Source organism: Nonomuraea sp. CA-143628, from assembly GCF_050942315.1.
Lineage (GTDB): Bacteria > Actinomycetota > Actinomycetes > Streptosporangiales > Streptosporangiaceae > Nonomuraea.
Window position 1 is genome coordinate 6408861 of record NZ_CP192072.1, and the last position, 56948, is coordinate 6465808.

General features: G+C 69.8%; 52 protein-coding genes (2 of these 52 cut by a window edge). 31 read left to right on the forward strand and 21 right to left on the reverse strand.

Going from position 1 to position 56948, the window contains the following annotated elements:
• Both ACQP2T_RS29355 and tnpA read right to left on the reverse strand, forming a co-directional pair.
• On the reverse strand, positions 1-757 hold the 5' portion of the coding sequence (locus ACQP2T_RS29355) for an NAD-dependent epimerase/dehydratase family protein (protein WP_433519273.1). It extends 215 nt beyond the left edge of the window; the window shows 757 of its 972 coding nt (coding positions 1-757); its start codon is at positions 755-757; the stop codon falls past the left edge of the window.
• A gap of 173 nt (positions 758-930) precedes the next feature.
• Complete coding sequence (gene tnpA, locus ACQP2T_RS29360) at positions 931-1347, reverse strand: IS200/IS605 family transposase (protein ID WP_433519274.1); 417 nt, start codon at positions 1345-1347, stop codon at positions 931-933.
• A gap of 31 nt (positions 1348-1378) precedes the next feature.
• On the opposite strand from tnpA, the gene ACQP2T_RS29365 reads away from it, so the two are divergent.
• From ACQP2T_RS29365 to ACQP2T_RS29375, 3 genes are all read left to right on the forward strand, one after another.
• Positions 1379-2656 (forward strand): RNA-guided endonuclease InsQ/TnpB family protein, encoded by a 1278-nt coding sequence (locus ACQP2T_RS29365; RefSeq protein ID WP_433519275.1) that lies wholly within the window; start codon positions 1379-1381, stop codon positions 2654-2656.
• Between the two features lie 106 nt (positions 2657-2762).
• The gene (locus ACQP2T_RS29370) at positions 2763-3167 is read left to right on the forward strand and encodes a hypothetical protein (RefSeq protein WP_433519276.1); all 405 of its coding nucleotides are present in this window, start codon (positions 2763-2765) and stop codon (positions 3165-3167) included.
• A 136-nt stretch (positions 3168-3303) separates the two neighbouring features.
• Positions 3304-4536: a glycosyltransferase gene (locus ACQP2T_RS29375; protein ID WP_433519277.1), complete on the forward strand. Its 1233-nt coding sequence runs from the start codon at positions 3304-3306 to the stop codon at positions 4534-4536.
• A 52-nt stretch (positions 4537-4588) separates the two neighbouring features.
• On the opposite strand, the gene ACQP2T_RS29380 is transcribed toward ACQP2T_RS29375, so the two are convergent.
• Positions 4589-5326 carry a helix-turn-helix domain-containing protein gene (locus ACQP2T_RS29380; protein WP_433519278.1) on the reverse strand — a complete coding sequence of 246 codons (738 nt, stop codon included), beginning with the start codon at positions 5324-5326 and terminating at the stop codon, positions 4589-4591.
• Between the two features lie 311 nt (positions 5327-5637).
• Between ACQP2T_RS29380 and ACQP2T_RS29385 the strand changes: the two genes are divergently transcribed.
• Positions 5638-6867, forward strand: a complete 1230-nt coding sequence (locus ACQP2T_RS29385; RefSeq protein WP_433519279.1) for a serine hydrolase domain-containing protein — start codon at positions 5638-5640, stop codon at positions 6865-6867.
• A 293-nt stretch (positions 6868-7160) separates the two neighbouring features.
• Positions 7161-8399: a serine hydrolase domain-containing protein gene (locus ACQP2T_RS29390; RefSeq protein WP_433519280.1), complete on the forward strand. Its 1239-nt coding sequence runs from the start codon at positions 7161-7163 to the stop codon at positions 8397-8399.
• Between the two features lie 12 nt (positions 8400-8411).
• Here ACQP2T_RS29390 and ACQP2T_RS29395 read toward each other — a convergent pair whose 3' ends face one another.
• The 3 genes from ACQP2T_RS29395 to ACQP2T_RS29405 form a co-directional block, all read right to left on the reverse strand.
• Entirely contained in the window at positions 8412-9218 is an 807-nt protein-coding gene (locus ACQP2T_RS29395; RefSeq protein WP_433519281.1) for an MBL fold metallo-hydrolase, read from the reverse strand.
• A gap of 82 nt (positions 9219-9300) precedes the next feature.
• Complete coding sequence (locus ACQP2T_RS29400; RefSeq protein ID WP_433519282.1) at positions 9301-10281, reverse strand: NAD(P)H-dependent flavin oxidoreductase; 981 nt, start codon at positions 10279-10281, stop codon at positions 9301-9303.
• Between the two features lie 132 nt (positions 10282-10413).
• Entirely contained in the window at positions 10414-11307 is an 894-nt protein-coding gene (locus tag ACQP2T_RS29405; protein WP_433519283.1) for a LysR substrate-binding domain-containing protein, read from the reverse strand.
• Between the two features lie 225 nt (positions 11308-11532).
• Between ACQP2T_RS29405 and ACQP2T_RS29410 the strand changes: the two genes are divergently transcribed.
• The 3 genes from ACQP2T_RS29410 (at position 11533) to ACQP2T_RS29420 (ending at position 13984) form a co-directional block, all read left to right on the forward strand.
• Positions 11533-11934 carry a tautomerase family protein gene (locus ACQP2T_RS29410; protein ID WP_433519284.1) on the forward strand — a complete coding sequence of 134 codons (402 nt, stop codon included), beginning with the start codon at positions 11533-11535 and terminating at the stop codon, positions 11932-11934.
• Positions 11935-11959: 25 nt separating this feature from the next.
• Positions 11960-12865 (forward strand): DUF4331 family protein, encoded by a 906-nt coding sequence (locus ACQP2T_RS29415; protein ID WP_433519285.1) that lies wholly within the window; start codon positions 11960-11962, stop codon positions 12863-12865.
• A gap of 87 nt (positions 12866-12952) precedes the next feature.
• Positions 12953-13984 (forward strand): nitronate monooxygenase, encoded by a 1032-nt coding sequence (locus tag ACQP2T_RS29420; RefSeq protein ID WP_433519286.1) that lies wholly within the window; start codon positions 12953-12955, stop codon positions 13982-13984.
• Positions 13985-14177: 193 nt separating this feature from the next.
• Here ACQP2T_RS29420 and ACQP2T_RS29425 read toward each other — a convergent pair whose 3' ends face one another.
• The 6 genes from ACQP2T_RS29425 to ACQP2T_RS29450 form a co-directional block, all read right to left on the reverse strand.
• Positions 14178-14783 (reverse strand): hypothetical protein, encoded by a 606-nt coding sequence (locus tag ACQP2T_RS29425; protein WP_433519287.1) that lies wholly within the window; start codon positions 14781-14783, stop codon positions 14178-14180.
• Positions 14784-14909: 126 nt separating this feature from the next.
• Positions 14910-15182: a dihydrofolate reductase family protein gene (locus ACQP2T_RS29430; protein WP_433519288.1), complete on the reverse strand. Its 273-nt coding sequence runs from the start codon at positions 15180-15182 to the stop codon at positions 14910-14912.
• A 97-nt stretch (positions 15183-15279) separates the two neighbouring features.
• The gene (locus ACQP2T_RS29435) at positions 15280-16347 is read right to left on the reverse strand and encodes an MBL fold metallo-hydrolase (RefSeq protein WP_433519289.1); all 1068 of its coding nucleotides are present in this window, start codon (positions 16345-16347) and stop codon (positions 15280-15282) included.
• 203 nt (positions 16348-16550) lie between these two features.
• Positions 16551-17414 (reverse strand): alpha/beta fold hydrolase, encoded by an 864-nt coding sequence (locus ACQP2T_RS29440; protein WP_433519290.1) that lies wholly within the window; start codon positions 17412-17414, stop codon positions 16551-16553.
• 126 nt (positions 17415-17540) lie between these two features.
• Entirely contained in the window at positions 17541-18014 is a 474-nt protein-coding gene (locus ACQP2T_RS29445; RefSeq protein ID WP_433519291.1) for a cupin domain-containing protein, read from the reverse strand.
• A gap of 15 nt (positions 18015-18029) precedes the next feature.
• A complete protein-coding gene (locus tag ACQP2T_RS29450; RefSeq protein ID WP_433519292.1) occupies positions 18030-19064 on the reverse strand; it encodes an alpha/beta fold hydrolase in 1035 nt (344 codons plus the stop codon).
• 295 nt (positions 19065-19359) lie between these two features.
• On the opposite strand from ACQP2T_RS29450, the gene ACQP2T_RS29455 reads away from it, so the two are divergent.
• The 6 genes from ACQP2T_RS29455 to ACQP2T_RS29480 all read left to right on the forward strand — a co-directional run bounded on the left by ACQP2T_RS29455 (position 19360) and on the right by ACQP2T_RS29480 (position 27801).
• Positions 19360-21612, forward strand: a complete 2253-nt coding sequence (locus tag ACQP2T_RS29455; protein ID WP_433519293.1) for an ATP-binding protein — start codon at positions 19360-19362, stop codon at positions 21610-21612.
• Positions 21613-21726: 114 nt separating this feature from the next.
• The gene (locus tag ACQP2T_RS29460) at positions 21727-22407 is read left to right on the forward strand and encodes an alpha/beta fold hydrolase (protein WP_433519294.1); all 681 of its coding nucleotides are present in this window, start codon (positions 21727-21729) and stop codon (positions 22405-22407) included.
• A 470-nt stretch (positions 22408-22877) separates the two neighbouring features.
• Positions 22878-25625 (forward strand): helix-turn-helix transcriptional regulator, encoded by a 2748-nt coding sequence (locus ACQP2T_RS29465; RefSeq protein ID WP_433519295.1) that lies wholly within the window; start codon positions 22878-22880, stop codon positions 25623-25625.
• A gap of 84 nt (positions 25626-25709) precedes the next feature.
• Positions 25710-26474, forward strand: a complete 765-nt coding sequence (locus tag ACQP2T_RS29470) for an alpha/beta fold hydrolase (protein ID WP_433519296.1) — start codon at positions 25710-25712, stop codon at positions 26472-26474.
• Between the two features lie 11 nt (positions 26475-26485).
• Positions 26486-27295, forward strand: a complete 810-nt coding sequence (locus ACQP2T_RS29475) for an alpha/beta hydrolase (protein ID WP_433519297.1) — start codon at positions 26486-26488, stop codon at positions 27293-27295.
• A gap of 197 nt (positions 27296-27492) precedes the next feature.
• A complete protein-coding gene (locus ACQP2T_RS29480; protein ID WP_433519847.1) occupies positions 27493-27801 on the forward strand; it encodes an SDR family NAD(P)-dependent oxidoreductase in 309 nt (102 codons plus the stop codon).
• An 8-nt stretch (positions 27802-27809) separates the two neighbouring features.
• Here ACQP2T_RS29480 and ACQP2T_RS29485 read toward each other — a convergent pair whose 3' ends face one another.
• Entirely contained in the window at positions 27810-27944 is a 135-nt protein-coding gene (locus ACQP2T_RS29485) for a hypothetical protein (RefSeq protein ID WP_433519298.1), read from the reverse strand.
• A gap of 45 nt (positions 27945-27989) precedes the next feature.
• Positions 27990-29066 carry a LacI family DNA-binding transcriptional regulator gene (locus tag ACQP2T_RS29490; RefSeq protein ID WP_433519299.1) on the reverse strand — a complete coding sequence of 359 codons (1077 nt, stop codon included), beginning with the start codon at positions 29064-29066 and terminating at the stop codon, positions 27990-27992.
• A 148-nt stretch (positions 29067-29214) separates the two neighbouring features.
• Here ACQP2T_RS29490 and ACQP2T_RS29495 point away from each other — a divergent pair, with 148 nt between their 5' ends.
• The 4 genes from ACQP2T_RS29495 to ACQP2T_RS29510 are packed head-to-tail and all read left to right on the forward strand — an operon-like array spanning position 29215 to position 33513.
• Positions 29215-30576 carry an ABC transporter substrate-binding protein gene (locus ACQP2T_RS29495; protein WP_433519300.1) on the forward strand — a complete coding sequence of 454 codons (1362 nt, stop codon included), beginning with the start codon at positions 29215-29217 and terminating at the stop codon, positions 30574-30576.
• A 5-nt stretch (positions 30577-30581) separates the two neighbouring features.
• Complete coding sequence (locus ACQP2T_RS29500; protein ID WP_433519301.1) at positions 30582-31481, forward strand: carbohydrate ABC transporter permease; 900 nt, start codon at positions 30582-30584, stop codon at positions 31479-31481.
• On the forward strand, positions 31478-32302 hold the full coding sequence (locus tag ACQP2T_RS29505) for a carbohydrate ABC transporter permease (RefSeq protein ID WP_433519302.1): 825 nt from the start codon (positions 31478-31480) through the stop codon (positions 32300-32302). Before ACQP2T_RS29500 ends, ACQP2T_RS29505 begins: the two co-directional genes overlap by 4 nt.
• Positions 32303-32304: 2 nt before the next feature.
• A complete protein-coding gene (locus ACQP2T_RS29510) occupies positions 32305-33513 on the forward strand; it encodes a glycoside hydrolase family 68 protein (RefSeq protein ID WP_433519303.1) in 1209 nt (402 codons plus the stop codon).
• On the opposite strand, the gene ACQP2T_RS29515 is transcribed toward ACQP2T_RS29510, so the two are convergent.
• Positions 33497-34273 carry an alpha/beta fold hydrolase gene (locus ACQP2T_RS29515; protein ID WP_433519304.1) on the reverse strand — a complete coding sequence of 259 codons (777 nt, stop codon included), beginning with the start codon at positions 34271-34273 and terminating at the stop codon, positions 33497-33499. The two genes, ACQP2T_RS29510 and ACQP2T_RS29515, sit on opposite strands and share 17 nt — an antisense overlap.
• A gap of 140 nt (positions 34274-34413) precedes the next feature.
• On the opposite strand from ACQP2T_RS29515, the gene ACQP2T_RS29520 reads away from it, so the two are divergent.
• Positions 34414-35268, forward strand: coding sequence for a helix-turn-helix transcriptional regulator (locus ACQP2T_RS29520; protein ID WP_433519305.1), 855 nt, complete (start codon positions 34414-34416; stop codon positions 35266-35268).
• Here the strand turns inward: ACQP2T_RS29520 and ACQP2T_RS29525 are convergent.
• Positions 35259-36809: a hypothetical protein gene (locus ACQP2T_RS29525; protein ID WP_433519306.1), complete on the reverse strand. Its 1551-nt coding sequence runs from the start codon at positions 36807-36809 to the stop codon at positions 35259-35261. The genes ACQP2T_RS29520 and ACQP2T_RS29525 overlap by 10 nt on opposite strands.
• A 115-nt stretch (positions 36810-36924) precedes the next feature.
• On the opposite strand from ACQP2T_RS29525, the gene ACQP2T_RS29530 reads away from it, so the two are divergent.
• From ACQP2T_RS29530 to ACQP2T_RS29540, 3 genes are all read left to right on the forward strand, one after another.
• Entirely contained in the window at positions 36925-37587 is a 663-nt protein-coding gene (locus tag ACQP2T_RS29530; protein ID WP_433519307.1) for a response regulator transcription factor, read from the forward strand.
• Between the two features lie 31 nt (positions 37588-37618).
• On the forward strand, positions 37619-38737 hold the full coding sequence (locus tag ACQP2T_RS29535; protein ID WP_433519308.1) for a sensor histidine kinase: 1119 nt from the start codon (positions 37619-37621) through the stop codon (positions 38735-38737).
• A gap of 181 nt (positions 38738-38918) precedes the next feature.
• Complete coding sequence (locus ACQP2T_RS29540; RefSeq protein ID WP_433519309.1) at positions 38919-40310, forward strand: MFS transporter; 1392 nt, start codon at positions 38919-38921, stop codon at positions 40308-40310.
• A 127-nt stretch (positions 40311-40437) separates the two neighbouring features.
• Here the strand turns inward: ACQP2T_RS29540 and ACQP2T_RS29545 are convergent, their stop codons facing one another.
• Both ACQP2T_RS29545 and pdxA read right to left on the reverse strand, forming a co-directional pair.
• A complete protein-coding gene (locus tag ACQP2T_RS29545; protein WP_433519310.1) occupies positions 40438-41259 on the reverse strand; it encodes a DeoR/GlpR family DNA-binding transcription regulator in 822 nt (273 codons plus the stop codon).
• A gap of 37 nt (positions 41260-41296) precedes the next feature.
• On the reverse strand, positions 41297-43675 hold the full coding sequence (gene pdxA, locus ACQP2T_RS29550; RefSeq protein WP_433519311.1) for a 4-hydroxythreonine-4-phosphate dehydrogenase PdxA: 2379 nt from the start codon (positions 43673-43675) through the stop codon (positions 41297-41299).
• A gap of 358 nt (positions 43676-44033) precedes the next feature.
• Here pdxA and ACQP2T_RS29555 point away from each other — a divergent pair, with 358 nt between their 5' ends.
• Genes ACQP2T_RS29555 through ACQP2T_RS29595 form a run of 9 tightly spaced genes read left to right on the forward strand, consistent with a single transcriptional unit; the run spans position 44034 to position 52889 of the window.
• Positions 44034-45560, forward strand: a complete 1527-nt coding sequence (locus ACQP2T_RS29555; RefSeq protein ID WP_433519312.1) for an ABC transporter substrate-binding protein — start codon at positions 44034-44036, stop codon at positions 45558-45560.
• A gap of 3 nt (positions 45561-45563) precedes the next feature.
• Positions 45564-46499, forward strand: coding sequence for an ABC transporter permease (locus tag ACQP2T_RS29560; protein WP_357956532.1), 936 nt, complete (start codon positions 45564-45566; stop codon positions 46497-46499).
• The gene (locus ACQP2T_RS29565; protein ID WP_433519313.1) at positions 46496-47458 is read left to right on the forward strand and encodes an ABC transporter permease; all 963 of its coding nucleotides are present in this window, start codon (positions 46496-46498) and stop codon (positions 47456-47458) included. The genes ACQP2T_RS29560 and ACQP2T_RS29565 overlap by 4 nt, the downstream gene beginning before the upstream one ends.
• The gene (locus ACQP2T_RS29570; RefSeq protein WP_433519314.1) at positions 47455-48318 is read left to right on the forward strand and encodes an ABC transporter ATP-binding protein; all 864 of its coding nucleotides are present in this window, start codon (positions 47455-47457) and stop codon (positions 48316-48318) included. The genes ACQP2T_RS29565 and ACQP2T_RS29570 overlap by 4 nt, the downstream gene beginning before the upstream one ends.
• Complete coding sequence (locus ACQP2T_RS29575; RefSeq protein ID WP_433519315.1) at positions 48315-49172, forward strand: ATP-binding cassette domain-containing protein; 858 nt, start codon at positions 48315-48317, stop codon at positions 49170-49172. The genes ACQP2T_RS29570 and ACQP2T_RS29575 overlap by 4 nt, the downstream gene beginning before the upstream one ends.
• On the forward strand, positions 49169-50128 hold the full coding sequence (locus ACQP2T_RS29580; RefSeq protein WP_433519316.1) for an aldo/keto reductase: 960 nt from the start codon (positions 49169-49171) through the stop codon (positions 50126-50128). Before ACQP2T_RS29575 ends, ACQP2T_RS29580 begins: the two co-directional genes overlap by 4 nt.
• A 28-nt stretch (positions 50129-50156) precedes the next feature.
• Entirely contained in the window at positions 50157-50939 is a 783-nt protein-coding gene (locus ACQP2T_RS29585) for an HpcH/HpaI aldolase family protein (protein ID WP_433519317.1), read from the forward strand.
• Positions 50936-52189 carry a sialidase family protein gene (locus ACQP2T_RS29590; RefSeq protein WP_433519318.1) on the forward strand — a complete coding sequence of 418 codons (1254 nt, stop codon included), beginning with the start codon at positions 50936-50938 and terminating at the stop codon, positions 52187-52189. Before ACQP2T_RS29585 ends, ACQP2T_RS29590 begins: the two co-directional genes overlap by 4 nt.
• A 1-nt stretch (position 52190) precedes the next feature.
• Positions 52191-52889 (forward strand): SDR family NAD(P)-dependent oxidoreductase, encoded by a 699-nt coding sequence (locus ACQP2T_RS29595; RefSeq protein ID WP_433519319.1) that lies wholly within the window; start codon positions 52191-52193, stop codon positions 52887-52889.
• A 23-nt stretch (positions 52890-52912) separates the two neighbouring features.
• Here ACQP2T_RS29595 and ACQP2T_RS29600 read toward each other — a convergent pair whose 3' ends face one another.
• The 3 genes in view from ACQP2T_RS29600 to ACQP2T_RS29610 are tightly spaced (at most 5 nt apart) and all read right to left on the reverse strand, a layout consistent with a single transcriptional unit that may run on beyond the window.
• Complete coding sequence (locus ACQP2T_RS29600; protein ID WP_433519320.1) at positions 52913-55837, reverse strand: pyridoxamine 5'-phosphate oxidase family protein; 2925 nt, start codon at positions 55835-55837, stop codon at positions 52913-52915.
• On the reverse strand, positions 55834-56556 hold the full coding sequence (locus ACQP2T_RS29605; protein WP_433519321.1) for a CBS domain-containing protein: 723 nt from the start codon (positions 56554-56556) through the stop codon (positions 55834-55836). Before ACQP2T_RS29605 ends, ACQP2T_RS29600 begins: the two co-directional genes overlap by 4 nt.
• A gap of 5 nt (positions 56557-56561) precedes the next feature.
• Positions 56562-56948, reverse strand: partial view of a CBS domain-containing protein gene (locus ACQP2T_RS29610; RefSeq protein ID WP_433519322.1) — the 3' portion only. The gene runs 210 nt beyond the window's last position; 387 of the gene's 597 nt are visible here — the last part of the coding sequence; the start codon falls outside the window, past its right edge; its stop codon occupies positions 56562-56564.

Genomic DNA, 56948 nt, shown 5'->3' on the forward strand with positions numbered 1-56948 from the left:
TCTCCAGCGAAGCCGTCTGCCCGAACCAGCTCGCTGCTTCGTGGGCGAATCCTCGGACGTTCAGGGCCGTTGGGGCGACGACATTGAAGTCCTCCCCGCCCGCCGTGTCACGATGCGCGATCGCCTTCTCGAAGGACTGAGCGACATCGTCGGCATGAACGTGATGCATGAGCTCGACGCCGAGTCCGGGGATCTTCAGCGGCTGTCCGGCCGCCAGCGTGCGCCAGACGGCGGGGTCCAGGTTGCCGATCGGTCCGATCGGGTCCCAGCCCGGGCCGACGATGTGCCCGGGGTGCAGTGACGTCGTCACCACGCCGCCGCCGGCGGTCTCGTCCTTCAGCATCCGCGCGATCCGATCCTTGTGGATGCCGTAGTCGCCGAATGGTTCCGTCCCCGTCCCTTCAGCGATGGGCGACTTGTGACTCGGCCCGTAACGCCACACGGACCCGCAGTGCAGCAGGTGGCCCACCTGTCCGCGGAGTCGTTCCACGAGGGCCACGGCGGATTCAAAGGTGAAGCACACCAGGTCGACGACGACATCGGGCCGCAGTCCCGCCAATCTGTCGCCGAAAACGCCCTCGGCGTCCTCTTGCTGGCGATCCGCCGTCACTTGCTGAACGTGCTGCCATTCAGGGGCCTCGACATAGGCGACCCGGCTTCCCCGGCTGATGTTGAGCACCTCATGATCCGCGCGTACGAGCCGGGGGATGAGGAATGTACCGATATGCCCGCTTCCCCCAATGACGACAACCCTCATACTGCTCCTCTAACCAGATGTAATACGACTTCCTGCGCTTCGTCCCTGAAGCAAGGCGGAAGTACGGATGGTGTCTGTCCCACGTGAAGCTACCGGGTTGCGGGCCAGTGCTCCGGCCTTCAGGCCGGGGGTGAAGGCCCGCGCGGGAGTGTCCGCTAGGGCGGGAGCGTGCTCTAGACCGGGCGGTTTTGTTGCTCGATGTACTGGCGCACGGTCGACAGCGGTGCTCCGCCCACTGACCCGGCGAAGTAGGAGCCGGCCCACAGCTTGTTGGCCCGGTAGTAGTGGGCGGCCAGGTCGGGGAACTCTTGTCGCATTCGCCGGGAGGAGACGCCCTTCAGCGAGTTGACCAGCTTGGACAGGGCGATCTTGGGTGGGAAGTTGACCAGCAGGTGGACGTGGTTGCTCTCACCGTTGAACTCGGTCAGTTCGGTTTCGAAGTCGGCGCACACGTCCCTCATGATTTCTTCCATGCGGGTCAGGTGGGCGCCGGTGAACACCCGATGCCGGAACTTCGTCACGAAAACCAAGTGGGCGTGGAGCAGGAAAACACAGTGTCTGCCGGTCCTGATGTCGTTGTATTCGGCCATAACCCAATGCTAGATCAGGTAGGATTCAGGCATGAGCGGGCAGGAACTGGTCAAGCGGCAGCGCGGGCATAAAGCCCGTCTGGAGCTGACCTGCGACCAGTCCGCGCTCCTGGACGAGCAGGCGTCCGCCGCGATCACCCTATGGAACTGCCTGCACGCCTACTGGACGCACTTTCCCGGCAGAAGGCCGACGCCGGCCCAGGCTGATCAGGCGATCCGCCAAGCCCGCACCGATTTTCCGTTCCTGGCGGCCCTGCCCGCCCAAGCCGCCCAAGCCGTCCTGAAAACATATCGGCAGGCGTGGGAGAACTTCTTCAACCCCGATCACCCCGCCCGAAGGCCCACGTTCAAGTCCAAGAAGAACCACCCTCGACTGGCGGTGGACGTGCCCCAGGTCCGCAACATGCGCATCGTCCGCCTGTCGACGGGGTGGGGCGCGCTCACCTTGCCGATGGTCGGGCGAGTCCGGTTCCGGTGGACCAAGGACCTGCCCGGCGTCGGGAAGAACTCTCCTGCGGGGAAGGTGACCGGCGGACGCCTGATCAAGGACGCGTTCGGGTGGCAGATGGTGTTCCGCACCGAAACCCTGCTCGCGCCCGCCTGCGTGCATCCGGGCCCGCAGGTCGGGATCGACCGGGGCATCAACGTCGCCCTCGCATTGTCCGACGGCACCATGCGCGAACACGGCGACTGGCTCACCAGCGGCGAGAAGGAACACCTGCGCCGTTTGGAGAAGAAGTCCGCCCGCCGGCGCGCGTCTCGGCCGAAGAAGACCCGCCCCTCCCACCGGGAGCGGCGTACCTACGACCAGATCGCCCGGCTCCGCGCGAAAGCCAAGCGCAGGGCCATCGACTGGCAGCACCAGACCACCACCGAACTCGCCGACACCTTCGGTGTGATCAAGGTGGAGAAACTCCCGATCGCGAACATGCTCCGTTCCGCCAAGGGCGCTGTGGGCGCGCCGGGCAAGAACGTTTCCCAAAAGGCGGGGCTGAACCGGTCGATCAGCGGCCAGGCGTGGGGTCGGACCGTCACCCTGCTCGAATACAAGAGCGCCGACCGTGGCGGGAAGGTCGTCGAAGTTCCCGCCCCAGGCACCTCACAGACCTGCCACCGATGCGGCCACCGCGACCCGGCCAGCCGCAACGCAACCGTGTTCGCCTGCGTCAACCCCGCGTGCGGGTGGGTCGGCCATGCCGACACCAACGCCGCGATCAACATCAACAACGCCGCTGGACTGGTGGTGTCAGGACGTGGAGACCTCGGGGTTACCCGGTCTTTGAAGCGTCAACCCCCGCGCGCCGCTTAACCGCGACGCGACGGGAGAATCTCCAGCCTTCACTTCAGGCCGGGGAGGAGGTCAACAAAGCGTCTCGGCGGAGCAGCTCCTGACAATGATCACGAGGGAACGGTCAGTGACGACAGACGACATTCAGGGCCGGCTGGAGAGCCGCGGATGGCAGGCCGAGAGCGGCGAAGGGTGGCGATGGGTCGACCACACGTACCGGAACGACGCGGCGACGCTCCGGATCAGGTGTCTGCCCGACGTCAACGTGATCCGATTCGACTTCGCATCCGAGGAGCACCTGGCGGGGCTCTCCATCTCCTTCGACGACCACCTGGACCGGATTCTCGATCTGATCGTCCGTGTTCAGTCGTCACTGTCCGAGGAGACCTGGCGGTCCTTCATCGCATCGTTGATCGAGCTGTCTCCCCAGGTCCTCTCGCTGGCCGACGAGGACGACGAGGACGACGAGGACGAGGTGATCACCGACCCGGACGAGGGCGTGGCCGCGCTGCGCGAGATCGACTGGGAATGACGGAAGGCGGCGAGGAGGGATGACCACTCCTTCCACTTCCAAGCTATAGCGTAAGGGGGGCCTTGCCACAAGGCCCCGGTCATGCCGCACAATCACCCCTCGACGCGGGAAACGTACGAAAAGTGGGGGTCGTGGAATGCGCATTGTGCTGGTGACTTACGGGTCGCGCGGGGACGTCGGGCCGATGACGGGCCTGGCGGTAGGGCTGAAGGCTCTGGGCGCCGAGGTGCGGGTGTGCGCGCCGCCGGACTTCGCGCAACTGCTGGACGGGATCGATGTGCCGCTGACTCCCCTCGGCTGGCCGATCCGCGCGCTGGCGACGGGGGCGGTCCCCGGCAAGACGAGCCTGTCCGACATCGCCGCCGACCTGACCGCCATGGCCTACGAGGCGGTCGCCGGGCCGGCCGAGGGCTGCGCCGCGGTGGTGGCCACCGGCTCCTTCCCGGCCGTGGCCGGTGCGCGGGCGGCGGCCGAGAAGCTGGGCGCGCCCTATGTGTTCACGTCATTCTCTCCGAGTTACCTGCCGACGCCGCACCGTCCGCCTCGCCCCTGGCCGGGCCAGGAGGTCCCCGCGGGGGTGACCGACAACCGGGCGCTGTGGGATCTCGACGCCGAGCACAAGAACGCGCTCTTCGGCGAGATGATCAACGCCCACCGGGCCTCGATCGGCCTGCCGCCGGTGGACGGCGTCCGCGACTATGCCTTCACCGACCGCCCGTTCCTGGCGGCCGACCCAGTTCTGGGGCCGTGGCAGGAGACGCCGGACCTTGACGTGGTCCAGACCGGCGTGTGGATCCGCCCGGACGAGCGCCCGCTGCCGGCCGATCTGGAGGCGTTCCTTGCCGCCGGCGCGGAGCCGGTGTACGTGGGCTTCGGCAGCATGCCCATGCGGGGCGCGAGCGCGCGGGAGATCTCCCAGGCCGTCATCGAGGCGGTACGGACGCGGGGCCACCGGGTCCTGCTCGGGAGTGGCTGGGCCGATCTGACCCTGATCGACGACCGGGACGACTGCTTCGTGGTCGGCGAGGTCAACCACCAGGAGCTGTTCGGCCGGGTGGCCGCGGTGGTGCACCACGGCGGCGCGGGCACCACGGCGACGGCGGCCCGTGCCGGGGCGCCGCAGGTGATCGTGCCTCAGGTCGCCGACCAGCCGTACTGGGCGAGCCGGGTGACCGAGCTGGGCATCGGTACGGGACACGACGGTCCGACGCCGACCGCCGAGTCGCTGTCAGTCGCGCTCAAGATCGCTCTGGCTCCTGAGACCGGTGCCCGCGCGGCCGTCGTTGCCCAGACGGTCCGCATCGACGGGGCGGAGGTGGCCGCCAACCTTGTGCTCGACATGATCGGCCGGATCGGATCCGCGGGCTGATCCCCGAGGCCCGCATGGACAGGCGCTTCGCGCAGGTCCACGGTGGCGCGCGTCAAGAAGAGGTGGTCGGCGGGTGGGCGCTCCGGGCGACCTGGCTCCGCAGCCACTCCTCCATGACCTGCCGGAAGGCCCCGCTCAGGAGGAAAAGAAGTTCGGCGGATGACTCGAAGCGGGCGCCCGCCGGGGTGGTGGCCCCGAGAATCTCGGCTCCGCGCTGCGATGCGACGGCCAGGGTCTCGTTCATCTGCAGAGCCGCGCGGAGCGTCCCGAGCCAGATCTGATCGTCGATGACATAGCGTTCGCGGCGCGCGCCGGGGGCCCGTTCGCGGCTGAGCATCCCTTGCTGTTCGAGGAAGGCGATGGCGTGTGAGATCGACGCGGGACTGACGCGTAGCCGCTGGACCAGGTCGGCGGCGGTGAGGGTGCCGGAGTCGGTGATGTACAGGCAGGCCAGCACCCTGGCCTCCATCCGGGGCAGGCCCTGCTGAACGAGGAGAGCGGTGAAGGACTCCGTGAAGTCCCGCACCGCTTGGGGGTCTCGCCCGTGGCCGCTGTCGGGGATCGGCGGTGCCGGAGGCTGAGCCTGCTTGTGCCGGCGCGCACGATGCCGTGTGGCCTCGTGCGCCTGGTCCGCCCCGTAGCCATCGGGTCCGCCGTTGCGGGTGACCTCCCGCATGATGGTCGAGGCGGGCCGCTCTAGACGCCGGCCGATCTCCGCGTATCCGAGTCCCTCGGCCAGGGCCGCAGCGATGTGCTGACGGTCCTCATTGGTGAGTCTGCCTCCGGGCATCGGTGCTCGTCTCCTGTCTCTCGACATGCGCGGGCCGCGCACCCACCGCAACAGTATGTATTCGCTCGCGGCCCATTGCAATGCGAGTTTGATCATCCATTGCATTCAGTGTCATTGTCATTGCAAAGAAGGTCTTCTCTGGTAGATAGAACAGGCTAAACTTGCTCTCATTGCTTGTTGACTGATTTATGAACGCAATGTACCGTCGCAGGCGTTCAGGGATTTCCGAACGGCTCCGGTGGTGTCGCGGAGGGCGTCCCATGACCGAGCCTCAGGCGGGGCTCGCAGAGATTGAACAGAGGAGATTCACGATGGGAAACAGCAACGGCGGCTTCTCCAAGACCGGGCTGGACAGATTGCGTGAGGTGCTGGCCCGGCATGTCGAGTCCGGGAAGATTCCCGGGCTTGTCGCTCTGGTCGGCCGCGGCGGTGAGACGCACGTCGAAGCGCTGGGGACGATGCGTCATGACGGTGGCGCGCCGATGCGCCGGGACACCATTTTCCGGATGGCCTCGACCTCCAAGCCGGTGGCGATGGCGGCGGCGATGGTTCTGCTGGATGAGTGCCGTCTGCGGCTGGATGACCTGGTGGAGCCGTGGCTGCCCGAGCTCGCCGACCGGCAGGTGCTCAAGCGGATCGACAGTCCGCTGGACGACACCGTGCCCGCGCGGCGGCCGATCACCGTACGTGATCTGCTGACCTCCACGTTCGGGCTCGGCATGGACATGACGGCGCTGGGCACGCCGATCATGGGTGCGATCTTCGAGCGGGGGCTCACGCCCGATCTGCCGGAGCCGATGCCCGGGCCGGATGAGTGGATGCGCCGCCTGGGCGAGCTGCCGCTGATGCACCAGCCCGGCGAGCGCTGGCAGTACCAGATCAGCCACGATGTACTCAGCGTGCTGGTCGCCAGGGTCACCGGCCAGCCGTTCGAGGAGTTCCTGCGTGAGCGCGTCTTCGGCCCGCTGGGCATGACCGACACCGGCTTCCACGTGCCCGCCGACAAGATCGACCGGCTGCCGGCTCTCTACGCGCCCGACCCGCAGAGCGGGGAGTTCCACGTGTGGGACGAGGCCGACGGGGGACGCTGGAGCAAGCCGCCGGCGTTCCAGGGCAGCGGCGGTGGGCTGGTCTCCACCGCCGACGACTACCACGCCTACTTCCAGATGCTGCTGAACGGCGGCACGTACGGGGGTGAGCGGATCCTGTCGCGGGCCGCCGTCGAGCTGATGACCACCAACCGCCTCACGCCCGAGCAGCAGGCCGCCCGGCACGCCATGGCCGTCAACAACGTCCACCTGTCCTTCGGCCAAGGCCAGCACGGCGGCTGGGGCTTCGGGATGGCGGTGCGCACCTACCGCGGCGACTACGCGCCCATCGGCCAGTTCGGCTGGGACGGCGGAAGCGGCACCTCGACCTACGCAGACCCGGCCAATCAGCTCACCGGCATCCTGCTCACCCAGGTCGGGATGTCGGTCCCGAATTCGGCGCGGCTGATCCACGACTTCTGGACCACCCTTTACCAGGCGATCGACGACTGACGCCAAGCCCCCGCAAGATCCCGAGGCGCTCGACGCCGCTTGATCCGCAGGGCGTCACACCTGCCGCAGCCGATCGCTCGCAGCATGTCGAGCGCTGTGGCTTCGGGAGATCCCGGCCCGGCCCAGCACACGAGCACGGTCTGGTGGCCGTCCGGGAGCGCCGTGGGCTGCCTCGACTCGCCGTTGGGTCCGACCCGCACCGCCAGCTATTCGGTGTTGCTACATACCGGTAGTCAGTGTTACCTTGTACCGGTAGTCAGCAACGCCGAGTAGCTGGAAAGGGTGCGTGTTTCATGGGACAGGGCAACAGTGGTTTCTCCGCGGCAGGGCTGCGGAGACTGCGTGAGGTGCTGGCACGGCATGTCGAGTCCGGGAAGATTCCCGGCCTTGTCGCCCTGGTCGGCCGGGGTGAGGAAACGCACGTCGAGGCGATCGGGACGATGCGTCATGACGGTGGCGCGCCGATGCGCCGCGACACCATCTTCCGGATGGCCTCGACCTCCAAGCCGGTCGCCGTATCGGCGACGATGGTCCTGCTGGACGAATGCAGGCTGCGGCTGGACGACCCGGTGGACGTGTGGCTGCCCGAGCTCGCCGACCGGCAGGTGCTCAAGCGGCCCGACGGCCCGCTGGACGACACCGTGCCCGCGCGGCGGCCGATCCTCGTGCGGGACCTGCTGACCTCTATGCTCGGGCTGGGCCTGGACATGACGGCGAAGGGGTCCCCGATCCTGGCCGCGCTCTTCGAGCAGGGAGTCTATGGCCAGGAGGACGGATGGCTGTTGCCGGCGCCGGGCCCGGATGAGTGGATGCGCCGCCTCGGCACGCTCCCGCTGGCCTACCAGCCCGGAGAGCGGTGGCAGTACAACCTCAGCGATGACGTGCTCGGCGTGCTGGTGGCCAGGGTCACGGGCCAGTCGTTCGAGGAGTTCCTGCGCGAGCGCATCTTCGATCCGCTGGGCATGAAGGACACCGGCTTCCACGTGCCCGCCGACAAGATCGACCGGCTGCCGCCCCTGTACGCCCCCGACTGGCAGACCGGCGAGTTCAACGTGGAGGACGAGGCCGAAGGGGGACACCACAGCAAGCCTCCGGCGTTCCCGTCGAGCGGCGGCGGACTCGACTCAACCGCCGACGACTACCACGCCTACTTCCGCATGTTGCTCAACGGCGGGACACACAACGGCCGGCGGATCCTGTCGCGGCCCGCCGTCGAGCTGATGACCACCAACCAGCTCCCGCCCGAGCAACTGGCCGCCCGAATGGCCTGGGCCCGCGACGCCGTCCATCTGGGATACGGCCTGGGGCAGCACGGCGGCTGGGGTTTCGGGATGGCGGTGCGCACCTACCGCGGCGACTACGCGCCCGTCGGCCAGTTCGGCTGGGACGGCGGAGCCGGCACCACGACCTACGCCGACCCGCACAACCAGCTCGTCGGCATCCTGCTCACCCAGACCGGGATGTCCACCCCGGATTCGGCGCGGGCCATCCACGACTTCTGGACCACCCTCTACCAGGCGATCGACGACTGATCGCGCGGCGGATCAGGCCCGCAGGGACACCCAAGCGCCGTGCTCGGCGACCCGCAGCGAGGACGACAGGCCAGCCTCGTAGAAGGCCAGCTCCAGCTCGGCCCGGCCTTCCGAGAAGTGGGTCCAGCCGTCGTAGTGCGCCGGGACCACGACCTTCACGCCCAGCACCGCGGCCGCCGCCGCTGCCCGGCGGCTGTCCAGCGACAGGGGCCGGCCGTCGAACTTCGCCGCGACCCTGGCCGCGCCGGCGTTCAGCACCGCCACGTCGATCTCCGGCACACGGCGGGCGATCTCGGCCACGGTACGGATCGAGGCGTTGTCGCCGCTGACGTACACAGTGGGCAGACCATGCCCGGACAGGACGAATCCAGTGACCTCGCAGTTGACGTTGCCGTCGCTGTCACGCTCACCGTCTTCCGGACCGTGTACGGCGGGCACCGCCATCACGGCCAGCTCGCCACCTCCGTCCGGGCGTGGGAGGGCGTGGCCGGACCAGGGGGCGAGACCGACCGACGGCGGGCCGAGCCGGGCCGCCGTCGCGGGACCGGTGAGGATCAACGGCGCGCTCAGCGCGAAGGCACGGCCGCGATCATCGAGGTTGTCCGGGTGCAGATCATGGCTGACCAGGACAAGGTCGACCGGCCCCACCTCCTCCTCGGTAGCGGCCAGCCCGGCCGTCTTGGTGAGATAACCGTGGGGGCCGGCGTCGTCGAAGGTCGGGTCGGCGACGACGCGCAGGCCGCCGAGATCGATGACCGTGGTCGGTCCACCCAGGACCACGGTCGCGCATTCCTGCCGGGTCGGCACGGGATCGGTCATCGCACGCTCCCTTTCGGTATCAGCGGGTGAGAGGCCCGCGAAGAACTGCCGTATCAGTGGCCTCTGTCCCGCAGGCCACGAGTCACACGCGCAGTGAGGCGGACGCGTCCGCGAACCGGCCCAGGATCTCCGCGGCGTCGCCGGCCATCCGCCGGACGATCTCGCCGGCGGGCATGACCCGGCGGATTTGCCCCACGGCCTCGCCGACGATCACGTTGGCGACGTCGAAGTCCTCCGCGTCCACCGCGTCCCGGAACTCCGCGGCGACATGCGGCAGGTTCGCGGTCAGCTCGCTCTCCCTGCCGTGCCAGCGGTCGATGAAGCCGTTGCGCAGCAGCCGCCCGGTGTAGACGCCGCGCCAGGGGTATCGCCGGATGATGTCGTACACGCTGGTCCGGATGGTGGCGTCACCGTCGGCCTCGATCGCGCGCTGATGGGCGCGCGGGGAGACGATCGCCTCATGGGCGGCCCAGAACCTGGTGCCGACCAGCACGCCGTCCGCGCCGAGGGCCAGCGCCGCCGCGAGTCCGCGGCCGTCGGCCACGCCGCCCGCCGCCAGGACGAGTGTGCCGGGGGCGGTGCGGGCGACGAGGTCGGCCACGTCGGGGACGAGGGTGAAGGTCGAGCGTGTTCCCACGCCGTGCCCGCCGGCTTCGCCGCCCTGGGTCACGATGACGTTCGCGCCCGCCTCCAGCGCGCGGCGCGCCTGGCCGAGGGTGTGGATCTGGCAGATCAGCGGCACGCCGGCGTCGTGGACGCGAGCGGCGAACGGCATCGGGTCGCCGAAGGACAGCATGACCGCGGCGGGGCCGTGCTCCAGGGCGATGTCGAGCAGCTCGGGCCGGTCGGCGAGGCTCCAGGTGATGAAGCCGCAGCCCACGCGCGTGTCGCCGGCCTCGGCGAACTCGCGCCTCAGCCAGTCGCGGTCACCGTAGCCGCCGCCGATCAGCCCGAGGCCACCGGCGTCGGTCACCGCGGTGGCCAGCCGGGCGCCTGCCACGAGATCCATGGGGGCGAGCACGATGGGGTGCTCCATGGCGAACGCGCGCGTAAGACGAGTCACCAACACTGATATGTCCCCTACGGCTAAGCGCATGCCCCATAACTGGGCGAAGCGTCGTAACAGGACGCTAGGTCGGGCGAGCCTTCAGGTCCAACGATTGCTGGCGATGGGAGACATCTCTCAGGGAGCTTGCTACACCGCGCGCAGGGCGGGAACGCCGGTGGGGTCGCGGGCGCAGGCGAGGAAGCGGGTCAGCGCCGGAGAGGGCGGGGTGTCGGTGCGGCGGACGAACACGGTCTCCGTACGCGCCTGCTCCTCCGGCAGCTCGTGCACGCGTACGAGATCCCGCGAGGCGTGCTGCTCGACCACCGCGGCGGGCAGCAGGGAGATCCCCATCCCCGCCGCGACACAGCCGAGAATGCCCTCCAGCGTGCCGAACTCCACGCACTTGACGCCCACCACGCCGCGCGTGAGCAACACGTCCTCCAACCGCCTGCGGTAGGAGCAGCCCGCGCGGAACACCATGACTCTCGGCTCCTTCACACCGAGGAGCGCGACTTCGAGATCGTCGACCCGTCGTGCGGTGACGACGACCAGGCGCTCGACGAACATGGGCGTCTCGTCAAGATCGGCATGCCGCACCGGGCCGGTCACCAGGGCCCCATCCAGACGGTAGTCGAGCACGTCTCGGATTAGGTGGTCGGTCGTGCCCGTGCTCAGGGAGAGATCCACCCTCGGGCAGTCCTCGGCGAAGGCCGCCATCACGGCCGGCAACCGCAGCCCCGCCGTGGTCTCCAGCGATCCCAGGAGCAACGGGCCGCACGGATCCCCCTCGTCACCGACGACGCGGGGAACCTCGTCGACGAGCCTGACGATGCGCTCGGCGTACGGCAGCAACTGCTCACCGGAGGCCGTCAGGACCACGCCCCTGGCATGCCGGCGGAAGAGCGGAACGCCGAGCTCCTTTTCCAGCGCGTGGATCCGAGCGCTGACGTTCGACTGCACGGTGTGCAGCTCCTGCGCGGCCTTCGTCATGCCGTGCGCATGGGCGACCGCCAGGAAGATCCGCAAGTCGAAAAGCTCCACGCCGACCTCCGCGTTGCCGTCGAACTGGCCTGCAGCATACTCCGCGCCCTCTGGCAGCCGCGCCCGACGTCATCGCCCAGGCCAACCGGAGGAGCATCGAGGTCAAACACCTGTAAAGCTCTTCTTCCGCGAGGTGCAACAAGACGGTGGCCGCCCTTGTTTTCCCAGTTGAGGGGAATGTCCAGCTCGTGAGGGGCGGCCTCACCTCGCGATTGGAGCACCGACATGCCCCTGGCACGCATCGACATGGTCCGCGGACGCCGCCCCGACCAGGTCAAGGCCGTCGTCGACGCCATCCATCACGCGCTGGTGGAGGTCCTGGCGATCCCGGTACGAGATCGCTTCCAGATCGTCACCCAGCACGAGGCCGACGAGATCATCGCCCAGGACGCCGGCCTTGGCTTCGAGCGCGGCCCCGAGGTGGTGATCGTCCAGATCTTCACCCAGCGCGGCCGCGGCGCCGCCGACAAGCAGCGCCTCTACCGCGCTCTCGCCGACCACCTGGACCAGGCAGGGGTCGGCGGCCAGGAGCTGTTCGTCAGCTATGTCGAGAACGGTCCCGAAGACTGGTCATTCGGCTTCGGCCGCGCCCAGTACGTCGACGGGGAATTGCCGATTCCCGGCTGATCGCTACCGTCGAAGGAGGCTCCCAGTGTCCGATCATCTCGATGCTCCGGGGATGAAGCCGCCGCATGGCGATGCCCGGATCGACATCACCGATATCTTCGCCTTCCGGCAGCCCGGCGGCCAGGACCGCTCGGTCCTGGCCATGTGCGTCAACCCGCTGGCGCCGACCATGGGGGAGCGGTTCCACCCGCGGGCCGTCTACAACCTGCACCTGGACACCAACGGCGACGCCGTGGCCGACCTGACCTTCGCGGTCACCTTCTCCGGTGAGGCGGAACAGACGGCGAGGGTGAAGCTGGACGGCGAGGTGCTCTTCGCCGGTGCCCCGGTGTGCTTCGGGCCGCGGGCGCAGGCTTCGACCGAGGGGGACTACCGCTTCTTCGCCGGGATCCGCAGCGATCCGTTCTTCTTCGACCTGGAGGGCTTCAAGGCGGGCATGGCCTTCACCGGGGCCGACTTCTTCGCCGACAAGAACGTCTTCGCCATCGTCCTGGAGGTGCCCAACAGCCTGTTCCTCGAGCAACCGGTCGGCTACTGGACGACGGTGCTGCTGGAGGGCACGCAGGTCGAGCGGATGGGTCGGCCGCTGATGAACATCGTGTTCACCAAGGACGACGACAAGAACGCCTACAACGCCGGCGCACCCGCCGACGACCGGCGCGACCACACCGGCAAGATCGTCGCGGCCCTGCTGGGCGCGGGCGGCGGCTACACCGAGCACGAGGCCACCGAGGTGGCCGGGCAGTTGCTGCCCGACCTGCTCAGCTACGACTGCACCGAGCCGGCCGGCTACCCGAACGGCCGCCAGTTCGCCGACGACATCGTCGACGAGCAGCTGGCCATCCTGACCAAGGGGAGCGCGCCCTCCCAGGGGATCAAGCCGCATGGCGACACGCTGACGGTTTTCCCCTATCTGGGCGCTCCGCACTAAATTTCCCAGTCGCTGGTCCCACCTCCTAACCTCGGAGCCGAGGACGGCGAAGGGCCGGATCCGGCACCGGCAGGAGAGCAGGCCACCATGAACAGCGCACTGACCGCCATCGGCCTGTCCGTTCCCGTGCTGGCCGCACCCATGGCAGGCGGCGCCACCACGCCCCGGCTGGTCACCGCCGCCGCCGAAGCCGGCGGGCTCGGGTTGCTGGCCGGCGGCTACAAGCGCCCGGAAGCGCTCGCGGAGCAGATCGCCGAGGTACGGGCGGCCGCCGTTCCGTTCGGCGTCAACCTGTTCGCCCCCAACCCGATCCCGGCAGACCCCGCCGCCTACCGCCGCTACGCCGGCACCATCCAGCCCGAAGCTGACCATTACGGACTCGACCTCGCCACCGTCCCTCTCACCGAGGACGACGACCATTGGCGCGACAAGATAGACCTCCTCCTGGCCGACCCCGTCCCGCTGGCCAGCTTCACCTTCGGTATCCCGGATCCGGCGGTCATCAAGGCGCTCCGCGCCGCCGGCACGCTGATCGCGCAGACGGTCACCTCAGCCGAGGAAGCGCTGCGCGCCGCCGACGCCGGTGTCAATCTCCTGGCCGTGCAGGCGGGCGCGGCCGGCGGCCACTCGGGCACCCTCACCCCCGACCGCCTTCCCGCGGCGACACCGATCACCCAGCTGCTGCGCGAAGTGGCCCAGGTGACCGATCTCCCGCTCATCGCCGCAGGAGGTCTGGCCACCGGCGATGCCGTCGCCGAGGTCCTGCGGGCCGGCGCCGTGGCCGCCATGGTCGGCACCGTCCTGATCCGCGCAGACGAAAGCGGCGCCTCGAAAACGCACCAGGACGCTCTCGCCGACCCGGCCCGCGACCGGACGCTCGTCACCCGCGCGTTCACCGGCCGCCCGGCGCGCGCGCTGCGCAACGCCTTCACCGACCGCTATGACCACCTCGCCCCGGCCGGTTACCCCGCGCTGCACCACCTGACCGGCCCACTGCGCAGAGCCGCGGCCGCCGCCGGTGACGCCGAACGCCTCCACCTGTGGGCCGGCACCGGTTACCGGCACGCGTCGGCCGAGCCCGCGGCGCGCATCCTGGCCCGTCTTACGGCGAACCTGTAGCACGCTGTTGGCTCTCTCTGGGAGATGGTTCCCATCGTCGCTGTGAGCACTGGCACGAGCAGCGGCAGGGCCGTCAAGCTGGGCCGCGAGCCCGGGCGGAGGCGATCCTGGCATCGCTACAGGAGGAAAGTCGCCGGTTGCGCCAAAGGACGGCCGGTCGCCTCGCTGGGACAACTTCGAGAGCCAAGAATTCTCACTGAAGCTCCATCGGCTGCCCGAACGGATCCCACTTCACCACGACGAGCCCGCCGTATCGCTGGGCCAGCCTGTGGCGCAGATCCTGGTCGAAGCTGTTCGTCTCGAGGATGACCCGGTTTGACTCCGTGTCGATCCCCGCCCCGAGGGCGCTGGGCTCGTCAAGCAGTTCGTCCTCGCCATCGAGCGCCTGGCTCAGTGCCGCCTGACTGTTCGCGACCCGCCGCACCTCCGGCACGATGTCGTACCTGACCTGCTTCCCCTCGGACCAGTACGCCCCCGAGAGCACCGGAGCGGCCAGCGCGCGCCCTCGCGCCGTGACGTAAGGCGCGACGAGCCGGTACGGCCCGCCATGAGCGATGTAAGGGGGAGCGAGGTCGTCCGGATACGCCTCGGCCCGCTGCTCCGCGAGTATTCGCGCTCGGTTGAAGGGCTCGATGCCCTCGTACGACCTGAGCATGACGCGCGAGACGGGCTCGTAGTACACCTCGGCCGCGTCGTTGGTGGCCGGCTGAATGACCCCCCGCAGCTCGCCGGGAAGGAACAAAGGCGCCGCCGTGACGGCGTAGACGAGGAGCAGCATGAAGATGATCTTCAATCGCATGCGCGCAGAGTTTGCCGGAAAGCCGCACCGCCGTACTGAGCACGAGGCAGATCGACGTCTCTGTGTGGGCGGTGGGCGGGCGACAGCCCTTGACAACGTCCATATGAGCTCCGACCGACGGCTGCTTCACCGGCCTGGGCAGCGCCTTCGCCCACTATGGGTGCCCTGCGGACCCGGGCAGACGAGCAGGGTGATCTCGTCGACGACGCCGGCGTTCAACAGGGAGTCCATGAGTTTCACGCTCCCCCACAGCCAGATGTCCTTGCCGCTCTGCTCCTTGAGCACCCAGACGGTGGCGGCCGAGTTGTGCCTCGCGGTCGTGGCGGGGAAGTCGCCCCAGGGGGCGTCCTCCAGCTTCGACGAGGCGACGAACTTGGTGAGGTTCTGTGGGCAACCCACCAAGCGATGTCCAACGCGGCCGTCCTCCTGATCGGTGTGGGGGTGGTGTTCGTGGGATCACGACTTCTGGCTCTCCGCCGGGCATCGGGCGTGTTGGTCAGGGACGGATGCCGAAAGGGCCGAGCACGCCGGTATCGATTCGCATGGACTCCAGCAGGCCGAAGGCGTTGTCCTCGGTGAACACGTCGGCGGCGGCCAGCGTGCCGAGGTAACCGGCGATGACCGGGGCGGCGGCCTGCTGGGCGACCGCGTTCAGGTAACCGGCGAAGATCGCCCACGCGTTGCCTGCTGGACCGTACTTGTCGAAGAACGGCGCCGGGTCGAGGCTGGAGACCGTGTCACGGACGCTGGTCCGCAGGTCGGCCAGGTATCGCTGTTGCAGATGTCCGTCGGCGCGGGTGCCGAGGCGGCCGAGGTGGCCGCCGACGAGGGTGCGCCACGGATATCTCATGGCGGTGTCGTGGGCCCGCAGCCAGCCGGGGATGTCCTGGGAGACGGCGAGGTTCTTGAACGGCACCCAGCCGGGATAAAGCACGTCGACCACCATCAGGGTCTCCTGCTTGGGGGCGTAGACGAAGATGTTGTCGGGTGAGTGGTTGGGGCCGTGGTAGGCCAGTTCGAGACGCTCGCCACCGACCCGCAGGACGTGGTGGTCGTCGAAGGTGAGCGTGGGCGCCGGCCGGTTCGGGTCCGCGTCCCGGCGCAGGAATCTCGCGGTCTCGGTATGTCCGATGCGGATGACGTCCTGGCCGAAGATCGAGGCGGCTCCGATGTGGTCGGCGTGCGAGTGGGAGTAGATGAGGTGGGTCACCTTCCGGGGGCGGCCGTTGGCCCGGGTGATCTCCTCGATGGCGCGCAGCAGGTTGTGCCCGATGGTGGGTGGCGCGTCGACGAGGACGACGCCCTGGCGCGTGGTCAGGAACATGGCCTGGTAGGAGGAGTCGGTGACCCAGTACAGGTCGCCGTCGATCTGGCCGACGAAGTAGCCCTTGTCGTTGAGCGCCGGGCCCTTTGACGCCACGGGGATGGGCGCGTAGTCGGGAAGGGCGCCGGATGCCGGCGCCTCGCCGGTCCCGAGCAGGCCGGCGGCAAGAGGCAGCGCCGATGCGGCCGTCGCTCGGGTGAGGAAGGTTCGCCTGCTCGAGTGGGTGGGAGTGTGGACCATGGGGTTGTCTCCATTCGGAAGGTGTGGCTGCTAGGCGAACGTGGGACGGGCGGAGCGGTGCGATGGGTCCGGTGGTTGGGGGTGGTCACGATCCGGTCGAGTCCGCGGGGGGGGGGTGAACGCTTCGGCGGCCGGGCGGGAACCGCGACAGGCGCGGGGGATCTCGCCTGTCGCGGTGCCGGACGGATCGGCGTCGTGTGGGATCAGCTGGTGGTGCGGGCAGCCGCTGTGATGAGGGCGGTGGTGGCGTCAGGTCGGGAGATCATGACCACGTGTGAGGCTTCCCTGACTTCGCTGGTGTGCGCGCCTGCGCGCTTGGCCATGAACCGCTGGGCCGCGGGTGGGATGGCCTGGTCGGCGCCGGCGACCAGGTACCAGGAGGGGATGCTCTTCCAGGCGGGCGGTCCGCTCGGGGAGCCGAGCGCGGCCAGGGAGGCCGGGCGCTGGGTGGCGGCCATCAGAGCGGTGTCGCGGGCGGGCAGGTCGGCGGCGAAGGCGGCGTGGAATGCGGCCGGGTCGATGTAGGCGTCGGTGCCGGTGCCGCCGCCGGGCAGCGGGTACTGGCGGGTGATCAGGCTGGTGGGCAGCTGGCTGCCGGGGAACTTGCCGGTCAGGTCGAGCGCTGACTCGGCCTCCTCGGGTGCGAATGCGGCGATGAAGACCAGCGCCTTGACGTAGGGGTGGCCGGTGGCGGCGTTGGAGATGACAGCTCCGCCGTAGGAGTGGCCGACCAGGATGACCGGTCCGTCGATGGCGGAGACGATGCTCGACAGGTAGGCCGAATCGCCTGCCAGGTCGCGCAGGGGGTTGGCGGGGGCGATCACCGGATAGCCGGCCCCTTGGAGCCGGGCGACGACCTTGTTCCAGCTCGAGGCGTCGGCGAACGCACCGTGGACCAGCACCACGGTGGGTTTGGCCGTATGCCGGCTCGCCGCGGTGGAGGCGGCGGCCGTCGTCGAGGAGAGAGCCGTGACCAGGATGGCCAGGACAGCCAGCATCACGGGCAGCAGGATCCAGGTTCTCGGCCGGGAGAGCGGAGCGGTCTGTGTGGACGCGTACGCGGACATGGCGGATCTCCTTGGTAGGGGTGGGTTGCTCAAGCGAAGCGCTGAGACAGCGGGAAGCTCTGGCCGTTGTCCGCCCGTCGGGCCAGGTCGGGGCGCGGGGTGGCCCGGCATGGGGGAGCGGCGCGCCTAGGCCGTGGGCGGAGGACCCGCCACGCGTAGGCGGTAGCCCTCGGCCGAGGCGAGGATGGCTTCGATGTCGAAGGAGGCCGGCGCGTCGTTGACGTCGGAGATGGGTGAGCTGTTGGCGGCGAACCACTGCTCGATGCCGGCGGGGCCGAAGGCGGCGACCATGCGGGCGTTCGGTGAGCGGACCAGATAGCTGTGCGGGACGCCGCGGGGGCCGTGCGCGACGGCGCCGGCGTGCAGGTCGTAGCGGTCGTCCCCGACGAAGAAGGTGATCTCACCATCGAGCACGATCCAGATCTCCTCCTCTGCCTCGTGAACGTGCAGGGGTGGCGCGTGGCCCTGGGGGTCGGTGAACTCCATCACGCTCAAGGTGCCGCCGGTCGCCGTGCCCGGCACCAGGATCTGGGCCCGTCCGCCGAGGAACCAGAAGGGGTTCTGCGTGTCGCCGGTGTGGGGTGGACGTTCCTTGTTCATGGGGTGCTCCTGGGGTCAGTTCTTTTTGAGGAAGCGCAGGAGTGTGCGGGTGAGCTGTTCGGGCTGTTCCTCGAAGATCCAGTGGCCGGAGTCCTCGATGACGATCCCGGTCACATGGCTGGCGTACCGGCGGACCTGGGTGGGGACGAAATCACCGAGGCTGCCGCGGGCGCCGATGGCGAGCACGGGCATGGTGAGCTTCTTCGCCCTGTTTGCGCGGTTGTCGGCGACGTCCTTGGGAAAAGCGCGGAACCATGCGAAACTCGCCCGCAGGTGAGCGTCATCGCGCAGGTAACGGGCGTACTCGCGGACCTGTTTGTCGCTGACGCCGTTCTTCTTGACTTCGAGGGAGTCGACGAAACGCTCCACCCACTGCTCTTCCCTGCCGTTCACCATGCGCTCGGGCAGGCCGTTGGTGATGCTGAAATAGCCGAAGTTCCAGAAGCCCGGTCCCTTCGCGGTGAGGGAGGGGAAGGTGTAGAGGGTCTTGTCGGGGATGGGGGCCTCGCTGAGGACCAGCTTGGTGACGTCACCGGGGTGGGCGGCGGCGTAGGCGTAGGCGACCATCGTGCCGATGTCGTGCCCAACGAGCCTGATGTGCCGCTCGCGGCCGAGCGTGGTCAACAGCCCGTAGACGTCAGCGGCGAGGGTCTTCTTGTCGTAACCACTGGCGGGTGCGTCGCTCTTGCCCGCCCCGCGCAGATCCGGTGCGATGACCGTGTAGTGCTTGGCGAGTTCGGGCAGGATTTCGCGCCAGGTGTACCAGGTTTGCGGGTATCCGTGCAGCAGGACCAGCGTCGGCCCGTGTCCACCGCGCACGTAGTTGATCGCGACGTTGCCGACCTGGACTCTCTTCTCGCGGAATCCTGCCGGAATGCGCGGCCCATGGCCGGTCTTCGACGGCGTCTTGGCGGCAATGGCTGTGCTGGGCGCCGGTGCGGCCCGGGCGGAGGCGGCAGGGGCGAGGTTGGCGAGCATGCCGATCACCGCGATCGGGATGACCACATGGCCGCAGATCTTCGGGTCAAGGGTGAAATGGATCGTTTTCACAGGAGGTTCCCCTTTTCGAGGCGAGCGAGGGTCTTAGGGGCAAACCGTAGAAACCGGCTCGCTTGCCGCGCGTGCGTCACCTGACTGCGTCACCGAGCGCTACGTGACTGCAGGCTGTTCCAAGCTGAAGGCGAACGAAGCAGCGGCTCGCTCCCGATCGTGCGGTGACCTCTATGCGGAAGGGCCGGTATCGGGAGATCCGCCTCGGCGGTTGTGAGCCGGCTGGGCACGCCGCTGTCACAGGTCTTTCCCGTAAGCTTTGGGTGATCTCCACTAGATCGCGGAGAAGGAGCACTTGATTAGCGCACCCAGCTTCGCGGAGGTGCTGCGTCGCCATCGGCACGCGGCCCATCTGACGTTGGAGCAGCTCGCCGAGGCTTCGGGAGTCAGCGCACGGACGCTGTCGGACATGGAGCGCGGACGCAGCAAGGGCCCGCAGCACCGGACCGTCACCGCGCTGGCCGACGCCCTCGGCCTGGCCGACACCGACCGCGAACAGCTCGTCGAGCTGGCGCGTGAGGGCCGCCTGCGCGACCACTGGACCCGCCCGACCGGGCTGTGCGAGCTGCCCCGCTCCGTCGACGACTTCACCGGCCGAGTCGCGGAACTGGCGTGGGCCAACGAGCTGATGCGCGCCGGCGACGCGTCGAGCGCCCCGGGCGTGGCGCTCATCACCGGCTCTGCCGGGCTGGGCAAGACCACATTGACCGTCCGCGCCGCCCACGCCCTGCGGCCGGACTTCCCCCACGGAGTGTTCTTCCTCGACCTGTTCGGCATGTCCGCGCAGCCCATGCCCGCCGGCGAGGCTCTGGACCTGCTGCTTCGCGCACTCGGCATGACAGATCCGCAGATCTCCGGCGACGTCGCCGGGCGTGCGTCCTTATACCGGTCCTTGCTGCGCGACCGGAGCGCGCTGGTCGTTCTCGACAACGCCGCCTCCGAGGAACAGGTCCGGCCGCTGCTGCCCGGCGGCGGCGCGGGCAAGGCCCTGGTGACCAGCCGCCGCCTGCTGGCCGGTCTGGAAGGAGTGCGCAGACTCAGCCTCGGGCCCTTGCCCCTGCTGGAGGCCACCGAGCTGCTGACCGGAATCCTGAAAGACCGCGGCGCCTCGGACGAAGGATCGGCCGTCGGGCAGCTCGCGCAGCTGTGCGGCGGTCTGCCCCTCGCGCTCAGGATCGCCGGAAATCGGCTGGTCAGCCGGCCCGGGTGGAACGCCGCCGACCTCGCCGCCCGGCTGGCGAACGAGGAGCGTCGCCTGGACCAGCTCAGCGCCGGCGATCTCAAGATCGCCACCGCGTTCGGGTTGTCCTACGAGCAGCTGGCCAACGCGACGCGACGGCTCTTCCGCCGGCTCGCCCTGGTGCCGGGTCGCGACTTCGACGCCGCTCTCGCCGCCGTGGTGGGCGGCACGTCGATCGAGGGGGCATGGGACGCCCTGGACGAGCTCGTCGACCTCGGTCTGCTGCAGGACAGTGCGTTGGGACGCTACCGCTTCCACGACCTGGTCCGGCTGTTCGCCCGCGATCGGCTTCGGGAAGAGGAGCCCGGGGCCGAGCGCGACGCACTCACCGTGACGATGACGTCGTGGCTGCTGCGGATGGCCACCACCGCCGGGAGGTGGTTCGATCCCCTGTACGGCCGTCCCGACCAGGCTGACCCCGACCTCGCCCACCTGCCCTCCCTCGAGAAGGCCGACCATTGGCTACGCGTGAATGCGGACAACTGGCTGAGCGCGTTACGTCACGCGGCGAGCATCGGCCGGTTCGCCGCAGTCCTCGACTGCGCCGAGTCGATGGACTGGTTCTCCGATCAGTGGATGCACGCGCCGCACTGGTATGAGGTGTTCACCCTCGGTGCCGAGGCCGCCGCTGCTCTGGGGGACCCTGCCCGGCAGGCCCAGCAGCTGAACATGCTGGCCTGGGTCCATCTGGTGCCGCGAGAAGATCTGGAGACCACACTGCGCTACACAGCCCAGGCGATAGACCTGGCAACCCGCAGTGGCGCCACGGTGCAGATCGCCTTGGCCCACCACCACGCGGGGGGCGCGCTTCGACGGCTCGGGCGGCTCGACGAGGCCATCGCGGCGGAAACCCAGGCGGCGCGGATCCACATGGCCAACGGCGACATGGATCGGTACTGCCACTGTCTCGGCGCCCTCGGCACCTGCCTTCGCGATGCTGGACACTACACCAAGGCACTGGAGCAGTACCTCGACATGTTGGCCCTGCTGAACGACGACCGCTCGGGGATAACGCCGAGCGTCGCGGCGTTCACCCGGCCGATCGCGCTGGCCCGCGTCGGCGAATGTCTGGGACTGCTCGGTCGCCGGGCTGAAGCGATCATCAAGCTCACCGAGGCGGTCAGCCTCATGAAGCAGGCTCAGCTGCCCGTCCCGCAGGCCCGCGCCTTGGAGACGCTGGCGGCCTTGCTGTCCGAGGAGAACCGGACTGACGAGAGCCGCCATACCTACGCGCGGGCGGCTGAGGTGTACGAGGCCATCGGCGACGCAGAGGCGAGCGGCCGCTGCCGCGACCTGGCGAACGCCTGACGGTTTCCGCGCTACTTCTGCGTCCTGTTCTGCGTGGCCGCGCCACGTGCGCGTGACTTGGATGGAGAGCACCAGGACAGGCGCCGGGCCTGTCCATCCAGCTCAGGAGCGACCATGACCACCATCAGGAACATCGTGCTCGTGCACGGTGGCTTCGTGGACGGATCCGGCTGGCGGGGCGTCTACGACGAGCTGACCAGGGACGGGCTCCGCGTCCACATCGTGCAGAACCCGACGCTGTCGCTGGCGGACGACGCCGCGGCGACCCGCCGGGTCCTGGACGGCCTCGATGGCCCGGCCGTCCTGGTCGGCCACTCCTACGGCGGGGTCGTCATCAGCGAGGCCGGCACCCACCCCAAGGTCACGTCGCTGGCCTACATCGCCGCGTTCGCCCCCGACAACGGCGAATCGGTCAGCACCCTCACCGCCACCCCGACACCGGACGCGTCGGCGCCGCCCATCCTCCCTCCCAAGGAGGGCTTCCTCTTCCTTGACCGCGACAAATTCGCCGCGTCGTTCGCCGCCGACCTGCCCGACCAGGTAGCCGCGTTCATGTCCGACTCCCAGGTCCCGTGGGGCGTGGACGCCCTCGGCGGTTCGGTCGGCGAGCCGGCCTGGCGGCACAAGCCCAGCTGGTACCTCATCGCGACCGAGGACCGGATGATCCCGCCGCCGGCTCAGCGCATGATGGCCGAGCGCGCCGGAGCGAAGGTCGTCGAGGTCATCGGCAGCCACGCCGTCTACGTCTCCCAGCCCGCCGCCGTCGCCGACCTCATCCGCGAGGCCGCCGCCTGACGTCCGCCCCGGAAACCGGTCACATCCGACCGGACAGTTCCACCACGTGACAAGGGGCTGCTCAGAAGGCGTTTCCAACAGTGATGAGGGCCTCTCCCTCGCGACGACGCCGGAACCGGCCGGGCTGCCGCCGGCCCTGGTCTTCACCGAGAGCCGCCTGCGAGCCACCCGGAACACGCGACCCGCAGAACTGAGCGCATCAGTGAAAGGCCGGAATCCTCATGACCCACGTTCCCGACGAAGGCATGCTGCTCATCCCCGGCGGCACCCTCATCACCGCCACCCCCGAAGAAGGCGCGACATCCGACCGCGGGAACGCCACACTCGCGGATTCCGCCACAGCGCAAGACCGGCCTGGTCAGAAGCGATCTGTCAACAAACGCGACAGTGACCACGGCTCACCGGTCCGCTCCTTCCCGGAGGCCACGTTCTCTGGACGGGACCCCGAGAGCAAGCGAGCATGTCTTCATATGCCGGAAAACCAGCCAGTAAGAGCACTTTTCGGGCGGGAGTCCGAACAGCGGCGGCTCGGCGCGTTCGTGGACGGCGTCCGCGAGAGCGGCGGGGCGATGCTGGTGCGCGGCGAGGCGGGGGTCGGGAAGTCGGCCCTGCTGCTGGATACGGCGGGGATCGCGGCCGCTCGTGGCATGCGCGTCTTGCGGACGGCCGGTGTGGAATCAGAGACGCACATGCCCTTCGCCGGCCTGCATCAGGCGCTGCTTCCGCTTCGTACCGAGATCGGGGAACTGCCCACCCCGCAGCGCGACGCGCTGGGAGCGGCGTTCGGGTTGACCGACGCCCGGGTGCCGGACCTGTTCCTCATCGCCCTGGCGACGCTGAACCTCCTGGGCGAGACGGCCGCACGCTCGCCCGTCCTGCTCCTTGTCGAGGACGTTCACTGGCTGGACCGCTCCAGCGCCGATGTGCTCGCGTTCGTCGCGCGGCGGCTGGATTCCGAACCGATCGTGCTGCTGGCCGCGATCCGCGACGGTTTCCAGAGCCCTCTTGACAGGGCCGGGCTGTCGGAGTTGCTCCTCGATCGGCTCGATGACACGGCCGCGACCGCCTTGCTGGACGCCTGCAGCCCCACCCTGGCGCCGGCGGTGCGCACACGGTTGCTGCGGGAGGCGGCGGGAAACCCGTTGGCCCTGGTCGAGCTGCCGATCGCCGCGGAAACGCAGGACGGGAAGGGGCCCCTGCCGCCGGGGTGGCTCCCGCTGACCACCCGGCTGGAACAGACCTTCACCGCCCGCATGTCGGGGTTGCCGCCGACCCTCCGAACCATGCTGCTGGTCGCCGCGCTCAACGACAGCACCGCGCTTTCCGAGACCCTCGACGCCACTGCGCTGATCACCGGTGTACCGGTCACGGCAGACGATCTGGCTCCCGCTGTCGACGTGCGGCTGGTGGACGTGCACGAAGCCGGCGTGTCGTTCCGGCACCCGCTCATGCGCTCGGCGATCTACCAGGGGGCGAGCATCTCCCAGCGGCACGCGGTGCATGCCGCCTTGGCCGACGTCCTCACTGGGCGGCCGGACCGTCGCGTCTGGCACCGCGCGGCATCCACCCCCAGGCCGGATGAGACCATTGCCGCCGAGCTGGAGACCGTGGCCAAAAGCGTGCGACGCCGGGGGGACCTGTTGTCGGCCGTCGCGGCGCTGGAGCACGCGGCCAGGCTCAGTGAGAATCCCGCTCACCGGTGTGAACGGCTGGTGCGGGCCGCCGAGTGCGCCGCTGAGATGGGACGGCGCGATATCGTCGTACGGCTGCTGGGCGAGGGCGAGCAGTCGCGGCTGTCGGCCCAGCAGCGGGCCCGTATCGTGTGGATCCGCGAGAGCTTCGAGGACGGCATCCGTGACGACAGCGCGGCAGCGCACTCTCTGGCCGATCTCGCCGAGACGATGGCGGCGCAGGGGGACGTCGATCTCGCGCTGAAACTTTTGTCCAGTGCGTCCCTGCGATGTTTCTGGGCTCATGCCGACGAGCGGTCGCGGCAACGCGTCGTCACCGTGGCCGAGGGACTGCCCGTCGACGATCTGGACGGGCGATTGCTGACGGTCTTGGCGTTCGCGGCGCCAATCGAGCGGGGCAAGGTGGTGATCGAGCGATTACGCCATCTGGCCGCTCAACCGACCGGCGGCCGACCGGCGGCCCGCCTGCTCGGTAGTTCGGCGTTGATGGTGGGGGCGTTCGACCTGTCGGAGGAATTCTGCGCCGCGTCGCTTCCGGCCCTGCGCGCGCAGGGCCGGCTCAGCCTCCTGGTACGAGACCTCGGGGCACAGGCGTGGAGCGCGGCCCGGCTGGCCGACCTGAGCGTGGCCATCCCCGCGGCCGAGGAGGCCGCCCGTCTGGCGCACGAGACATCCCAGCCGCTGATGCGCGCCATCGCTCAGGCCTCGGGCGCGGTGCTCGCCGCGCTACGTGGCGAACAGGATCGCGTGGAGAGCCTCGCGGTGGCGGCCGAGCAGGTGGCCCTGCCCATCGGAGCCCGCCCTGTGCTGGCCACGGTGCAGCTCGCGCGCGGGCTCGCCGCGCTGGGCGCGGGACGTTACGCCGACGCCTTCGACCATCTGCGCCGCCTGCACGACCCCGCCGATCCGGCCTTCCACCTGGCGTTGCGCTGCTTTTCCTTGGCCGAACTCGCAGACGCCGCGGTGCACAGCGGTCAAGGTCGCGCGGTGGCCGGCATCGTCGCCGAACTGGAGGTGGTGGCGCTCACCACGCCGTCGCCGTCCTTGCACGCGGACCTGCGCTACGCTCGGGCCGTTCTGGCCGATGATGCGGCGGCAGAGCCCTTCTTCGATGCCGCGCTCGGGGCTGACCTGCGGCGATGGCCCTTCGTACGGGCTCGGGTGCAGCTGGCGTACGGTGAATGGCTGCGGCGCCAGCGGCGTACGGCCGAGTCGCGGGCGCCCTTGCGTATAGCTCGCGAGACGTTCGACGCCTTGGGGGTGATCCCGTGGAGCGAGCGAGCGCGCCAGGAGCTGCGGGCCTCCGGCGAGAGCAGCCGTAGCCGCAGCGGTGAAGCGCGCGACGTGCTGACCGCGCAGGAACTCCAGATCGCCCAGATGGCGGCCGATGGCCTGACGAACCGGGAGATCGGCGAGAAGCTCTATCTGTCCCATCGAACCGTCAGCTCCCACCTCTACAGGATCTTCCCCAAGCTGGGGATCACCTCGCGATCGGCGTTGAGCACAGCCCTGCGCGTATCAGCCTGACCTCACCGCTTCGCTTGGGTGACGCTCGGTGACGCAGTCATGTGACGCTCGCGAGGCACGCGGAGGACTTCCTACGGTGAGGCCATGACCACAGCGATATCCTTCAAAAACGGCAGCACGCCGACCGTCGTGCTGGTCCACGGCGCCTTCACGGACGCCTCGAGCTGGGCGGGCGTGATCGCCGAGCTCCAGGCATCCGGGATCCCCGTGACCGCGGTGGCCAACCCGCTGCGCGGACCGGCCATCGACGCCGCCTACCTCGCCGGCGTCGTCGCCGCGATCGACGGTCCGGTCCTGCTGGTGGGCCACTCCTACGGCGGTGTGGTCATCACCCGGGCCGGAGCCCAGCCGGGCAACGTGGTCGGGTTGGTCTACGTGACCGCTTTCGCCCTGGAGGCAGGGGAGAGCGTCCTGGACGTCACGGGCCGCTTTCCCGACAGCCTGCTGGGCCCGGCGCTGCGGCCGGCCGTCTTCCGCACAGGCGATGGAGAGGAGGCTGTGGAGCTGTATCTCAAGGACGACCAGTTTCCGGCTGTGTTCGCCGCCGACCTGCCCGAGCGCCTCACCTCGGTGGCGGCCGCCGCGCAGCGCCCCATCGCGGCAGTGGCGTTCGAGGAGAGCTCTCCCGCCGCGAGCTGGAAGACCCTGCCGTCCTGGTACGTCGTGGCGACCGCCGACCAGGCGATCCATCCCGCCGCCCAGCGTTTCATGGCCCAGCGCGCCGGGGCCGACACCATCGAGGTCGACGCCTCACACGCGATCGCGTTGTCGCAACCGGCAGCCGTGGCCGGCCACATTCGCACCGCTGCGACCGCGACCCAGGCGGTCAAGCACACCCATCCGGCATAGAGGAGCAACCGATGACCGCACCGACCACTCCCGTCATCTTCATCCACGGCCTGTGGCTACACGCCACCTCCTGGTCCTCCTGGACCGAGCTGTTCACGGCCGCCGGCTATGACGCGATGGCCCCCGGCTGGCCGGGCGACAGCGAAAGCGTCGAACTGTCCAGAAAAGACCCCGACAGCATCGCCGACCACGGCATCGACGACGTCGTCGCCCACTACACGGAGATCATCAACGCTCTGGACGTCAAGCCGATCCTGATCGGTCACTCCTTCGGCGGCATGATCGCCGAGAAGCTGCTCGGGCAGGACCTGGCCAGAGCCGCGATCGCGATCGACGCCGCACAGATCAAGGGGGTCCTGCCGCTACCGTTGTCGGCGCTGCGCTCGACCCTGCCGGTGTTCAAGAACCCGGCCAACAAGCACCGGGCAGTCTCCCTCACCCTCGACCAGTTCACCTACGCGTTCGGCAACGCCATCCCGGCTGAGGAAGCAGCCGACCTGTACGAACGCTGGACCATCCCCGCGCCGGGCAAGCCGTTGTTCGAGGCCGCCGCCGCCAACTTCTCCCCCCACTCACCCGCCAAGGTGGAGACCGGCAACAACGCCCGGGGACCGCTGCTCCTGATCGCCGGCGGCAAGGACCATACTGTCCCCGAGACCGTCACCAAGGCGACCCTCAAGCAGTACCGGGACTCCACCGCGATCACCGACTTCCAGGAGTTCCCCGACCGCGGCCACTCCCTGACCATCGACCACGGCTGGCGTGAGGTCGCCGACGCCTGCCTGACCTGGCTCACCAGGAACGACCTACAGACGAGCTGAAAGCGATCCGCGGCGTTGATCGCCATCACCGGTCAACGCCGCGAACTGTGCCGCGGAACTCGACATCCTGGTCAACAACGTCGGCGCGGTCGCGCCGCGCCTGACCGGGTTCCTGAACGTCACCGACGAAAAGGCTGCACAGCCTGACGCTCAACCTGATGGCGGCGATACGCACCACCCGCGCCGCGCCGCCGACCATGCTCGCGGCCGGGCACGGCAACGTCGTCACGATCAGTTCGGTCGATGCCTTCCTGCCTGATCCGGCAGTGGCCGACCACAGCGCCGCCAAAGCCGCCTTGACCAACTTCTCCAAAGCCCTGTCGAAGGAGGTCGGAGCCCGCCGCCGGCCGGTTTGGCCGACCGGCCATCCGACGACGAAGAGGACAGCCGAGGCGATCAAGAGGTGCTGCCGGCGCCGTACCGCGCTGCTCACCTCAGCCCGCCGGTGCGGAAACCGCAGGTCGGCGCCGTCGAAACGGCGGGGTCATCGAGCTCCGCGGAAATAATCACGGGCCTACTGTCGCCGCCGGTGCGCGCCGGTATTTTGGACAAATGTTCCGGTCAGTCGGCTCGCCCGGTAGTCATCGGTGATCAGCGATCGGGTGACCGGCCGGCCGATGTGGAAGTTGTGCCAGATCACCGCGGCCATCGCCAGAGCGCGCAGAGCAGGGCTGTTCGGCGGACTCACCGGGCGTCAAGCCGGTGATGGCGAGACGGATTCGCGGCTGCGGACCGGCATCGGGACCCGGTGCACCTCGCCGGCCCGGTCGGTGTCCGCATGCTCGCGGTCGGTCTCGGCGAACCGGTCCATCTCGGCGAACAGCACGTCGACGGCCTTGCGCCCCAGTTCGTAGTGCGGCAGCGCCACGGTGGTCAGCTGGGGCCGCATCCATGAGGCGAGGGGGTGGTCGTCGAAGGAGACGATGGAGACGTCCGCCGGCACCTTGAGCCCGAAGTCGTCGAGTGCCTGGTAGGCGCCCATGGCGATGCGGTCGTTGAAGCAGATCAGCGCACGCGGCCGGGCGGTTCGCAGGAGGTCGCGCGTCGCGGCGAGGCCGTACTCCGGCTGCCAGTCGGGACAGGTGCGAGCGCCCGCCACCTTGACGCCCGCCGCGCCGAGCGCTTCGCGGATGCCGACGAGCCGCTCCACCGCCGCGACGCTCTGCGCGGGCACGTCGCGCAGGCGCGGGCCCGCGCCGATCAGGTAGATGTCGTCGCGGTGGCCCGCGTCGAGCAGGACGCGGGCCGCGCGGCGCCCGGCCTCGACCTCGTCGGGGATGACGGCGGGCAGGGGAGTAGGCTGCTTGGGCAGCGCGTTGAGCAGCACGGCGGGCGCGGCCGTGATGCCCTTGGGCACCTTGATGGTCCTGGTGAACATCGAGGCCAGGATGAGCCCGTCGACCTGGCGGTCGTGCATGGCCTGCAGCAGGAGGCGTTCGAGCTCGGCGTCGCCTTCGGTCTCACCGATGAACAGCATGAAGCCGCGCTCGCGGGCCGCCTCCAGTGCGCCCTTGATCATGTCGCCGGCCAGCCGGGAGGTGGCGACGGTGTCGGAGACGAAGCCGATCGTCCGGCTGGTGCCCGTACGCAGGCCCACGGAGACGATGTTGGGCCGGTACTGCAACTCCTCGGCCGCCCGCAGGACCCGCTGCTCGACGTCCTGAGAGATGCGCAGCTCACGGCCGCGGCCGGACAGCACCAGCGAGGCGGTCGGGCGGGAGACACCGGCCGCCTTGGCCACATCGGCCAGCGTGACCCGTCGTGGGCTCACCCAGGACCTCCGATCGTCAAGAGAGTGTTACGGGGGGTTGACATCGTACGACGCGCGCCGTGAGACTATCGGGCGCTAACCCGATTTAGCAACGGAAAGCGGGACATCAGCCCGGTGCCGATCGTCCCAAGCAGCAGAGGAGATGCACATGGCACGCCGAGTTCGCCCCGGCAGGTCCGGGGCCGCGCTTGTGATCGCCATGGGGACGCTGGCCGCCGCCTGCGCGGCTCCCGGCAGCGACAGCCCGCGACCCCAGGCCACCAGCGCCTCGCCGGTGTCCGCCGCGCCCACCTGCGGCACCGCGCCGATCACCATGAACGGCTACTTCGAGACCGGCTTCCCCCTCCCCAAGGCGCTGACCACCGAGTTCACCAAGCAGCACTCGAACGTCACGTGGAACATCCGCGAGGACCAGTTCGCCGTCATCACCCAGAACGCCCCGCGCGTGCTGGCCGACAACCCGCCCGACCTGATGCGCCTGCCCCAGGTCTCCGAGCTGGTCAAGGACAACCTGCTGAAGAACCTGGACGGCTACGCGACGGCGTTCGGCTGGGACAAGTGGCCGGCGTCGCAGCTCCAGCAGCTGCGACTGGGTCCGGGCGGCCGGCCGCGCGGCGAGGGCTCGCTGTACGCCCTGGGCCTCAACTTCAGCATGACCGGCCTCTTCTACAACAAGAAGCTCGCCGCGCAGGCCGGGATGTCCGCGCCGCCCGCCACGCTGGCCGAGCTCGAAGCGGTGCTGGCCAAGGCCAAGAGCGCGGGCATCACGCCCATCGTGCAGTTCAACGGCGGCGCCACCGGCGGCCTGGCCTTCCCGCTGCAGAACCTCATGGCCTCCTACGGACCGCCCCAGCCGATCAACGACTGGATCTTCCAGAAGCCCGGCGCCACCATCGACACCCCGTCGAACCTGCAGGCGGCCCAGCACCTGGAGCGGTGGATCAAGGCCGGTTACTTCCAGAAGGACGTCAACGCGGTCGACTACGCGACGATGATGAGCCGCTTCATCGGCGGCAAGGGCCTGTTCATGTTCAACGGCGACTGGGAGTCGGGCAACCTCGACAAGCAGATGGCGGGCAACGTCGGCTTCTCCCTGATGCCGCCGGTCCAGCAGGGCGGCAAGCGGGCCGCCATGTCGGCGCCTCTGACCTTCGGGATCGCCGCGAACGCCAAGAACGCCGACTGCGCCGCCTTCTTCCTCAACTGGGTGGCCACCGACAAGCGGGCCCGCGAGATCGGCGTGGAGGTCGGCGGATCGCGTCCGATGGGACCGGCCGAGGCGTACATGCCCGCCGTCAAGTCCGGCACGGTCACCGCCGGCACGCTGGCCGCGGGGGCGGACATCGCCAAGGACAACGGCGCGATGGACTTCATCGCCAACGCCACCGGCGCCATCTACGCCAAGAGCTGGACCCCCCAGCTGCAGAAACTCGTCGCGGGACAGCAGACGCCGCAGGACCTGCTGAAGAGCGTCCAGGCCGACTACGCCGGCCAGCTGGAAGGGAACTGAGGCAGGTGGGACCCTCGCACCGGCGGCCGGCCGTGGCCAAGCTGCGCGGCTTTACCGGCTGGTTGTTCGTCGCCCCGGCGCTGGCCTTCTACGCGGTGTTCGTCCTGCGCCCGATCGCCCTGACCGTCCAGTACTCGCTCTACGACTGGGACGGCATCGGCCCGTCCACCTGGGTGGGCCCGGCCAACTACGGGAGGGTTTTCACCGATCCGGATCTGTTCGACTCGCTGGTCAACGCCGTCAAGCTGATCGTGTTCTTCAGCGCGATCCCGGTCGTGCTGGGCCTGGCGATCGCCGCGACGATCCGGCGGATCGCCGCCAGCCGGCTCGCCCTGATCGCGCGGACCGTGCTGTTCCTGCCGCAGGTCATCCCGCTGGTGGCGGCCGGCATCGCGTGGAGCTGGCTGCTGGCCTCCACCGGGGTGATCAACCAGTTGCTCTCGCTGGTCGGTCTCGGGGGAGTGACCCGGGCCTGGCTGGGCGACTTCGCCACCGCCCTGCCCGCGGTCGGCATGATCGGCGCGTGGGTGCTGCTCGGCCTGTGCACGCTGCTGCTCCTGGCCGGCATGAGCAAGATCGACCCGGCGCTGTACGAGGCCGCCCGGCTGGACGGCGCCGGGGCGTGGCGGGAGTTCGTCTCCATCACGGTGCCGAGCCTGCGTCAGGAGATCGCGGTCTGCGTCACGGTGACGGTGATCGCGGCCCTGGCGAGCTTCGACATCATCTACATCTCCACCCAGGGCGGTCCCGGCAACACGACCATGGTGCCCGGCCTGCAGATCTTCTACCTGGCCTTCTCCGAACGCGAGGTGGGCATGGCCTCGGCCCTGGCCGTGGTGCTCATGGTCCTGGTGATCGCCTGCGCCCTGCCCATCCAGTGGTTCGCGAAGGACGGCAATCGATGATCATCGCCTCGCGGGAAGCCTGGACCGGCAGGCTGCTGCTCATCCTCATGATGGCGGTCACGCTCCTGCCGTTCCTCAGCCTGTTCGTCACCGCCCTGCACCCCTCGGGCACCTACCCGGCCGGGCTGGCCTGGCCGGCCGAGCCGCAGTGGGGCAACTTCCCGCGCGCCTTCGAGGCCGCGAAGATGGGCGAGCTGCTGAAGTCGAGCGCCCTCATCGTGCTCGGCGTGGTCCCGATCTCGATCCTGCTGGGTACGATGGCCGGCTTCGCCATCGGTCACCTGCGCGTGATCGGCGGCCGGGTGATCTTCCTGCTGTTCGTGCTCGGCCTGACCCTCCCCTTTGAGGGCGTCATCACGCCGCTGTACTACCAGATCCGCGACATGGGGCTGCTCAACACACGCTGGGCGATCATCCTGCCGCTCATCGGCCTGTTCATGCCGTTCAGCGTCTTCTGGATGCGCGCCCATTTCGTCAACATGCCGGGGGAGCTGTCGGAGAGCGCGCGGATGGACGGCGCCAACGTGTGGCAGCTGTTCCGCCGCATCCACGTCCCCCTGGCGATGCCGGCGATCTCGTCCCTGGGCATCCTGCTGTTCCTGTGGACCTGGAACCAGTTCCTGCTGGCCATCGTCCTGGTCGACGATCCCGCCAAGCGTACGATGTCCGGCGCCCTGGGCGCCTTCCAGGGACAGTGGGGCACCGACATCCCGCTGCTGTGCGCCGGATCGCTGCTGATCCTGACGCCCACGCTCGTGATCTTCCTCATCTTCCAGCGTCACTTCGTCAAGGCCCTGCTCCAGGGCTCCTTGAAGGGCTGATCATGCTCTGTCCGGCACGCTGGACCCATCGGCACCTCGACCTGCTCGCCGAGGCCGCCACGACCACGGCGCCTGTCATCGCCACCGCGGCACCGATTCTGCCCGGCCACGATCTGTGGGACCTGTGGCCGGTTCAGGACGAGGACGGCTCGACGAGCGTGATCGGCGGCCGGGAACTGTGGATGGCCCTGTCGGCCCCCGCCACCGGCCATCCCGAGGAGCGCCATGGCCGGGCGCGGATCCGCCTGCTCGCCCACCGCGACGACAAGTGGGAGGACCTGGGGAACGCCTTCGCCGACGGCGCCGCGCCCGGCAGCCGCGAATGGTCCGGCTCAGCGGTCCGGCGGCCTGATGGGACCGTGTCGGTGTACTACACGGCCGCCGGACGGCGTGGCGAAGCGCGGCCGACGTACCGGCAGAGCGTCATCGAGGCCCGCGCCACCCTGCTCGCCGACAACGGCCGGATCTCGTTGCGGCCGGACGCCGAGCACAGGGAGGTCCTGCGCTCCGACGGCCGGATGTACCTGCCGACAGAGGAGGGCGACGGAGCGCCGGGCCTGCCTGCGGAGGAGGGCGACGGAGTCCCGCGCCTGCCTGCGGAGGAGGCCGACAGAGCGCCGGACCTGCCTGCGGAGGAGGCTGACAGAGCGCCCGGTCGCATCAGGGCTTTCCGCGATCCCGGCTGGTTCCGCGACCCGGCCGACGGGCGCGACCATCTCCTCGTCGCCGCGTCCACCGCGTGGGAGGACGGCTTCACCGGCGCGATCGCCCTGGCCGAGGTACGAGCCGGCACCTGGTCCCTCCTGCCGCCGCTGCTCGTCGCCGAAGGCGTCAACCACGAGCTCGAACGACCGCACGTCATCGTCCGCGACGGCCGCTACTACCTCTTCTTCTCCACCCAGCGGCACACCTTTCACCCGGCCGGCCGCGCGCCCACCGGGCTCTATGGCTTCGCCGCACCGAGCCTGACCGGCCCGTACGAGCCGCTCAACGGATCCGGGCTCGTGATCCGGAACCCCGCCCGCCAACCCGACCAGGCATACGCCTGGCTGGTGCTGCCCGACCTCCGTGTAGTCAGCTTCGCCAACTATCGCTCGGATCTGCGATCCGCGCCGGCCGCGCGGGCACGGGCCGGTTTCGGCGGCACTATCGCCCCGATGCTCAAGCTCACCTTGGACGCGATGACGACCTCTGTCATCCCGGGTGGATGAAGTCGCGGACGAGCTTCACGAACTCCGTCGGCCGCTCGGCCATCACGATGTGTCCGCTGTCGACTTCCTCGTACGAGGCACCCGGGATGGCGGCGGCCAGCTCGCGGGAGTACTCCGCGGAGATGAGCGTGTCGCGGGCGCACCCGATCACGAGCGTCGGCGCCTGAATCCGCGGCAGCAGGTCGCGGACGTCCAGCCGCGAGGCGAGATCGATCTGCCGGAGCCTGCCCGCGTGGGGCCGGAAGGCGGTGGCGAGCTCCGCCACGGCCGCCGAGCCGATGGAAGCCAGATGCTCACGGCTGAAGGCGATCAGCATCGTGTACCGCGCGAACGTGTCGCCATCACCGGCCAGATCACGCCAGACGGTGAACGCGTTGCGGAGGTATGCGTCGCCCCGCCCGGCCCAGCCCGTGACCGACACGACACTGCGCACCAGATCCGGCCGGGCGGCGGCCAGCGCGGCGACCACCGAAGCGCCCATGGAGTGCCCGACCACGTCGGCGGGCCCCTCCCCGAGGTCGGAGATCACGGCGGCGAGCTGCTCAGCGAGCAGCTCGACCGTGAGCTCGCCCCCGTCGTCGCGCGCCGCGTCGCTTCCCGACAGATCCGGCAGCACCACCGTGCTGGTGTCCGTGAACGCCCCTGCCACGCCGTCCCATGCCTTCGAGCCCGGACTGCCTCCATGCACCAGTACGAGCGGGCGGCCCTCGCCCATTACCCGGTACGGCACGTGCGCGGCGCCCACGGTGATCTCTCTCATGTCTGTCTCCACCTCTCATCGCTGGACACCAGGGACGATGCCAGGGGCGTGCGGCGATGAGGAGGGGAGCCGATTCCCTAGGATCGGCCCTCCTAGTGTGCGCGGCACGCGCAGTTCGCCGGGCGGCGAGGATGGATGACATGAAGATGGACCGCGTCAAGCTGGCGGACTTCCTCCGCCGATCCCGCGAGCGGCTCCGGCCGCAGGAGGTCGGCCTGGCCGCCGGACCGCGGCGCCGCACGCCCGGCCTGCGCCGCGAAGAGCTGGCCCAGCTGTCCGGGGTGTCGGCCGACTACGTGATGCGGCTCGAACAGGCGCGCAGCTCCCAGCCGTCGGTCCAGCTATTGGCCGCGCTCGCCCGTGCCCTGCGGTTGACCGAGGACGAACGAGATCACCTTTACCTGCTGGCGGGCCACCGGCCGCCCGAAGGGGCGCGCGCCGGAAACCACGTACGTCCCGGCCTGCTCTACCTCCTCGACCGGCTGGGCGATACGCCCGCCCAGCTCCTGACCGACCTCGGCGATCTGCTCGCGCAGAACGCCCTGGCCGAGACGCTGTTCGGGTGCGTGTGCAGGATCGAGGAACGGGACCGGAACATCGTGTGGCGCTGGTTCACCGACCCGTTCGTGCGCCAGGCGTACCCCGCTGAGGAACACGACCGCCACAGCCGCCTGCGCGTCGCCGACCTGCGTGCCGCCGCGACACGTCGTGACTACGATCGGCCCTCCAGCGCCCTGATCGATCGGCTCGGGGCGGCCAGCGAGGAGTTCGCCGACCTCTGGCAGCGGCACGAGGTCGCCGTGCGCCGCGAGAGCCGGTTGCGCGTCATTCATCCCTCCGTCGGGCTCATTGAATTCGACTTCGAGATGCTGCAGACGCAGGCCGCCGACCAGCGCCTGCGCCTGTTCACGCCGCCGCCCGGATCCAAGAGCGTCGAGGCTCTCGAGCTCCTGCGCGTCATCGGCCCGGAGACCGCTCACCGCGGTCACCGATGATTTCTCCCGCGGTGCAAGGCTGTCGCCGCCCCGAGGGCGAGGGTGGCGTAGCCGCAGGTCACGGCCAAACCTGCCCATGGCGGGAGCGGGTAGTAGCTCCCGAACAGTGACGGGCCGACGTCCACATGCGCGAACGTGGGGACGCTCTGCGTGATCGCGAACCCGGCGGCAGGGGTGATCACCAGCAGCCATGGCGCCAGACCCGCGGTCGCCAGCACGTACGGCACGACGACCAGCGCGATGGCCAGCCCGATGGCGAGGATGGCCCGCTTGACCAGCGCGGCCAGGCCCAGAGCCAGCACGGCGGCGGCCGCGGTCAGCGCCGCGAAGCCGACGACCACCCGCAGCTCGGTCCCCAGGGTCAGCGGCTGAATCGGGTTCTGATGGGCACGCAACAGCGCCAGACCACCGGGCACCACGATCCCCGAGGTCACCAGCCCCGCCACGAACGCGACCGCGCCGACCACCGTGGCCTTGGCCGCCAGGAGCCGCGCCGGACGCGGCCCGACCGGCGGCCCGGCTGGCGGGGCAAGCGGCGGCCCGACCGGCGGGGCGAGCGGTTGTGCGAGCGGCGGGTCGGTCCTGATCAGCCCCCGCCGGTGGTCCGCCGTGACGAACGTGACCGCCACCACGAGCACCAGGACCAGCCCCACGACCCCGCCGATCAGCGTGAAGTCGGCGCGCAGACCGCCCTCCACCGTGGCGGGCCCGATGTCACCGCCCCCGGTCACGATGAGCTTGTCACCGGACTCGACGACCCCGCCCGGGTGATGCGGGGTCTTGCCGTCGGACTCCAGGGCGACGCCGACGTCGTCGCGGCGCCACGAACCGTTCGCGCCCTGCAGTTTGATCTGGTCGAAGGTGGCGGTGGCCTGGGCGAAGGCCTCCGCCATGTCCCACAAGACGCCTGGCGAGGCGGCGAACAGCCCGATCTCGACCGTCTCCGCCAGCCCGGTCAGCTTGACCGTGCTGACCTGGGTCCACGCCTTGCCGTCGTCCGACTCAAAGCCGGTGACGGTGTCGCCCGACCTGGTCAGCCGTAGCCACTGCGGGCCGTTGTGCGGTCCGCCGGCCACGTCGTGGGTGTAGTTGTACTGCATCCGCACGCCGTGATCTCCGGTGAGCATGACGGCGGCGTACGGTGTGCCCTGCTTGAGGCTCTGCCGCACGAGGAGCCCGGCCTTCGCCCACGGCACCACCCCCTGCTTGATGTTGCGCACCCCGGGTACGGCGTCCGGCAGCCGCATCTGTCCGGTCATGTCCGCCACGCGGGCGGTGATGCTGCCGTTCCCCTTGAGCGGCTGGTGCACGAAGTAGTACTTGTCCTGCACGGCCGTGCCATCGGGTCCCAGCAAGGGCGCGGGGCAGGGGCCTTCACCCTTTCCGGTCACGCAGCTGCTGCGGACGCCTCCGGCGATCAGCAGTCCGAGCGATACGGTCACCAGCACGGAGGCCGCCATGGCGAGCACCCAGCCTCGCCCGGTGCGGAACCTGGTCCACTCCGCGTGCAAGCCGGATCTGAACGGCGTAGATGGATTCATGCCGAAGGTTGTACGCGGCACCCGGTTCCAGCCGGGTCGCGGCGGCTGCGACCCGGCTGCGACCGGGGATCTGGGATCGTAAGGACATGGCACGTCAACCAGGCGGTGAGGAGCGGTGAGGGTCCTGGTCATCGAGGACTTCGAAATCCTCGCCCGCTCCATCGGAACCGGGCTGCGCCGCGAGGGCATGGCCGTCGACGTCGTCCTGGACGGCACCGCCGCCCTCGACCGCCTGGCCGTCACCCGCTACGACGTGGTGATCCTCGACCGCGACCTGCCCGGCGTCCACGGGGACGAGATCTGCCGGCGACTCGCTCACGGCCGCTGCGAGACCCGCGTGCTGATGCTCACCGCCTCCGGCACGATCGAGGACCGCGTCGACGGGCTCAGCCTCGGTGCCGACGACTACCTGCCCAAGCCGTTCGCGTTCGCCGAGCTGGTCGCCCGCGTCCGTGCCCTGGGCCGCCGTGCCACCCCGCCGCTGCCGCCCACCCTGGCATGCGGGGACATCACCCTCGATCCAGCCCGCCGTATCGCCTTCCGGGCCGGTCGGCGCCTTGAGCTGAGTCCCAGGGAGTTCGGCCTGCTGGAATGCCTGCTGGCCGTACCCGGGCTGGTCATCTCCGCCGAGGAACTGCTGGAGCGCGTCTGGGACGAGGCCGCCGATCCTTTCAGCAGTGCCGTCAAGCACACCATGCACCGGTTGCGGGCCAAGCTCGGCGACCCTCCGGTGATCGAGACCATCCGCGAAGGCGGCTACCGCATCGGACCGTCATGACCTCCCAGACGCTCAACCGCATCGGACGGTCATGACCTCCCAGACGCTCACCAGAAGGTCGCTGCAGACGCGGCTCGCGCTGGCCTACGCGGCGGGCATCTACGCCGCCGGGACCTTCGTGCTCATACTCGCCGACATCCCGCTGGCCAGCATCCAGCAGACCACCCCCAAAGGCTCATCCGGCCCGATCACTGAAACCGGGGCCGGGGCCGGGATCAGCCTGCCCCAACTCCTCACCGGATCCGCCATCGCCCTGGTCATACTGATCCCCGTCGCCCTGGCTCTCGGCTGGTACGTCGCCGGCCGGTTCCTGCGCCCGCTGCGCGCCATCACCACCACTGCCAAGATCATCTCTGCCGGAGACCTCCACCGGCGCCTGGACCTCGGCGGGCCCGCGGACGAGCTGACCGAACTCGGCCACACCCTCGACGACCTGTTCGCCCGCCTGCAAGCCTCCTTCGACGCCCAACGCCACTTCGTCGCCAACGCCTCCCACGAGTTGCGCACCCCGCTCGCCGGCCTGCGTACCCTGCTCGAAGTCGCCCTCGCCGACCCCGAGGCCGACGCCGAGACCCTGCGCGCGGTCTGTCAGGAGGCCCTCGCCCTGGGCGAACACCAGGAGCGGCTCGTCCAGGCGCTGCTCGCCCTGGCCACCAGCGAGCGCGGCGTCACCCGCTGGGACACCCTCGACCTCACCCAGATCGTCGCGGGCGTGCTCGCCTCCCGCCGTGACAAAGCCGCGCGGACCGGCATCCACCTCGCCGAACACCTCACGCCCGCGGTGACGGCCGGGGACCCGAAACTGATCGAAAGCCTCGTCGCCAACCTCATCGACAACGCCATCCGCCACAACCGCCCGGACGGCCAGGTCAAGATCACCACCCAGACCATCGGCACCCAGGTGGCCCTCACGGTCGCCAACAGCGGGCCGGTCATCCCCGGCGACCAGATCCAGCGGCTCTTCCAGCCGTTCCAGAAACTGGCGCCCGATCGTCACGGCCGCCGCGACGGCTACGGCCTCGGCCTGGCCATCGTCAACGCCGTCGCCCAAGCCCACCACGCCACCCTCACCACCGGCGCACGCCCCGAAGGCGGCCTGTCCATCACCGTGCGGTTCGCCCACGGTGCTCATCCGAGCCATCCCCGCTGACCGGGCACGCGCGGGGGCGAGGTTCTACCGCGGCTTGAGACTTTCGCGCCCCCATCCACCCAGCACCGTCGACGACCGCCGGGCAAAGTCTCCGGGAACGGTTCAACGACAGCCTTGAAGGCATGAGTCCTGACGATCACGAACAACCCGGCGGCTACGCATTCGTCGTGGAGGTGGGCGCGTGAGCCTCACCTCGCCCTCCGCCCCGCCCGCGTGGCGGGATCTGCTGGGCCGCGAGCATCTCGGCGCGGCGATCGTGCTGGCCGGCGGAGTGCTGGTGGGCGCGATCAACATCTATCTGGCGGCGAGCCTGCTGCCGACCGCGGTGGCCGACCTCGGCGGCGCGAGCTTCTACGCCTGGAACATGACGATCTACCTCGTCGCCATGGTGATCGCGACGATGCTCACCGGCCGCCTCCTGTTCCGGCGGGGGAACGTCGGCGCCTACCTTCTCGGCTTCGCCACGTTCAGCGCGGGCTCGCTGGCCTGCGCGGTGAGCCCGGCGATGGCTGTGTTGCTGGTCTCCAGGGGTGTCCAGGGGCTCGGCGCGGGCCTGCTGTCCGGGCTGGGGTTCGCCGTCATCCGAGCGGCGCTGCCGGCCCGGCTCTGGACGCGCGGCACCGCGCTGATGTCGGCGATGTACGGCGTCGGCAACTTCGCCGGTCCGGCGATCGGCGGGCTGTTCGCCCAGTTCGGCTCGTGGCGGCCGGCGTTCGCGGCCATGGCGGTGATCGGGGCCGGGTGCGGCGCGATCGTGCCCCGCGTGCTGCCGCCCAGCGGACGCGGCGACGGGCGGGCGCCGATCCCGGCCGGGTCGCTGCTGCTGGTGACGACCGCGGCCGGAGCGGTGAGCGTGGCGGGGGTCGTGGCCGGCACGCTCGCGAAGGCCGCCGGCATCGCGGTCGCGCTGCTGCTGATGGCCGGGTTCGTCGTCCATGAGCGGCGCAGCGAGCTGCGGGTCCTCCCGCGTACGACGTACCAGAGAGGTTCGTCGTTGAAATGGGTCTACCTGACGCTGGGGCTGCTGGCCTTCGGCGTCGCCGTCGAGTCGTTCCTTCCGCTGTTCGGCCAGCGGCTGGCCGGGCTGCCACCCCTCGTCGCGGGGTTCTTCGCCGCGGCGATCTCGCTGGGCTGGTCGCTCACCCAGATCGGCGGTTCGTCGGTGACAGGACACCGGGCGGTACGCCGGCTGCGTGTGTTCGGCCCGGTGCTGCTCGCCGCCGGTCTCCTCCTTCAGGGACTGCTGCAGCGTGCGGACACGCCGAGCTGGCTGGTGCTCGTCTGGGTGCCGGTGCTGTTCGTCGCCGGTGCGGGCATCGGCCTGGCCTACCCGCATCTGTCGGTGGCCGCGATGTCCAGCACCCGCGATCCGGAGGAAGGCGGCCGGGCGGCGGCGGCGATCGCCACCGTGACGAGCCTGTCGATCGCGTTCGGTACGGCGGTGGGCGGCGTCCTGGTCAACCTGGGCGGCGCCTCGATGCTCGACTCGGCACGGTACGCGCTGTTCGGCATCGCGATCATCTGCGCGATCGGCGCCCTCACCGCCCACGCCGCCAATCGCACCAGCTCATGACCGACGCAGGGCGGCGCGGTCGGGGGGCGGGGACCCTGTCAGAGCCGCAGATGTTCCCGATGGCCCGTGCGGCGGAATGTCCGTTCGATCCGGCACCGGCCATGGCCGCCAGTGACCAGCCCTGTCGTTACGGGGCGCTCGGCTGATCCACGGCCGGCTTCGGTTTGCTGATCCGGCCCTCGACGTCGACCACGACCACCTCGACTCCCTCTCTCGAGAACGGGGCCAGCGCGTCTTCCGAGGCCGTGTCGTCGGTCACCAGCGTCCAGGGCCGGGGGAGCCGCACCCAGGCATGGAACGGACCGCGCCCGAGCTTGGCCGCGTGCGCCAGAACGTAGGTCTTACGGGAGTTGCGGGCCATGAGCTCCTTGAGCCGGGTCTGCTGGAGGTCGGCCTCGCAGATCCCTCTGTCGGCGGTGACTCCGTCGGCCCCGAGAAAGACGCGGTCGAACGACATCCGTTCCAGAGACGCCTCGGTGGTGGGGCCCACGAACCCCTGGCTGAGATGGCGCAGCCGGCCGCCGAGGCACTCCACATGGAGGCTCTCGACGTCGCCGAGCTCCTTGAGCACGGTCAAGCTCGTGGTGGCGATGAAGAGCTGGGTGCTGGAACGCAGCTCGTGGGCGAGCGCCGCGACGGTCGAGCCGGCGTCGAGCAGCACGGACTCGCCGGCTCCGATCTGCTGAGCCGCCCATCGGGCGATCCCGTGTTTGGCCTCGAAGGCCTCGCCGACCCGCTGGCGTACCGAGTCCTCGGGATGGGCGACGACGGCCATCGCGCCGCCGAACGTCCGGGTCAGCAGGCCTTGCGTGGTCAACCGGGCCAGGTCACGGCGAATGGTGGAGGGCGTCACAGCGAACGTCGAGGACAGTTCTTCGACACTGGCCAGACCACTGGTCGTGGCCAGGCGCACGATCTCGGCGCGCCGACGGTCAGAGTTCCTGGACAACGCTCCTCCTTCTCGGCTTGCGTTCAACGGTCCCGGGTCAGCTCGCCGGACTGGGAGACATCTGGGCGGCCTGCCGCAGCGCCTCGATCATGCTACCGACCTCCGCGATGCCCTTCCCCGCGATGTCGAAGGCGGTTCCGTGATCCACGGACGTGCGGATCACGGGCAGGCCCACGGTGATGTTCACCCCGGCCTCGATACCCAGGATCTTCACCGGGCCGTGTCCCTGGTCGTGGTACATCGCCACGATGAGGTCGTAGTCACCGCGTCCCGCGACGAAGAACGCCGTGTCGGCGGGCAGCGGCCCCTGCACGTCGATGCCGTCGGCCTTCAGGACTTCGATGGCGGGAACGATCTTCTCGGCCTCTTCGCCGTAGCCGAACAGGCCGTTCTCGCCGGCGTGCGGGTTGATGCCGCACACCCCGATGCGCGGGTTCTCGATCCCGGCCCGCCGGAGCGCCTCGTGACCCCGGCGGACGGTCCGCTCCACCAGGCCGGGCTCGATCTTCGCGATGGCGTCGATCAGTCCGATGTGCGTGGTGACGTGGATGACCCGGATCTTCGGCGAGGACAGCATCATGGACACCTCGCCGATCCCGGTCAGGTGCGCGAGGAGTTCGGTGTGGCCGGGGAAGATGTAGCCGCCCGCGTGCAGGGCCTCCTTGTTCAGTGGCGCCGTGCAGATCGCCTGCACTTCCCCGGCCATCGCCAGCTCGCTGGCCACGCGGACATAGTGGTACGCGGCCGCCCCGGCCACGGGGGAGATCTTCCCCCAGGGCAGGTCCGCCGGCAGGAGCCCCAGGTCGATGACATTGAGGCGGCCCGGCTGGAACACGGCGTCGGCCACTGTGTCGATCGCGACGATCTCGGTGTCGATCCCGAGGATGCCGGCCGCCTGGCGCAGCCGTACGGCATCGCCGATGACGACGGGACGGCAGAGTGCGGCGGTGCCGGCGTCCTGGAGGGCACCGACGATGACTTCCGGACCCACACCGGCACCGTCACCCATGGTGACGGCGATGATCGGAGTGGCCGCGGTGCGAGGCTGTCGGCTGACGCCGGCAGTACTGATGCTCACTTCGTGACCTTTCGCTTGATACTGGGAGATTCCGCGTTGGGAGAGAGTGGGGTCAAGGGATGCGAGGGAGTGCGGGGCCAAGGCCCTGACGATCTCGACGAGCGAGTCGGCTTCCCCGAAACTGCCCGGGCGGGTGACCACGGAACGGCCGTCGGCCGTCCGGGAGTGGACGGCTCCCGGGTGCACCTGCCCGACCGGGGTCAGTTCCCGCACCTGGAGGGCGTCCAGGACGCGCCGGGCGGTCTCGCCGCCGGTCAGCACGAGGTCCACCGGGCTCTCGTACGCGCGCACCGCGTCCGCGACGGCCTCGGCCAGCCGGCTCGCGATGTCACGGGAGGCCGCAGGGAGGACGACGCCGGCGGAGTCGAGGTAGGCCACGACCGCCCGCTCGCCGAGGGGGATGCGGGGGAGGGGTTCGCGGCCGTCGGGTGTGCCGAGGAGGGCCGTCAGAGGCAGGGCCACGGGCACGGCTCCGGCCTCGGTCAGCCGGCGCACCTGTTCGGCCGCGACCGGCTCGGCACTGCCCACCACGACGAGCGGCCCCGGGCAGCCCACACCACCGTGCCCTGGAACAAGCGAAGGCTCCGCTGCAGCCGGGCCGAGGCTCCGCAGATGGCGCCCGAGCGCGTCGGCGAGCCCGCCGGATCCGACCAGTCGGACCGACGGCACGGCCAGCGCGGCGCGCAGCACGGCGTCCAGATCCTGATCCGTCTCCGCGTCGCACAGCGCGATATGCGCATCCCGCGCACAGGAGGCGATCGCCTCGGAAAGACGGTCCGATCGTACGGTCTCGAGGTCCAGCACACGGGCCGGGAGCGGCGCCAGAGCCGCCTCCACCGATGCCGGAGCCGGGACGCCGTCCACCGCCCAGGCGTTCGCCTGGTGAAGGGCGGTACCGGCCACGTACAGCACGCCGCCGCGTACCACCCGATCCAGGCCGGGCAGGGCGGTGGCGACGACGACGGCGGCGCCGGGCGTCGCGAGCGCGGCCACCTCCGCCGCGACGTTGCCGCGCAGCAGAGAGTCGATCTTCTTGAAGATCAGCCGCGGCCGCCCGGCGGAGGCCGCGGCGACCGTGGCACGCACCGCCGCGGCGGCGTCGGCGGGCTGCCGGTGCCGCGAGTCGGTGTCGACGACCAGGGTGTCGGCGAGATCGCGCTCGCCACGCACGGTCGGGATGTCGGCGAGTTCGCGCTCGCCGCGCACGGCGTCATGGGCGAGAAGAATCCTCGTGCGTGTTCCGCGCATCATGACTCGTGCTGCGGACTCGGCTGCCCCCGACAGGTCGTCGGCCACGATGAGGACACCGTGCGCGGCCGTGCTGGGATTGGGCCTCAAGGAACCCCCGGTGTGATTGATCTTTGCAGGTCAGAAGGGCCGTCATGGCTTCGCGAACCCTCATGCGCGATCCGCTTCTGAGCGAGGCGTACGCGTCGACGTATCCTTCGTCTTGACTGGATGATGTCACAGCTTGCACAAAATGCGCTAGGCCCCTTGCGCGAAATGCGCAGTCGTGTAATGGTGACGCAACGTCGTTGTGACGTGGGAAACATCCGGTCCTGGCAGACGGCCGCTGCTGAGCGGCGTACCACTGCGGACGGTTCAGAAAGCGAGAAGCCCAGTGACTCATTCCGGAAGCGGCCCCCAGTTCTCCCGTCGCAGTCTTCTCCGTCTCGGCGCTCTCACGGGTGCGGCCATGACCCTGAGTCCCCTTGCCGCCTGCGCGGGACCGGGGAGTGCGCCCGGCGTGGGCTCCAGCGGCGCGCCCGCCGGTGGCTCCGGCATCACCCTGGCGCTCAACCGCTCGCTGGTGTCGCTGGACAACAAGCTCAACCAGTTCGACGCCGCCGTCACCGTCCAGCGCGGCGTCCGTCAGGCGCTGACCTTCATCGACCCGAAGCTCGCCGTGCAGCACGTCCTGGCCGAGCGGTTCGAGTTGACGGCTCCCACCGAGTGGACGGTCAAGCTGCGCGACGGCGTCCGCTACTCCGACGGCAGCCCGGTCACGGTCGAAGACGTCTCAACCGCGCTGGAGATGTACCAGAAGGTCCCCGGATCGTTCCTGGCCGGCCTCTTCCCCGAATGGCCGACCGTCACCCCCGTCGACGCCGCCACCTTCAAGCTCGTCACCAAGCATCCGGTGCCGACACTCGACTACCTGATGGCGAACATCCTCATCACCCCCGCCGCCGCCAACAAACCGGAGGAACTCCAGGGCGGTGTGGGATCGGGCCCTTACGTCGTCACCGCCGCGAACCGGGGCACCGGCGAGTACACGCTGCAGGTCAACGACAAGTACTGGGGCCCCGCGCCCGCGATCAAGACCGTGCAGGTCAGGTTCCTGCCGGAGGAGGCGAACCGCGTCGTCGCGCTGCGCAGCGGCGAGGTCGACGTGATCGACGCGATCTCCCCCGACGCGATCAGCCAGCTGTCGGGGCTGGGTGACGTGGAGGTGCAGCAGGTGCCGAGCACGCGGATCACCCAGCTCTTCTACAACTTCCGCAAGCCCGCCGGGCACCCGCTCGCCGACCCGCGCGTACGTGAGGCGCTGAGCTACGCCATCAACGGCCCGTCCCTGATCAAGGACGTCTTCGCCGACTCGGTCTCCCCCGCCAGGGGCGTGGTGGCCGACACCCTGACCGGCGCGGTCCAGACGGGTGAATACGTCTACGACCCGCAGAAGGCCAAGCAGATGCTCGACGCCGCCGGAGTGAAGGATCTCAAGCTCAAGATCATCTGGGAGACCGGAGAGTTCGCCAACGACACGAGCGTCATGGAGGCGGTGGTGGAGATGCTCAAGGCCGTCGGCGTGCAGGCCGAACTCCAGCAGTTCCAGCCGGGCGGCGACATCTCCAAGTGGCGGCAGGGACGGGGCGGCGACTGGGACGTCCTCGGCAACGGCTACCCCGGCCCGACCGGGCTGGCGCTGACGCCGCTGCAGGGCATGTTCGCCGGTACGAAGGAAAAGGAGGCCACCCGGGACACCTACCAGGGCTATGTGTTCCCCAAGATCGCCGCCTTGCTGGAGAAGGCCTCGCAGGAAACCGACAAGGCCGCCCGGGAGAGCATCCTCGCCACCGCCCAGAAGGAGATCTGGAACACCTGGCCCTGCATGTGGGCCTTCGTTCCCAAGACCGTCATCGCCCGGCGCAAGCGCGTGGAGAACGTGCTGCTCAGTCCCACCAACTCCTACGAACTCGCATCCGTGCGACTGAATGGATGAATCGTGGTCCGCTATGTTGCGCAGCGTGTCGGGCAGAGCATCCTGGCGATCTTCCTGACCGTCTCCACGGTGTTCGTCCTCGTACGACTGGCGCCAGGGGATCCGGCGGCCGCCTACGCCAGCCCGCTGGCCACCACGGCTGAGCTCGACCGCATCCGCGCCCAGTTCGGCCTGGACAAACCGCTCATACAGCAGTACGGGATCTTCGTCCAGGACTTGTTCCACGGCAACCTGGGCACGTCCTTCTCCTTCCAAGCCCCCGCCCTGGACGTCGTCCTCAGCCGGATGCCGTACACCATCATGCTCGCCGTGTCCGCCATCCTGTTCGCCGCGGTCGTGGCCATCCCGGCCGGCGTCTGGATGGCCAGGCACGCCGACACCGCCCGCGAGCTGGGGGCCAACGTGGCCATGATCGCCGGGCAGTCCATGCCGGAGTTCTGGAGCGGCATCATGCTGCTGACCATCTTCGCCGTGCTCGTCCCCGTGCTGCCGGCATCAGGTTTCACCAGCTGGGCCGGCCTGGTGCTGCCGACCGTGACCGTCGGCATCCTGCAGATCGCGCTGATCTCCCGCCTGGTGCGCCGGGAGATGGGAGCCGGGTTCGCGGCCCCCTATCTGACGATCGCCCGTGCCCGCGGCATCTCCGAACGCGGCCTGACCTGGCGCTACGCCATGGGCAACTCGGCCGTCCCGGTGGTGACCGCGCTCGGCACCCGCTTCGCCGCCATGCTCAACGGCGTGGTGGTGGTCGAGGTCGTCTTCGCCTGGCCGGGTGTCGGATCGCTCGTCGTACGCGCGCTGGAGACCAGGGACTACCCGCTGATCCAGGCGACCGTCCTGGTCACGGCCGTCCTGACGGTGCTCGTCCAGCTCCTCATCGACCTCACCTACCCGCTGCTCGACCCGCGGGTACGACTCGGGAAGGCGGTGGCCTCATGACCGCCACGACAGTCGGCCCCGCCGACGGCTCCGGCAGCCGGGACACCGCGGCGCCCGCGGCGCGGCCCAGCGCGGTGACCGCCAAGGATCTCGCCCGATCCGCGGCGGCCCGCCGCCGCAAGAGCGCGCGGCTGAAGATATGGGTCGGCTCGGTGGCCGTGGCCCTCGTCGTCCTGCCCGTCGCCCTGGCCGGCCTCCTGCCGATCCCCGGACCGGACGCGCAGAGCCTCAGCCTGCGCCGCCTGCCGCCCCTGACCGACGGGCACCTGTTCGGAACCGACCAGCTCGGCAGGGACCTGCTCTCACGGGTCCTGCACGGCGGCCAGGTCTCGCTCACCGTCGGCGTGCTGGCCATCGTCGTGTCCGGGGTCATCGGCCTCATCGCCGGCGCGGCGGCCGGATTCTTCGGCGGCTGGGTGGACACCGTGGTCTCCCGCCTGCTGGAGGCGCAGCTGTCGCTGCCTCTGCTGTTGATGCTGCTGCTCGTCGTCGCGCTCTTCGGCCCGTCCATTCCGGTCATCACCTTCGTGATCGCCTTCGCGCAGTGGCCGGAGGTGGCCCGCCTGACGCGTTCCCTGGTGCTCGTCGAGCGAGAGAAACCGTACGTGGCCGCGGCCCGGGTGCTCGGCCTGCATCGCATCACCATCCTGCTGCGGCACGTGCTGCCCAACGTGGTCAAGCAGGCCTCGCTCGTGATCCTTCTGCTGCTGGCCCAGGCCGTGCTGCTGGAGAGCGCGCTGAGCTACCTGGGCGCCGGTCCGCAGCGCCCGTTCGCCACGTGGGGCCGCATCATCGCCGACGGCCAGGACTACATCACGACGTCGTGGTGGCTGGTCACGCTGCCCGGACTGGTCATCGTGCTGCTCGTCGTCGGGGTCAACCTGCTCGGAGACGGCCTGCGGGACCGCGCTCGCCGGCGCAAGGGCCAGCGGACGGAAGGGAAGGTGAGCCGGGCATGACAGCCGAGTTCGACGACCGCCCCCTGCTGGAGGTCGAGGACCTGCAGATCGAGCTGATGACCGAGGCCGGCGTCGTCCGCGCCGTCGACGGCGTCAGCTTCCTCATCCGCCAGGGCGAAACCGTGACGATCATCGGCGAGTCGGGATCCGGCAAGTCCACCACGGCCATGGGCATCCTGCGGCTGCTCCCCCCGGAGCTGGCGGTCCTCTCCGGCACGGCCCGCTTCCAGGGAGTCGACGTCATCGCCGACCCGCGCGCGGTGCGCGACCTGCGCGGGCGTACCGTCTCCCTCATCCCGCAGGATCCGATGACGGCGCTCAGCCCCGTCCACACCATCGGGCAGCAGCTGCGTGAGGCCGTACGGCTGCGGCACCGCGGCCTGTCCAGGACGGAGACCGTCTCACGGTCCGTCGAGCTGCTGGCCCGGATGCACATCCCGGACCCCGCGTCCCAGCTGGGCAAGTATCCGCATCAGCTGTCGGGCGGCATGCTGCAGCGCGTGCTCATCGCGATCGCACTCGCCGGATCGCCCGTCCTGCTCGTCGCCGACGAACCCACTTCCGCCCTGGACGTCACCGTCCAGGCCGGCATCCTCGGCCTGCTGCTCGAAGTGCAGGAGAACACCGGCATCGGCATCCTCATGATCACGCACGACATCGGCGTGGCCCGGCTCGTCTCGGACCGCATCCATGTCATGAAGGACGGCCGGTTCGTCGAGTCCGGTGAGGCCGAACAGATCGTCAACGCGCCCCGCGACCCGTACACCAGGAAGTTGCTGGCGGCGGTCCCACGGCTCGGCCCGTGGGACGAGGACGGCGAGTCTCCGGACGCGCCCATAGCGCTGGGAGAGTCCCGATGACCGATGACACGTTGCTCGAGGTCGACGGCCTGGTGGTCGATTATCCCGTGGCCCATGGCGTGTTCCGGGCGGTCGACGACGTCAGTTTCAGTGTCCGGCGGGGCGGCACTCTGGCCATCGTGGGGGAGTCGGGCTGCGGCAAGTCCACGATCGCCCGGTCGATCGTCCGGCTGGTCAAGCCCACCGCCGGGCGCATCGTGGTGGGCGGCACCGATATCGCCCGGCTGAGCGAGAAACAGCTGCGTCCCCTGCGTACCCGGGTGCAGATGATCTTCCAGGACCCGTACGGATCGCTCGACCCGCACCTGTCCGCGCAGGAGATCGTCGCCGAACCGCTGCGCGTGCGCGGAATGCGCGACAAACGCGCACGGGCCAAGGAGGCGGCCACGCTCATCGACCAGGTCGGCCTGCCGGCCACGGCCCTGGAGCGCCGCCCGCCGGAGTTCTCCGGTGGCCAGCGCCAGCGCATCGGCATCGCCAGAGCCCTCGCCTCCAAGCCCGACCTGCTGGTCTGCGACGAGGCGACGAGCGCGCTGGACGTGTCCGTGCAGGCGCAGGTCCTCGCCCTGCTGATGAAGATCCAGGCCGAGACCGGCCTCACCTATGTCGTGATCTCGCACAACCTCGGTGTGGTCAGGGAGATCAGCGAGGAGATCATCGTCATGAGCAAGGGGCGGCTGGTCGAGTCCGGCGCGACCCGCAAGGTGCTGGCCGCCCCGGCCGACCCCTACACCCGTGCCCTGCGCAGGGCCGCGCTGGATCCGACCGCGATCCAGGGACGTAAGCCGCGCGAGCTGGTCCGGGCCCCGTCCACCACGCAAGCACCACCCGTTCAGCGAGGAATCGACCAATGACATCACCCGTCCGGCTGTCCCAGTTGGTCTTGGGGACCATGACGTTCGGTGACACGGCCGACGCGAAAGAGGCCGAGCGCATGCTGGACCTGGCGCTCGAGTCCGGCATCACCGGTGTGGACACCGCGAACGCCTACGCGGGCGGCGCGACCGAATCCATCCTCGGACCGCTGCTCGCCACCCGGCGCGACCGGATCGTCCTCGCCACCAAGGCCGGCATGCCCCATCCGGACGCGGGCGATCACGCTCCGTTGTCCGCCCGAGGGTTGCGCGCGAGCCTCGAAGGCAGCCTGCGCCGCCTGAACGTCGACCACGTCGACCTGTTCTACCTGCATCAGCCCGACCGCCGCACCCCGCTGGCCGAGACGCTCGGCGTCATCGCCGAGTTCGTCGCCGAGGGCAAGATCGGCGCGCTCGGCGTCTCCAACTACGCGGCCTGGCAGATCGCGGAGATCAACCACACCGCCGACGCCGTCGGCGCGCCGCGGCCGGTCGTCGCCCAGCAGCTGTACAACCTCCTGGCCCGCAGGGTGGAGGAGGAGTACCTGGAGTTCGCGCGAAGCACCGGCCTGACGACCATGGTCTACAACCCGCTCGGCGGCGGTCTGCTCACCGGGCGTCACACCTTCGAGGAGGACCCCGCCGCCGGCCGCTTCGGCGACTCGAGGCTGGCGCCCATGTACCGGCAGCGTTACTGGAACGGGGCGCTGTTCGAAGCCGTCACCACCCTCGGCGAGATCGCCGCGCAGTCGGGCCTGTCCCTCATCGAGTTGTCCCTGCGGTGGCTGCTGCATCGCGACGGCGTGGGGACCGTCCTGCTCGGCGGTTCCAAGGCCGAACACCTGCGCGCGAACATCGCGACCGCCGCGGCCGGACCGCTTCCCGAGGACGTCGTGGCAGCCTGTGACCGCGTGGGCGCGGCGCTGCGCGGCCCCATGCCCGCCTACAACCGATGAGAGCCGACTACCGAGGAGAACGCCAGCAGTGAGCATCACCGACTTCACCGCCAGGATCCGGGCCAGGCGACCCGCACTGGGCTACTGGTCCGTCCTCGATTCGCCGGTGTCCACTGAGCGCATCGCCCGCCTCGGCTACGACTACGTGTGCCTGGACGCCCAGCACGGACTGCTGGGCTACTCGGGTCTGCTGAACAGCCTGACGGCGATCGACGCGGGCGGCGTGTCCGCGGGCCTGGTCAGGGTGGAGGCCAACGATGCCGCGCGCATCGGCCGAGCCCTCGACGCGGGCGCCGCGGGCGTCATCGTGCCGCTCATCGACACCGCCGACGACGCCGCCGCGGCCGTCTCCGCGACCCGCTATCCGCCGAAGGGCCGCCGCTCGTACGGGCCGATGCGCTCGGCGCTGCGCATCGGCCCGCGCCCCGCCGACAGCGACGCCACCGTGCTGGTCCTCGCCATGATCGAGACGGCACAGGGCCTGGCGAACATCGACGCGATCTGCGCCACCCCCGGCCTGGACGGCGTCTACGTCGGCCCGTCCGATCTGGCCCTGGCCCTGGGCGCCGCCTTCCCCGGTGACCCCGCGATCGCCGCCCGGTTCGAGGACGCGCTGGTCACGGTGCGCGAAGCCGCCAAGTCCGCCGGTATCGCGGCCGGCATCCACACACCCGACGGCGCCACCGCCGCCAAGCGCCTGGCCGAGGGATACACCTTCGCGTCCATCGCTTCAGACCTCACCCACCTCGAACAGGTGGCCGAATCCCACTTGACCGACGCCCGAGCCCAGTCTTCCCGAGGAGAATTGTGAGCGAGTCCCAGCCCGCCGTCGCCGACCTGCCCATGGACGGCGTGATCCGCGTGCACGACGCCGATCCGGACCGCCACGAGGCGTACCTGATCGCGCCCGCCGTGCAGAACCACGCGGCCAACATCATGGCGCTGGGCAACGGCGATCTCGGCTGCGTGTGGTTCGGCGGCACGCAGGAAGGCGTCGCCGACATCTCCATCTGGTTCTCCCGGCTGGAGAAGGGCGCGGAGGCCTGGTCCACGCCGGCGCGGCTGTCCGACGATCTGACGCGTTCCGAGCAGAACCCCGTCCTGTTCCCCACTCCCGCCGACGAGCTGTGGCTGCTGTACACCGCCCAGCGCGCCGGCAACCAGGACACCGCCGAGGTCCGCTGCCGCATCTCACGGGACGACGGTCACACCTGGGGACCCGTACGTACCCTTTTCCCCGCCACGAGCCGCGGTGGCGTCTTCGTCCGGCAGCCCGTGCTCGTGCTGCCCTCCGGCCGATGGCTGCTGCCCGTCTTCAACTGCGTCACCACGCCGGGCAAGCGCTGGGTCGGCGACCGTGACACCAGCTCTCTCATGATCTCCGACGACGAGGGGCGGACCTGGCGCGAACAGCCCGTCCCCGAGAGCACCGGCTGCGTCCACATGAACGTCCACCTGCTGGCCGACGGCACGCTGCTCGCGCTGTTCCGCAGCCGCTGGGCGGATGCGATCTACGCGAGCCGGTCGGCGGACGAGGGCGAGACCTGGAGCGCGCCCGTCCCCACCGAACTGCCCAACAACAATTCCTCCATCCAGTACGTCACACTGAGCGACGACCGGCTGGCACTGGTGTTCAACGCCAGCAGCGCGGCCGACGCCGTCGAGCGCCGGGTGTCCCTGTACGACGAGATCGACGACGACGGGCTCGCCGCCACCCCGGCGGGTCCGACCGGCCAAGAACCGGCGCCTGCCGGGCGCGAAGAGCCCGCGGCCGCCGGGAGCGATGAGCGGACGGCGTTCTGGGGCGCCCCGCGCGCGCCCATGACCCTCGCACTGTCCGCGGACGGAGGTCGCACGTGGCCGATCCGCCGCGATCTCGAAGTCGGCGACGGCTACTGCCTGACCAACAACTCCCGGGACGGGCTCAACCGGGAGTTCTCCTACCCCTCCATCCAGGAAACCGCCGACGGTGACCTGCACATCGTCTTCACCTATCACCGCCGCGTGATCAAGTACGTCCGGGTACGACCCGAATGGGCCGCCCGTACCGAAGGGCTCTGAGGTGTCGACGCACGCGGACGAGCCCCAGCACGCGGTGGTGACCGGGGCCAGCTCCGGCATCGGCCAGGCCATCGCCGCGCGCCTGCTCTCCGAGGGCTGGAGAGTCACCGGGATGAGCCGCACCCGGCCTCCGAAGTGCGAGCAGGATTCTTATTCGTGGATCCAGACCGACCTGACCGACCTCGACCAGTTGGCCGGCACATCGGCCTCGGTGGGCGCCGTCGACGCCGTCGTCCACGCGGCCGGCCTGCAGCGCTCCGCGCCGCTCGGCGGTCTGTCGGCACAGGACGGCGCCCTCATGTGGCGGGTCCACGTCGAGGCGGCGACCGTCCTGGTGAACGCCCTCGTCGGAGAGATCCGCCCTGGTGGTCGCGTCGTGCTGATCGGCAGCCGCACGATGGCGGGCGCGGCGGGCAAAAGCCAGTACGCGGCGACCAAGGCCGCGCTCGCGGGCTTGTCCCGTTCCTGGGCCATGGAGCTGGCTCCGCGTGGCATCACCGTCAACGTGGTCGCCCCCGGGCCGACCGACACCCCCATGCTGCGAGACCCCGGACGCGCCGCCACCCCGCCACGGGTTCCGCCGCTGGGCCGGTTCATCCGGCCCGAGGAGGTGGCGGGGCTGACGGCCTTCCTGCTCGGCCCGGAAGGAGGGGCGATCACCGGCCAGCACCTGGTGATGTGCGGCGGCGCGTCACTGTGAACCCCCGGCTCCGCTCATGACCGTCAAAGGTGGTGGATGCGGCGGCCCGTGATCTGGTGCGGGACGATGCGGATGTACAGCTGCCGCTCGCCGCCCGCCCACGGGGTGACGTCGGATTCGGTGACCTCCGACAGTTCGTCGGGGGATATGTGGTGGGCGGGGCCCTGGATCAGGACGCTCCATCCCTCACGCTGGGCGTCGTCGATCCGGTCCACCTCGAACCCGATCTTGATCTCCACGCCTTCCAGGCCGGTGCGCAGGTCCTGGTCCATCGGGCCGCCTGGCGCGGTGCGGAAGACGATGAAGCCGTGGTGGAGCCTGTAGTTGACGGGCAGCACGGTCGGGCCGTGGGAGCCGTTGAAGGCCACCCGGCCGATGCCGCCGGGCTCGATCAGCTTGAGGCATTCGTCGGGGTCCATGCTCTCCAGCGTCGGAGCCGCCTTGGCGCGGCCACGGCCGGGAGGCCGATCGACGCCGCCGCCGAGAAGGTCGTCGACGGTGGTCTCCAATGCTCCGGCCAGGCGGTACATGGTTTCGGCGGTGGGTGTGCCGGGGCGTTCCTCCAGGTATTGGAGGTAGCCGGGAGACATGTCCGCGCGTTCGGCGACCTGGTCGACGGTCAGGCCGAGTCGCACGCGGTGATAGGTGATGCGACGTCCGAGGTCGCCGGTGCTTGTCATGATGGTTTCTCCTTGCCGTCTGGCGAAAGGTTCGCTGGAAAAGGTCAGGCTTTCCACGCCGTTGATACGGGCCTGCCGATGATCGGCGTCGATGAAGAGCTGATGTCCGCGGTAGCGGATCGGCATGGACAGGACGCCGAGCCGGTCGGGCAGGAGCGGGTTGAGGTGCAGGCCGTCGGGGTGGAGTTCCAGGCCCAGGTAGCAGCGCTGCAGCAGGTCGAGGGTGCCGGCCATGGCGCCGAGGTGGATGCCCTCGGCGGTGGTGCCGTGCTGGATGTCGTTGATGTCGCTGATCAGTGCTTCGGCGAAGTACTGCCAGGAGCGGGTTCGGTCGGTGCGGGAGAGTATCCAGGCGTGTACGACGGCGCTGAGGGTGGAGCCGTGGCTGGTGCGGTCGAGGTAGTAGCCGATCATGCGGGGGATCAGGTCCGGCGTGGCCGGGTGGCCGAGCCGGTGCAGGATCTCCATCAGTTCGTCGGAGGTGAGCAGGTAGCACAGCATCAGGGTGTCGGCCTGCTTGGCCGCCTTGTAGCGGTTGACGTCGTCGCCGTCGGCTTCGAGCGCGCGGTCGAGGCGGCGCACGCCTCGGTAGCGGGTCCAGTCGAGCTCCAGCAAGTCGGGGTAGCCGGTGAACTGGCTGATCACGTCGTCGTGGAAGTCGACCCGCATGCGGCGGGTGATGTCGTCCCAGCGGGTCCGTTCCTGCTCGGAGGCGGTGGGTTCGGGCAGCAGGTCGAGGGTGTCTCGGGCGCGTGACAGGAGCCACACGGTCATGATGTTGGTGTAGGCGTTGTTGGCCAGGCCGGGGGAGGAGGCGCCTGGGTACCGCTCGTGATACTCGTCGGGTCCCATGACGCCGCGGATCTCGTACCGTCCCGACGCGGGGTCGAGCACGGCTAGTGAGGCGAAGAACCTGGCGATGTCGATCAGCAGCTCCGCGCACCACGGCGGCATGAAGCCGGTCGCCAGGTAGTACTGCCACACGTTGTAGGCGATGGCCAGGCCGATGTGCCGCTGCAGGTGGGAGCTGTCGGGCAGCCAGCGGCCGGAGGCGGGGTTGAGGTGGAGCGTCTGGGTCTCCTCGCGTCCGTCGCTGCCGCTCTGCCAGGGGAACATCGCCCCGTCGTATCCGGCGTCGCGGGCCGCCGCCCTGGCTTCGGGCAGCCGCCGCCACCGGTAGCGCAGCAGGCCGAGCGAGATCTCGGGGAAGCGCAGGTTCAGCCAGGGCAGCACGAACAGCTCGTCCCAGAACACGTGCCCGCGATAGGCCTCGCCGTGCAGGCCCCGGGCGGGCACGCCGACGTCGAGGTCGGCGGTGTGCGGGGAGAGGGTCTGCAGCAGGTGGAAGATGTGCAGGTGGACGAGCTGCGCCAGCTCCGGGTCGGCCACCTCCAGCCGGGCGTCCCGCCACAGGCGTTCCCAGGCCGCCACGTGCCGGGCGAGCAGCTCGTCGAAACGCGGAGCCCCGCATACGGCACGGATCGCCGCGGAGCGGGCGTCGTGGACGGCATAGTCGCGCGAGGTCACCAAGGCAACGGTCTTGGTCAGTGTGGCCGGTTCGCCCCGCGCGAGGTCGAGCACGTGATGGGTGGTGATCCGGTCGCCTTCGCGGATCACCTCGCGGACGGGGGAGTCGGTACGGCAGGCGAGCGCCACGGTGATCCGGGAGGAGCGCGTGGTGGCGGTCAGCCAGGCCAGGCCGTCCCGGTCGCCGGTGTCATGGCCGGTGAGGTGGTCGCCACGCAGTTCGCGGTAGCGCGCCACGCCGCTGTTGGTCACCCGGCCGTCCAGGGTGGCGCGAACGCGAAGCGGGCCGGACCAGCTCTCGGCGGTGAAGGTGGTCTCCAGGGCGGCCAGCCGCGGGTCGGCCATGGAGACCAGCCGGCGTTGCCGTACCAGGGTGACGCGGCCCGCCTCATCGCGCCAGCGCAGCGACCGGTGCAGGATCCCCTGTCGCATGTCGAGCTCCTGGCGGTAGTCCAGCAGCTCGGCCCGCTCAGGGCGGAACCATCCCGAACCGGGGGCGGCGAAGGTGACCGGCAGCCAGTCGGGCAGGTTGACCAGATCCTCGTTGGTCACCGTCCGCCCCGCGACGGTGGAGTCCAGTCGGTCGTAGCAGCCCGCGACGTAGGTGCCCGGCGTCCGCAGCTCACCGTCAGGGGTCGCGCCGCGCGTGGCGAAACGGCCGTTGCCCAGCGTGCACAGCGCCTCGCGCAATCCCTCGGAAGCCGGATCGAAGCCCTCGTAGGACAGGACCCATGGGTTCATGGCGGGCTCGCGGGCGAGCCGCCCCACATCGGGACTTCGAGGACGTCGTCGTGCTTCCAGGTGAGCTCGTCGTGGACGGCGACGACGCCGTCGATGCCCTCGGCCATGCGGACGGCGGCGATGGACTCGGTGTGCCTGCTGACGACCCCGGTCAGAGTCACCACGCCCTCGCTCACCTCGACGCCGAGCCCGCTCGGGTCGGTCCACATGGTGCTGGTCGGGATCCCGGCCAGCACCAGCTTTCGGATCTCCTCGTCGCCGCGGACGAACGCCTTGAGCAGGTCACGGCGGCTGACGATGCCGACCAGCCTGCCGTCGGCGTCGATGACGGGCAGCCGCTTGACGCCGTGGGCGTCCATGAGGCGGGCGGCGAGCACGATAGGGGAGTCGGGTGTGGTGACGTGGGCGGGCGCGGTCATCAGCTCGCCGGCGGTCTCGCCGAGCGCCTTGTACGAGCCGGTGCCCTCGCTGCCCATGACGTGGCGGATGCGGGCGCGCAGCGGCGGCCGGTAGGCGTCGTCGTAGTAGAGCTCCTTGAATTCCTCCTTGGCCAGCAGGTCGGCCTCGGACACCACGCCGAGCACGTGGTCGTCGTCGTCGAGGACGGGCATGCCGCTGACGGCTTTGCCGATGAGCAGGTCGGCGACGGTGCGGAAGGAGGCGTTCTGGTTGACGGCGGCCACATCGGTGGTCATCACGTCCTGGACGGTCATTCTCATGGCGATCACCTCAGGTGCCTGACCCGGACGATGCCCGGCACGGTGCGGGCCAGCACGTCGGCGATATGGTCGGCGTGCTCGTGGGGCGGCCCGCTCAGCTGCGCCACGCCGTCGCGGACGGCGACGTCCCAACTGGGGCCGAAGGGGTAGTGCTCACGCAGCGCGGCGATCACGTCCGTGCGCAGCCGCTCGTCCGAACGGGCGAGCATCGCCATCAGGTCGCGGCGGCTGAGCATGCCCACGATCCGATCTCCCCGTACGACGGGCAGGCTCTTGATCCGCTTGCCGACCATCAGGGCGATGGCCTTGGTGACGTCGGTGGTCTCGGTCACCGTGACGATCTCGCGGGTCATGACCTCCATGACCCGGCGGGGCGGCGGTCCGGCGGACGG

Coding starts and splice junctions, on each gene's coding strand:
- tnpA (WP_433519274.1), bottom strand. CDS start 1,347: ATGGCCGAATACAACGACATCAGGACCGGCAGACACTGTGTTTTCCTG.
- ACQP2T_RS29365 (WP_433519275.1), top strand. CDS start 1,379: ATGAGCGGGCAGGAACTGGTCAAGCGGCAGCGCGGGCATAAAGCCCGT.
- ACQP2T_RS29375 (WP_433519277.1), top strand. CDS start 3,304: ATGCGCATTGTGCTGGTGACTTACGGGTCGCGCGGGGACGTCGGGCCG.
- ACQP2T_RS29380 (WP_433519278.1), bottom strand. CDS start 5,326: ATGCCCGGAGGCAGACTCACCAATGAGGACCGTCAGCACATCGCTGCG.
- ACQP2T_RS29385 (WP_433519279.1), top strand. CDS start 5,638: ATGGGAAACAGCAACGGCGGCTTCTCCAAGACCGGGCTGGACAGATTG.
- ACQP2T_RS29390 (WP_433519280.1), top strand. CDS start 7,161: ATGGGACAGGGCAACAGTGGTTTCTCCGCGGCAGGGCTGCGGAGACTG.
- ACQP2T_RS29395 (WP_433519281.1), bottom strand. CDS start 9,218: ATGACCGATCCCGTGCCGACCCGGCAGGAATGCGCGACCGTGGTCCTG.
- ACQP2T_RS29410 (WP_433519284.1), top strand. CDS start 11,533: ATGCCCCTGGCACGCATCGACATGGTCCGCGGACGCCGCCCCGACCAG.
- ACQP2T_RS29420 (WP_433519286.1), top strand. CDS start 12,953: ATGAACAGCGCACTGACCGCCATCGGCCTGTCCGTTCCCGTGCTGGCC.
- ACQP2T_RS29425 (WP_433519287.1), bottom strand. CDS start 14,783: ATGCGATTGAAGATCATCTTCATGCTGCTCCTCGTCTACGCCGTCACG.
- ACQP2T_RS29435 (WP_433519289.1), bottom strand. CDS start 16,347: ATGGTCCACACTCCCACCCACTCGAGCAGGCGAACCTTCCTCACCCGA.
- ACQP2T_RS29440 (WP_433519290.1), bottom strand. CDS start 17,414: ATGTCCGCGTACGCGTCCACACAGACCGCTCCGCTCTCCCGGCCGAGA.
- ACQP2T_RS29445 (WP_433519291.1), bottom strand. CDS start 18,014: ATGAACAAGGAACGTCCACCCCACACCGGCGACACGCAGAACCCCTTC.
- ACQP2T_RS29460 (WP_433519294.1), top strand. CDS start 21,727: ATGACCACCATCAGGAACATCGTGCTCGTGCACGGTGGCTTCGTGGAC.
- ACQP2T_RS29465 (WP_433519295.1), top strand. CDS start 22,878: ATGCCGGAAAACCAGCCAGTAAGAGCACTTTTCGGGCGGGAGTCCGAA.
- ACQP2T_RS29470 (WP_433519296.1), top strand. CDS start 25,710: ATGACCACAGCGATATCCTTCAAAAACGGCAGCACGCCGACCGTCGTG.
- ACQP2T_RS29475 (WP_433519297.1), top strand. CDS start 26,486: ATGACCGCACCGACCACTCCCGTCATCTTCATCCACGGCCTGTGGCTA.
- ACQP2T_RS29480 (WP_433519847.1), top strand. CDS start 27,493: ATGCTCGCGGCCGGGCACGGCAACGTCGTCACGATCAGTTCGGTCGAT.
- ACQP2T_RS29485 (WP_433519298.1), bottom strand. CDS start 27,944: ATGGCCGCGGTGATCTGGCACAACTTCCACATCGGCCGGCCGGTCACC.
- ACQP2T_RS29495 (WP_433519300.1), top strand. CDS start 29,215: ATGGCACGCCGAGTTCGCCCCGGCAGGTCCGGGGCCGCGCTTGTGATC.
- ACQP2T_RS29505 (WP_433519302.1), top strand. CDS start 31,478: ATGATCATCGCCTCGCGGGAAGCCTGGACCGGCAGGCTGCTGCTCATC.
- ACQP2T_RS29510 (WP_433519303.1), top strand. CDS start 32,305: ATGCTCTGTCCGGCACGCTGGACCCATCGGCACCTCGACCTGCTCGCC.
- ACQP2T_RS29515 (WP_433519304.1), bottom strand. CDS start 34,273: ATGAGAGAGATCACCGTGGGCGCCGCGCACGTGCCGTACCGGGTAATG.
- ACQP2T_RS29520 (WP_433519305.1), top strand. CDS start 34,414: ATGAAGATGGACCGCGTCAAGCTGGCGGACTTCCTCCGCCGATCCCGC.
- ACQP2T_RS29525 (WP_433519306.1), bottom strand. CDS start 36,809: ATGAATCCATCTACGCCGTTCAGATCCGGCTTGCACGCGGAGTGGACC.
- ACQP2T_RS29535 (WP_433519308.1), top strand. CDS start 37,619: ATGACCTCCCAGACGCTCACCAGAAGGTCGCTGCAGACGCGGCTCGCG.
- ACQP2T_RS29555 (WP_433519312.1), top strand. CDS start 44,034: ATGACCCTGAGTCCCCTTGCCGCCTGCGCGGGACCGGGGAGTGCGCCC.
- ACQP2T_RS29565 (WP_433519313.1), top strand. CDS start 46,496: ATGACCGCCACGACAGTCGGCCCCGCCGACGGCTCCGGCAGCCGGGAC.
- ACQP2T_RS29570 (WP_433519314.1), top strand. CDS start 47,455: ATGACAGCCGAGTTCGACGACCGCCCCCTGCTGGAGGTCGAGGACCTG.
- ACQP2T_RS29575 (WP_433519315.1), top strand. CDS start 48,315: ATGACCGATGACACGTTGCTCGAGGTCGACGGCCTGGTGGTCGATTAT.
- ACQP2T_RS29580 (WP_433519316.1), top strand. CDS start 49,169: ATGACATCACCCGTCCGGCTGTCCCAGTTGGTCTTGGGGACCATGACG.
- ACQP2T_RS29600 (WP_433519320.1), bottom strand. CDS start 55,837: ATGAACCCATGGGTCCTGTCCTACGAGGGCTTCGATCCGGCTTCCGAG.
- ACQP2T_RS29605 (WP_433519321.1), bottom strand. CDS start 56,556: ATGAGAATGACCGTCCAGGACGTGATGACCACCGATGTGGCCGCCGTC.